At 61.1% G+C, this 56,233-nt stretch carries 55 protein-coding genes and 5 pseudogenes; 22 read left to right on the plus strand and 38 right to left on the minus strand.

Annotated elements, in window-relative coordinates; all coding sequences use genetic code 11:
* Positions 1-436: 436 nt before the first annotated feature.
* Both RE429_RS28560 and RE429_RS28565 read left to right on the plus strand, forming a co-directional pair.
* Positions 437-1,009, plus strand: a pseudogene (locus tag RE429_RS28560) (IS630 family transposase); the annotation flags it as partial.
* A 125-nt stretch (positions 1,010-1,134) separates the two neighbouring features.
* Positions 1,135-3,171 (plus strand): annotated as a pseudogene (locus RE429_RS28565) (PBP1A family penicillin-binding protein); the annotation flags it as partial.
* 172 nt (positions 3,172-3,343) lie between these two features.
* On the opposite strand, the gene RE429_RS28570 reads toward RE429_RS28565, so the two are convergent.
* Positions 3,344-3,571, minus strand: coding sequence for a DUF6894 family protein (locus RE429_RS28570; RefSeq protein ID WP_414476207.1), 228 nt, complete (start codon positions 3,569-3,571; stop codon positions 3,344-3,346).
* Positions 3,572-3,910: 339 nt separating this feature from the next.
* On the opposite strand from RE429_RS28570, the gene RE429_RS28575 reads away from it, so the two are divergent.
* The 4 genes from RE429_RS28575 (at position 3,911) to RE429_RS28590 (ending at position 8,491) form a co-directional block, all read left to right on the plus strand.
* Positions 3,911-4,141, plus strand: a complete 231-nt coding sequence (locus RE429_RS28575) for a hypothetical protein (protein ID WP_414476208.1) — start codon at positions 3,911-3,913, stop codon at positions 4,139-4,141.
* Between the two features lie 523 nt (positions 4,142-4,664).
* Complete coding sequence (locus RE429_RS28580) at positions 4,665-5,003, plus strand: hypothetical protein (RefSeq protein WP_414476209.1); 339 nt, start codon at positions 4,665-4,667, stop codon at positions 5,001-5,003.
* A gap of 407 nt (positions 5,004-5,410) precedes the next feature.
* Positions 5,411-8,071, plus strand: coding sequence for an AMP-binding protein (locus tag RE429_RS28585; RefSeq protein ID WP_414476210.1), 2,661 nt, complete (start codon positions 5,411-5,413; stop codon positions 8,069-8,071).
* A 240-nt stretch (positions 8,072-8,311) separates the two neighbouring features.
* Positions 8,312-8,491, plus strand: a complete 180-nt coding sequence (locus RE429_RS28590) for a NepR family anti-sigma factor (RefSeq protein ID WP_414476211.1) — start codon at positions 8,312-8,314, stop codon at positions 8,489-8,491.
* Between the two features lie 614 nt (positions 8,492-9,105).
* On the opposite strand, the gene RE429_RS28595 is transcribed toward RE429_RS28590, so the two are convergent.
* From RE429_RS28595 to RE429_RS28605, 3 genes are all read right to left on the minus strand, one after another.
* Positions 9,106-9,375 carry a hypothetical protein gene (locus RE429_RS28595; protein ID WP_414476212.1) on the minus strand — a complete coding sequence of 90 codons (270 nt, stop codon included), beginning with the start codon at positions 9,373-9,375 and terminating at the stop codon, positions 9,106-9,108.
* A gap of 296 nt (positions 9,376-9,671) precedes the next feature.
* Entirely contained in the window at positions 9,672-9,863 is a 192-nt protein-coding gene (locus tag RE429_RS28600) for a hypothetical protein (protein WP_414476213.1), read from the minus strand.
* A gap of 132 nt (positions 9,864-9,995) precedes the next feature.
* Entirely contained in the window at positions 9,996-10,205 is a 210-nt protein-coding gene (locus RE429_RS28605; protein ID WP_414476214.1) for a hypothetical protein, read from the minus strand.
* Positions 10,206-10,337: 132 nt separating this feature from the next.
* On the opposite strand from RE429_RS28605, the gene RE429_RS28610 reads away from it, so the two are divergent.
* Positions 10,338-10,463, plus strand: a complete 126-nt coding sequence (locus RE429_RS28610) for a CsbD family protein (protein ID WP_414476215.1) — start codon at positions 10,338-10,340, stop codon at positions 10,461-10,463.
* A 423-nt stretch (positions 10,464-10,886) separates the two neighbouring features.
* On the opposite strand, the gene glgC is transcribed toward RE429_RS28610, so the two are convergent.
* Positions 10,887-12,155, minus strand: coding sequence for a glucose-1-phosphate adenylyltransferase (glgC, locus tag RE429_RS28615; RefSeq protein WP_414476216.1), 1,269 nt, complete (start codon positions 12,153-12,155; stop codon positions 10,887-10,889).
* A gap of 158 nt (positions 12,156-12,313) precedes the next feature.
* Positions 12,314-13,306: a sensor histidine kinase gene (locus RE429_RS28620; RefSeq protein WP_414476217.1), complete on the minus strand. Its 993-nt coding sequence runs from the start codon at positions 13,304-13,306 to the stop codon at positions 12,314-12,316.
* Positions 13,307-14,550: 1,244 nt separating this feature from the next.
* Here RE429_RS28620 and RE429_RS28625 point away from each other — a divergent pair.
* Positions 14,551-16,629: a transglycosylase domain-containing protein gene (locus RE429_RS28625; RefSeq protein ID WP_414476218.1), complete on the plus strand. Its 2,079-nt coding sequence runs from the start codon at positions 14,551-14,553 to the stop codon at positions 16,627-16,629.
* A 709-nt stretch (positions 16,630-17,338) separates the two neighbouring features.
* Here RE429_RS28625 and RE429_RS28630 read toward each other — a convergent pair.
* Entirely contained in the window at positions 17,339-17,869 is a 531-nt protein-coding gene (locus RE429_RS28630; protein ID WP_414476219.1) for an SRPBCC family protein, read from the minus strand.
* Positions 17,866-18,230 (minus strand): annotated as a pseudogene (locus tag RE429_RS28635) (ArsR/SmtB family transcription factor). Before RE429_RS28635 ends, RE429_RS28630 begins: the two are co-directional and overlap by 4 nt.
* A gap of 811 nt (positions 18,231-19,041) precedes the next feature.
* Between RE429_RS28635 and RE429_RS28640 the strand changes: the two are divergent.
* Both RE429_RS28640 and RE429_RS28645 read left to right on the plus strand, forming a co-directional pair.
* A pseudogene (locus RE429_RS28640) lies at positions 19,042-19,523 on the plus strand (VOC family protein).
* Positions 19,516-20,181, plus strand: coding sequence for a dihydrofolate reductase family protein (locus RE429_RS28645; RefSeq protein WP_414476220.1), 666 nt, complete (start codon positions 19,516-19,518; stop codon positions 20,179-20,181). The pseudogene RE429_RS28640 and the gene RE429_RS28645 overlap by 8 nt, the downstream one beginning before the upstream one ends.
* 1,499 nt (positions 20,182-21,680) lie before the next feature.
* On the opposite strand, the gene RE429_RS28650 is transcribed toward RE429_RS28645, so the two are convergent.
* Positions 21,681-21,869 (minus strand): hypothetical protein, encoded by a 189-nt coding sequence (locus RE429_RS28650; protein ID WP_414476221.1) that lies wholly within the window; start codon positions 21,867-21,869, stop codon positions 21,681-21,683.
* 10 nt (positions 21,870-21,879) lie between these two features.
* On the opposite strand from RE429_RS28650, the gene RE429_RS28655 reads away from it, so the two are divergent.
* Both RE429_RS28655 and RE429_RS28660 read left to right on the plus strand, forming a co-directional pair.
* On the plus strand, positions 21,880-22,038 hold the full coding sequence (locus tag RE429_RS28655; RefSeq protein WP_414476222.1) for a hypothetical protein: 159 nt from the start codon (positions 21,880-21,882) through the stop codon (positions 22,036-22,038).
* Positions 22,039-22,275: 237 nt separating this feature from the next.
* Positions 22,276-25,644 (plus strand): PAS domain-containing protein, encoded by a 3,369-nt coding sequence (locus RE429_RS28660; RefSeq protein WP_414476223.1) that lies wholly within the window; start codon positions 22,276-22,278, stop codon positions 25,642-25,644.
* A gap of 285 nt (positions 25,645-25,929) precedes the next feature.
* Here RE429_RS28660 and RE429_RS28665 read toward each other — a convergent pair whose 3' ends face one another.
* From RE429_RS28665 to RE429_RS28700, 8 genes are all read right to left on the minus strand, one after another.
* On the minus strand, positions 25,930-26,550 hold the full coding sequence (locus RE429_RS28665; protein ID WP_414476224.1) for a hypothetical protein: 621 nt from the start codon (positions 26,548-26,550) through the stop codon (positions 25,930-25,932).
* 9 nt (positions 26,551-26,559) lie between these two features.
* Complete coding sequence (locus tag RE429_RS28670) at positions 26,560-27,216, minus strand: hypothetical protein (protein ID WP_414476225.1); 657 nt, start codon at positions 27,214-27,216, stop codon at positions 26,560-26,562.
* A gap of 2 nt (positions 27,217-27,218) precedes the next feature.
* Complete coding sequence (locus RE429_RS28675) at positions 27,219-28,379, minus strand: toll/interleukin-1 receptor domain-containing protein (RefSeq protein ID WP_414476226.1); 1,161 nt, start codon at positions 28,377-28,379, stop codon at positions 27,219-27,221.
* A 7-nt stretch (positions 28,380-28,386) separates the two neighbouring features.
* Positions 28,387-28,875, minus strand: a complete 489-nt coding sequence (locus RE429_RS28680; RefSeq protein ID WP_414476227.1) for a TIR domain-containing protein — start codon at positions 28,873-28,875, stop codon at positions 28,387-28,389.
* 922 nt (positions 28,876-29,797) lie between these two features.
* The gene (locus tag RE429_RS28685; protein ID WP_414476228.1) at positions 29,798-30,463 is read right to left on the minus strand and encodes an ATP-grasp domain-containing protein; all 666 of its coding nucleotides are present in this window, start codon (positions 30,461-30,463) and stop codon (positions 29,798-29,800) included.
* 287 nt (positions 30,464-30,750) lie between these two features.
* A complete protein-coding gene (locus RE429_RS28690; RefSeq protein WP_414476229.1) occupies positions 30,751-30,954 on the minus strand; it encodes a hypothetical protein in 204 nt (67 codons plus the stop codon).
* A 398-nt stretch (positions 30,955-31,352) separates the two neighbouring features.
* Positions 31,353-31,646 (minus strand): hypothetical protein, encoded by a 294-nt coding sequence (locus RE429_RS28695; RefSeq protein ID WP_414476230.1) that lies wholly within the window; start codon positions 31,644-31,646, stop codon positions 31,353-31,355.
* 29 nt (positions 31,647-31,675) lie between these two features.
* Positions 31,676-32,767: an IS5 family transposase gene (locus RE429_RS28700; protein ID WP_414476231.1), complete on the minus strand. Its 1,092-nt coding sequence runs from the start codon at positions 32,765-32,767 to the stop codon at positions 31,676-31,678.
* Positions 32,768-32,884: 117 nt separating this feature from the next.
* Here RE429_RS28700 and RE429_RS28705 point away from each other — a divergent pair, with 117 nt between their 5' ends.
* Positions 32,885-33,082: a hypothetical protein gene (locus RE429_RS28705; protein ID WP_414476232.1), complete on the plus strand. Its 198-nt coding sequence runs from the start codon at positions 32,885-32,887 to the stop codon at positions 33,080-33,082.
* A 374-nt stretch (positions 33,083-33,456) separates the two neighbouring features.
* Here RE429_RS28705 and RE429_RS28710 read toward each other — a convergent pair whose 3' ends face one another.
* The 10 genes and pseudogenes from RE429_RS28710 to RE429_RS28755 form a co-directional block, all read right to left on the minus strand.
* On the minus strand, positions 33,457-33,795 hold the full coding sequence (locus tag RE429_RS28710) for a hypothetical protein (RefSeq protein ID WP_414476233.1): 339 nt from the start codon (positions 33,793-33,795) through the stop codon (positions 33,457-33,459).
* A gap of 221 nt (positions 33,796-34,016) precedes the next feature.
* Positions 34,017-35,036, minus strand: a complete 1,020-nt coding sequence (locus RE429_RS28715) for a phosphatase PAP2 family protein (protein WP_414476234.1) — start codon at positions 35,034-35,036, stop codon at positions 34,017-34,019.
* A gap of 100 nt (positions 35,037-35,136) precedes the next feature.
* Complete coding sequence (locus RE429_RS28720; protein WP_414476235.1) at positions 35,137-35,394, minus strand: DUF2312 domain-containing protein; 258 nt, start codon at positions 35,392-35,394, stop codon at positions 35,137-35,139.
* 164 nt (positions 35,395-35,558) lie between these two features.
* Positions 35,559-35,771, minus strand: a complete 213-nt coding sequence (locus RE429_RS28725) for a hypothetical protein (protein WP_414476236.1) — start codon at positions 35,769-35,771, stop codon at positions 35,559-35,561.
* A 144-nt stretch (positions 35,772-35,915) separates the two neighbouring features.
* Complete coding sequence (locus RE429_RS28730; protein WP_414476237.1) at positions 35,916-36,221, minus strand: hypothetical protein; 306 nt, start codon at positions 36,219-36,221, stop codon at positions 35,916-35,918.
* Between the two features lie 84 nt (positions 36,222-36,305).
* Positions 36,306-37,460 (minus strand): plasmid replication protein RepC, encoded by a 1,155-nt coding sequence (repC, locus tag RE429_RS28735; protein WP_414476238.1) that lies wholly within the window; start codon positions 37,458-37,460, stop codon positions 36,306-36,308.
* A 173-nt stretch (positions 37,461-37,633) separates the two neighbouring features.
* A complete protein-coding gene (locus tag RE429_RS28740) occupies positions 37,634-37,846 on the minus strand; it encodes a hypothetical protein (protein ID WP_414476239.1) in 213 nt (70 codons plus the stop codon).
* A gap of 330 nt (positions 37,847-38,176) precedes the next feature.
* Positions 38,177-39,049, minus strand: a complete 873-nt coding sequence (locus RE429_RS28745; RefSeq protein WP_414476240.1) for a hypothetical protein — start codon at positions 39,047-39,049, stop codon at positions 38,177-38,179.
* Between the two features lie 290 nt (positions 39,050-39,339).
* Entirely contained in the window at positions 39,340-40,125 is a 786-nt protein-coding gene (locus RE429_RS28750) for a putative bifunctional diguanylate cyclase/phosphodiesterase (protein WP_414476479.1), read from the minus strand.
* Positions 40,126-40,203: 78 nt separating this feature from the next.
* A pseudogene (locus RE429_RS28755) lies at positions 40,204-41,619 on the minus strand (diguanylate cyclase domain-containing protein); the annotation flags it as partial.
* A 266-nt stretch (positions 41,620-41,885) separates the two neighbouring features.
* On the opposite strand from RE429_RS28755, the gene RE429_RS28760 reads away from it, so the two are divergent.
* Both RE429_RS28760 and RE429_RS28765 read left to right on the plus strand, forming a co-directional pair.
* Positions 41,886-42,035: a hypothetical protein gene (locus tag RE429_RS28760; RefSeq protein ID WP_414476241.1), complete on the plus strand. Its 150-nt coding sequence runs from the start codon at positions 41,886-41,888 to the stop codon at positions 42,033-42,035.
* Positions 42,036-42,064: 29 nt separating this feature from the next.
* Positions 42,065-42,301, plus strand: coding sequence for a DUF6894 family protein (locus RE429_RS28765; protein ID WP_414476242.1), 237 nt, complete (start codon positions 42,065-42,067; stop codon positions 42,299-42,301).
* A gap of 170 nt (positions 42,302-42,471) precedes the next feature.
* On the opposite strand, the gene RE429_RS28770 is transcribed toward RE429_RS28765, so the two are convergent.
* Both RE429_RS28770 and RE429_RS28775 read right to left on the minus strand, forming a co-directional pair.
* Positions 42,472-43,341 carry a DNA-methyltransferase gene (locus tag RE429_RS28770; protein ID WP_414476243.1) on the minus strand — a complete coding sequence of 290 codons (870 nt, stop codon included), beginning with the start codon at positions 43,339-43,341 and terminating at the stop codon, positions 42,472-42,474.
* A 66-nt stretch (positions 43,342-43,407) separates the two neighbouring features.
* Positions 43,408-43,659: a winged helix-turn-helix domain-containing protein gene (locus tag RE429_RS28775; RefSeq protein ID WP_414476244.1), complete on the minus strand. Its 252-nt coding sequence runs from the start codon at positions 43,657-43,659 to the stop codon at positions 43,408-43,410.
* Positions 43,660-43,876: 217 nt separating this feature from the next.
* Here RE429_RS28775 and RE429_RS28780 point away from each other — a divergent pair, with 217 nt between their 5' ends.
* Positions 43,877-44,458: a hypothetical protein gene (locus RE429_RS28780; RefSeq protein ID WP_414476245.1), complete on the plus strand. Its 582-nt coding sequence runs from the start codon at positions 43,877-43,879 to the stop codon at positions 44,456-44,458.
* A 64-nt stretch (positions 44,459-44,522) separates the two neighbouring features.
* Here the strand turns inward: RE429_RS28780 and RE429_RS28785 are convergent, their stop codons facing one another.
* Positions 44,523-44,789, minus strand: coding sequence for a hypothetical protein (locus tag RE429_RS28785; RefSeq protein WP_414476246.1), 267 nt, complete (start codon positions 44,787-44,789; stop codon positions 44,523-44,525).
* Between the two features lie 51 nt (positions 44,790-44,840).
* The gene (locus tag RE429_RS28790; RefSeq protein ID WP_414476247.1) at positions 44,841-45,182 is read right to left on the minus strand and encodes a hypothetical protein; all 342 of its coding nucleotides are present in this window, start codon (positions 45,180-45,182) and stop codon (positions 44,841-44,843) included.
* 111 nt (positions 45,183-45,293) lie between these two features.
* Here RE429_RS28790 and RE429_RS28795 point away from each other — a divergent pair, with 111 nt between their 5' ends.
* Entirely contained in the window at positions 45,294-45,563 is a 270-nt protein-coding gene (locus RE429_RS28795; RefSeq protein WP_414476248.1) for a hypothetical protein, read from the plus strand.
* 143 nt (positions 45,564-45,706) lie between these two features.
* Complete coding sequence (locus tag RE429_RS28800) at positions 45,707-45,982, plus strand: SWIB/MDM2 domain-containing protein (RefSeq protein ID WP_414476249.1); 276 nt, start codon at positions 45,707-45,709, stop codon at positions 45,980-45,982.
* 60 nt (positions 45,983-46,042) lie between these two features.
* Here RE429_RS28800 and RE429_RS28805 read toward each other — a convergent pair whose 3' ends face one another.
* Positions 46,043-46,588 (minus strand): HU family DNA-binding protein, encoded by a 546-nt coding sequence (locus RE429_RS28805; protein ID WP_414476250.1) that lies wholly within the window; start codon positions 46,586-46,588, stop codon positions 46,043-46,045.
* Positions 46,589-47,048: 460 nt separating this feature from the next.
* Here RE429_RS28805 and RE429_RS28810 point away from each other — a divergent pair, with 460 nt between their 5' ends.
* Positions 47,049-47,480 (plus strand): GFA family protein, encoded by a 432-nt coding sequence (locus RE429_RS28810; RefSeq protein WP_414476251.1) that lies wholly within the window; start codon positions 47,049-47,051, stop codon positions 47,478-47,480.
* 34 nt (positions 47,481-47,514) lie between these two features.
* On the opposite strand, the gene RE429_RS28815 is transcribed toward RE429_RS28810, so the two are convergent.
* The 3 genes from RE429_RS28815 to RE429_RS28825 all read right to left on the minus strand — a co-directional run bounded on the left by RE429_RS28815 (position 47,515) and on the right by RE429_RS28825 (position 48,903).
* Positions 47,515-47,934: a response regulator gene (locus tag RE429_RS28815; protein WP_414476252.1), complete on the minus strand. Its 420-nt coding sequence runs from the start codon at positions 47,932-47,934 to the stop codon at positions 47,515-47,517.
* An 88-nt stretch (positions 47,935-48,022) separates the two neighbouring features.
* Positions 48,023-48,373: a response regulator gene (locus RE429_RS28820; RefSeq protein WP_414476253.1), complete on the minus strand. Its 351-nt coding sequence runs from the start codon at positions 48,371-48,373 to the stop codon at positions 48,023-48,025.
* A 116-nt stretch (positions 48,374-48,489) separates the two neighbouring features.
* Entirely contained in the window at positions 48,490-48,903 is a 414-nt protein-coding gene (locus RE429_RS28825; RefSeq protein ID WP_414476254.1) for a response regulator, read from the minus strand.
* 211 nt (positions 48,904-49,114) lie between these two features.
* Between RE429_RS28825 and RE429_RS28830 the strand changes: the two genes are divergently transcribed.
* A complete protein-coding gene (locus RE429_RS28830) occupies positions 49,115-49,570 on the plus strand; it encodes a response regulator (RefSeq protein ID WP_414476255.1) in 456 nt (151 codons plus the stop codon).
* 401 nt (positions 49,571-49,971) lie between these two features.
* Here the strand turns inward: RE429_RS28830 and RE429_RS28835 are convergent, their stop codons facing one another.
* The 3 genes from RE429_RS28835 to RE429_RS28845 all read right to left on the minus strand — a co-directional run bounded on the left by RE429_RS28835 (position 49,972) and on the right by RE429_RS28845 (position 54,073).
* A complete protein-coding gene (locus RE429_RS28835; protein ID WP_414476256.1) occupies positions 49,972-50,322 on the minus strand; it encodes a VOC family protein in 351 nt (116 codons plus the stop codon).
* A gap of 56 nt (positions 50,323-50,378) precedes the next feature.
* Entirely contained in the window at positions 50,379-53,258 is a 2,880-nt protein-coding gene (locus tag RE429_RS28840) for a DEAD/DEAH box helicase (RefSeq protein WP_414476257.1), read from the minus strand.
* Positions 53,259-53,557: 299 nt separating this feature from the next.
* Entirely contained in the window at positions 53,558-54,073 is a 516-nt protein-coding gene (locus tag RE429_RS28845; RefSeq protein ID WP_414476258.1) for an alpha/beta hydrolase family protein, read from the minus strand.
* Positions 54,074-54,147: 74 nt separating this feature from the next.
* On the opposite strand from RE429_RS28845, the gene RE429_RS28850 reads away from it, so the two are divergent.
* Both RE429_RS28850 and RE429_RS28855 read left to right on the plus strand, forming a co-directional pair.
* Positions 54,148-54,846: an IS6 family transposase gene (locus tag RE429_RS28850; RefSeq protein WP_414476259.1), complete on the plus strand. Its 699-nt coding sequence runs from the start codon at positions 54,148-54,150 to the stop codon at positions 54,844-54,846.
* An 805-nt stretch (positions 54,847-55,651) separates the two neighbouring features.
* Positions 55,652-55,747, plus strand: a complete 96-nt coding sequence (locus RE429_RS28855) for an excalibur calcium-binding domain-containing protein (RefSeq protein WP_414476260.1) — start codon at positions 55,652-55,654, stop codon at positions 55,745-55,747.
* Positions 55,748-56,233: the final 486 nt, after the last annotated feature.

The following is a 56,233-nucleotide window of genomic DNA, read 5'->3' on the forward strand; positions in this document are numbered from 1 at the left end:
GGGCCGCGCGCGCTTAACTCGCTTTGGATATCGGCTAGATCCTTGGCACAGAGGATTTGACAGGTGGGGGGTGGCGGAGGAGGGGCAGGCTCCTTCAGGGGCGACTAACACCTCAATGCTTCGCGCCATTCGGGCTGACGGGAGGATCAAGCCGGGCCCGTTCCAAGGTCAGGATCATCTGGTGTCACGGAAGGCGGCTGACACTGGAAAATGGCGCTGCATGTCGGTCTCGGCCGGAGGGCGGCCATGGACGCGCGCGTGTAGGCGTCGATGAAGGCCAAGTACTGGCCCTGCCGGTCGGTGAAGCTTTTCTCAGACATTGGCCACACGCTCGATTCAGTGGCTGATTCAGCTGGGCCTCTCATGCGGGAGGCCGAGATGGAACATATGCTACCGGATTGAGCTGAGCGAGGTCGAGCGCACCCAACTCCAGGCGATGCTCAGCGGCGGCAAGCATGCGGCCCGAACGCTCAAGCGAGCGCGCAGATCCTGCTGGCGGCCGATGCCGGGGTCCCAGACGCGACGATTGCCCAGAGTGTCGCGGTGGGCGGCTCGACCGTGTATCGGACCAAGCGCCGCTTCGTGGAAGGCAACCTGGAGCGGGCGCTCAGTGAGGAGCCCCGTCCCGGCGCCGCCCGCAAGCTCTCAGGCCCGGAGGAGGCGCTGCTGGTGGCGACCGCCTGCGCCAAGCCGCCCGCGGGCCGCGCCCGCTGGACGCTGGAACTCTTGGCCGGCGAGGATCGTGCGGCTCACTCACTCATGAGCGCCTGTCGCGCGAGACGGTGCGCCGGCGTTTGGCGGAAAATGCGCTCAAGCCCTGGCAGCGGAAGATGTGGTGTGTTCCGAAAATTGATGGCGCCTACGTCGCCCCGCATGGAGGATGTGCTTGATCTCTACGCCAAGACCGTCCGATCCGCAGCACCCGGTGGTGTGCTTCGATGAGAGCCCGATCCAGCTCATCGGCGAGACGCGCCCGCCGCTCCCGGCCACGCCCAGGCAGGAACGCCGCCGGGGCTCGGGTCAGGTGGATGTTCACCACCGAAAACGCCCGTGCCAAAATGGGGGGCCGTGCCTATCCTAAAATCGCCTCGCCCGAGCCACTCGCCAAAGGGTCATAATCACTGCGTCGAAGATCTAGTGATCCAGTCCGACAGCGGCGAGACCTTTGCCACCCGCGGCGTGTTCAAGGGCACCAAACTCACGGCGGCCGATCTGCCGCCTCACCTGACGCAGGCCATCGTCGCCATCGAGGACCGCCGCTTCTATCAGCACAGCGGCATCGATCCGCGCGGCATTCTCCGGGCGGCTTGGCGCAACGTGCAGGCAGGCGGCACGCGGGAGGGCGCCAGTACCATCACCCAGCAGCTCGCCCGTCTGATGTTCCTGTCGCCCGAGCAGACCCTGCGCCGCAAGGTTCAGGAGGCGATCCTGGCCCTCTGGCTCGAGTATCAGCTCAGCAAGGAGGACATCCTCCTGCGCTACCTCAACACAGCCTATCTCGGCGCGGGCGCCTATGGGGTTGATGCCGCAGCCCAGCGCTACTTCGGCAAGCCTACCAAGGAGCTGTCGTTGGCGGAGGCCGCCATGCTGGCCGGCCTTGTCCGGGCCCCATCGCAGCTTGCGTCCACGCGCAACCTCGGCGGCGCGAAGGAACGGGCCGACACCGTTCTCCAGACGATGGTGGAGACCGGAGCCATCTCGGCAGACCAGGCCGAAGCGGCTCGTGCGGAACCCGTGAACCTGCGGACTCCACCAGAGACTCCACCGGGAGCCAACTACTTCGTCGATACGGTCGCTTCCGATGTCCGCCGATTGCTTGGTGGCGCCACCGGCGACCTGACCCTGCGCACGACCCTCGACCTGGAGCTCCAGCGACTGGCAGAAGGCATCATCGAGCGGCGGCTGGAGGCAGAAGGCCGCAAGAAAAATGCCTCGCAAGCGGCTCTGGTGGCGCTCTCGCCGGATGGGGCCATTCGGGCCCTGGTCGGCGGACGCGACTACGAGGCGAGCCAGTTCAACCGGGTCACCCAGGCGCGGCGGCAAGCCGGATCGCTGTTCAAGCTCTTCGTCTATCTGACCGCCTTACAAAAGGGCTACACTCCTCAATCCACCGTCGTCGATCAGCCGACCCAGATTGGTGACTGGGAACCCCAGAACGCCAACGGCCGCTTCGGCGGCGCCATGCCTCTGCGGACTGCATTCGCCCAGTCGATCAACACGGTGGCGGTGCAGCTCGCAGACGAAGTCGGCATTCCGGCGGTGATCGAGACCGCCAAGCGTCTCGGCGTCACCTCGGAGCTGCCGAACGTACCGAGCCTCGCGCTAGGTTCGGCCGAGGTGACCCTGCTCGAGATGACCCGCGCCTATGCTGCGGTGGCCACCGGCAACGAGGCGATCGAGCCCTACTCCGTGAGCTCGCTTCAGGGAGCGGGGCAGCAGACCCTGTCCACGCGCCCCACTGCCCGGCCGAACGCCGGCAGCTTGGGCGAGAGCCGGGCTGCGATGCTCGACCTCCTGCAGACGGCGGTGCGCGAGGGCACGGGCAAGGCCGCCGGGCTGCCGAATGTGCCAGTCGCCGGAAAGACGGGCACCACGCAGGAATACCGGGACGCCTGGTTCATCGGCTTCACGCCGGACCTCATCGTCGGGGTTTGGGTCGGCAACGACGATAACACGCCCATGAACAAGGTCGTGGGCGGCGATCTGCCGGCTCAGATCTGGCACGACTTCATGGCCCGCGCCACACCCGTTCTTGCGACGGGACAGCGTCGCTCTCCTGCCACTCAGGTGGCCGGCGGACCTGATCGCCCTGCCCCTCTCCCATTGCCATCGCCCGCTCCTTCAACCAGCGAGAGCCTTCGTGGTGTGCCCGAGGTGCTCGACACGGGAACCCTGGCCATTGGCGGCACCCTCATCCGCCTGGAAGGCATTCAGGGCGAGCGTGGGACCATGGCCCGGCAACTTGCCCGCTTTCTGCGGCGGCGCGAGATCGCCTGCACTCCGAGCGGAACATCGGGCGTGCATCGCTGCCAGATTGGCGGGCAGAACCTGTCGGCGATCATCCTGGCGGCCGGGGGCGGGCGCGCAGCCCCGGATGCGGCGGACGAGCTTCTGGCGGCGGAGGAACAGGCCCGCTCGGCTCGCCTGGGGGTGTGGCGACGCGGGGGATAGCAGACCGGCTGGGGACAGCTTCGTCATATGCTTGGCCGAGGTGACCCTCAAAGCACGTGCTCAATGGCGCTTTGAGGGTTACCGCAACCGCGATCGGTAGGCCCGACGACAAATGCCTGTCATCCCTGCTATCAAACAAGGATTGGCAACAGGGTCCCCGCAAGAGCTATGGTCAAGACAGAGCCGGTTCAAGGTCGAGAGAGTGAAGAAGGCTGCCCTCTGGGCCGACGATCTCAAGGCGCCATCCGCTCCAATCGTCACTATTCCCGCCGTTGGCCTGCCGCAGTTCGTCAATCGCATTCCGTGCTTGGGCCGAAGCCATCTCAAGATCGATAACCTCCAGACCCGTGTCGTCTGGGATCGTTTCTCGACCGTTGACGAGGTGGAAAAAGCAGCGCATCAGCAGTCCTTCCGCATCCGAGGCATGGACCCGGATTGGTAACACGTTCCTTCAGGCCGCGCAGAGACCACTCGGCGGAGTTGGGTGCTCTCTAATGGGGCAATCCCAGCGTCTCAATAGGACGCCTGCTGACGGGGTATCATCCGACACCAGCAATCCAGCAGCGGCAACGCCTCGGCGTGTCAGGTCGCACGCCGCTGAGGCCCGATGCCCAACCGCCAGACCTGGAAACATTGCCATTTTCAGGATTTTTTCCTGTTTTGCGGGCGTGTGACAGAACTGCCCAGCTTTCTCGGAGTTGTCGCGGTGATCCAGGATCGGATCCGTTGGAGGAAGTTCATGCAAAAACTCATGTTCGTGACAGCCTTGTGTCTCCTGGCGGGAGCCTGCGCCACCCGGCAGCAGGCCACCAGCACCGCCGTTGGCGCGACGCTGGCTGGAGCGGTGGTGGGAGGGCCTGTCGGAGCGGTGGTCGGCGCCGGCGCTGGTGCAGTGGCCGGCGCTCCCGGTGGTGTCGTCGATGAGGTTCAGGGCGACAACCGGCGCCGGCGTGTCGTGCGGCGGCGCTAAACAGATTCCAACGCGGATTCCCTGGAGTCCATTTCAGCCATGAGAGCGCTCACACCCCCGCATGGTCAACACCATGCGGGGGGCCTGGCGGCCTGTCGCGCCGCAAAGCCCCGACCCATGCGGCCGGAACTCCGAGGAAGATAATCGGCTTGGCGGCTACCGTGTGTAGACGACCAGGTTTCCGTCGGCCATGACCCTGGCGGAGAACACGTCATCAAGGTCGACGGTGTCGGCCGGGAGCACGCTGCTGACGGCCATAGAACAATCCACCGACAGTCTAAAGGGCCCAGGAGATCTCCCGCCTCGGACCGTCTTTGCGCCCAAGCCGGTGCGTCCGGCCGCCCTCATCGAGCAGATTGAACGGATGATCGCCAGGGCCGAGGCACAATCACCTGGTGAAGGCCCGGGCGGCCGATAATCCTGCCGCCCTTGCATGAGCCGTTCGAGCGCCCACCGGGCGGAATGACCACAGAGAAGCCCGCGTTGAACAGCGGAACCTGACCCCGATGAAGGGAGGCCACCCATGCGCCTCAGTCCAAGAACGCTCCTGATCATGGGCGTTGCTATGGTCAGCCTCGTAGCTGGTCGGGAGCAAGGAGCACAGGCTCTGAGCCAGCCTCAGCCATCCGAGAGCCTCAAGCCCGAGAGCACGGGCCCACAGGATCCCCGCTCCACCGGCTCAGTCGGGCGCTCGAACGAGACGCTGAGCGATAAGCTGAATCGCACAGACGGCGTAATCCGCCCGCCGGCCAACATCGCGCCCGACATGACCGTTCGTCCGCCCGTTCCGAACCCCGGCACAACGCGGGTCATCCCGCCTCCGGGCACGCCCGGTGGTGATCAGACCATCGAGCCGAAGTGACGACAGCCTTCTGAACCGACAACGCCGCCCGCTCGGCCGTATTGTTGAGCTCACCAACGGGATCATTTTCGAACAGCTTGCTGCATGATCTCCGAGCGCGAACGGCCCAGCCTCTTCGGCTCAACCATGGGTTGGCGCTGAACCGCCTAGCTTTGCCGGAATAAGAGAATGGCGCCACGACAAATAAAAACGAAACCGCTTGAGGAGCCGCACCCGAAACCAAGGAAGCTTTATGCCTTATCGGATAGTAATCGTCCCAATCGGCACCTCTTCGGGATTATTATCAGCCTTATGAGATCATGATCGCCTCTTTGGAAGTATCCCCGGGAGAAAATCTTGCGCTCGGCTGTTCTTCACGTATCCGTGATCAGTCGGATACTTCGCCTGCGATCTGAAGGACAGCCTTGGTGACAAGCGAAAACTCCAACGTCCAAACAGCCTTGGCCTCCGCTGCCCTATCCCGATCAAGTGATCCAGCTGCCGCGGAGGCGCAGCTGACCCTGGACCAAGTCACGCTGGGCCAAGTGATCGGCCGGCTTGCCGCCCTGCAACCGCAGAATCCGGCCATTCTCACCCCCGATTTTGCACTCTTGAGCTATCTCGACCTGCAGAGCCGGATCGACGACATCCGCAGCCGGCTGCGTCGCGGCGGACTGTCCCACCGCGCCCGGATCGGGGTGCTGCTGCCGAACGGGCCACAGGCGGTCCTCGCCATCGTGGCCATTGCCTGTGCGGCCGTGGCCGTGCCCCTCGATCCAAGGCAGACGACCGCCGAGCTCGATCAACGCATCGGGGCTCTCCGGTTGGACGCCCTCCTGGTGCTGCAAGGCAGTCACCCCGAGCTGCGGCTGGCGGCCGAACAGCGCGACCTCGCCATCATCGAGGCTGCACCCCAAGGGGGTGACCGGCTCGGCCTGGACCTGAACGTTCCGGATTCCGGCTCCTCCGTCCCTGACGGCGAGCCCGCGCCCCACGACCCGGCTTTCATCCTGCAGACCTCCGGAACGACCGGGCGCCAGAAGCTGATCCCGTTCAGTCACGCCAACATGCTGGCAGCAGCGGCCCGGCTTCAGGCCTGGTTCGGGCTAACGCCCCAGGACCGCTGCCTCAGCGTGTCGCCGCCCTTCTACTCGCATGGCCTGAAGGTGACGGCCTTCACGCCCCTGCTCACCGGCGGAAGCATCGCGCTTCCAGCGGATCCCTCCTCGGTCGATCTGACGGAGTGGTTCGAGACGCTTCGTCCGACCTGGTACTCGGCAGGGCCGACGCTCCACCGCGCCGTGCTGGACAAGGCCGGAACGATCCCGGATATCGCCGCCAGGCACGCCCTGCGGTTCATCACCTCGGGCGGTTCGCCGCTCCCCCAGGCCATGCGCGAGGAGCTGCAGGCGAGCCTGAATGTGCCGGTCCTGGAGCATTACGGCTCCAGCGAGGCCGCGCAGATCGCCGCCGATCTGCCGCCGCCGGGTCCGAGCAAGCCGGGAACCTGTGGTGTGCCCTGGCCTGGAACCCTGGCGATCGTCGACGAAGCGGGGCTTCCGCTGCCGCACGGCCAGCAGGGTGAGGTCTGGGTCCGCGGTCCCACCCTGATGGCCGGTTATCTGGATGATCCTGAACTCAACCGAACCGCTTTCGTCGACGGCTGGCTGCGAACGGGCGATCTCGGCAGCATCGACGAGGACGGCTTCCTCTCCCTCCATGGGCGTCTGACGGAATTGATCAATCGCGGAGGCGAGAAGGTCTCACCCGTCGAGATCGATCAGGCGCTCCTGCGCCATCCGGCGGTGGCGGAAGCCGCCGCCTTCGCGGCTCCTCATCCCCGTTACGGCGAGGATGTCGCTGCGGCCGTCGTCCTCCGTCCCGGCGCATCCGCCGAACCGTCGGACCTTCGCCTGTTCCTCGAAGACAAGCTGACGTCCTACAAGATTCCGCGCACCATCCTGGTCCTGGAACAGCTGCCGAAGGGGATCACCGGCAAGGTTCAACGCCGGCACCTGGCGGGCCTCCTTACGGCTGGCTCGGCCGAATCCAAAGGGTCCGGTGCCCCGTCCGGCTGCGCGCGCATCCGGCGGCTCGAACGCGAGCTGCTGGGAATATGGCGCAGGGTGCTCAAGCTGGAGGACCTGACGGTCGACGACGACTTCTTCGAGCGCGGGGGCGACTCGCTGCTGGCCGTCGAGATGTTGCTGGAGGTCGAGAAAAGGCTAGGCCTCCTGCTTCCAGCCTCGGCCCTGTTTCAGGGCGAAACCATCCGCCTCCTCGCGCCGAAGATGGCTCGGCAGATCGGCGCCCCCGAAGGTCCTTGCGCCGTGTTCAATGCCGAGGGCGACCAGCCTCCTCTGTTCTTCTTCCTCCATGGCGATCTGGATACGGGCAGCCTCCTGGTCCGCCGACTGGTGCATCTGCTGCCGCCGGAACAACCCATCGTCCTGATCGAGCCCCATGGCTCGCGCGGCGGGCCGGCCCCCCGGTCGATCGAGGCCATGGCGCAGGAGCGCCTGCAGCTGATCCTGGAGCGGCAGCCCACCGGGCCGTACCGGATCATCGGTTCATGCAAGGGTGCATTGGTGGCGTTTGAAGTGGCTCATCTGTTGACGCGGGCGGGCCACAGAGTCGAATTCGTGGGATTGGTCGATGTCCCTACCACCAGTGCGCATGCGCCCATGCGTCTCGCCCTCTCACTGGTCGACCATGTCGCGCCGCCTGCCGGCCTGGCGTGGGTCTACGAGCAGATGAACCGGTACGAGAAGCTGCCGAAGATGCCCTGGGGCCAGCGACTGGCCAAATCAACGGCCCTGATGGCCAAAGGGCGTGGCGCCTCCGACGCTCCCTTGTCGGCCCTCAACGAAATCTACACCCCCCTCATGGCCCGCTACAGGCCCCGGCCTTTGGCCGTGCCGGTGGTGTATTACGCAGCCGAATTCGACGGGCGCAGATGGCGGCGGCTCAGCCCTGACCTTACGGTCGTTGAGTTGCCCGGCGAGCACAATTTCTGCATCTCGGTGGGGGCGGACATCCTGGCCGGAGATCTCCGGCAGCGCTTCGGCGCTCATCCCCCGAAGGGCTGAGAGCGTAAGGAGTTGTGGGGTAGCAATGTCTCCCGCGATATTGCACGGCCACTGATCGGGCTTGCCGCACTGTCTGAAAGACCCCTCGCACTGGACGCCCTACCGAGCCTCAGGCTCTCCTTGAAGGTAGGCCAAGCTAAATCCCAGAGAAGGCTCGCTAATCCTCTCCTCCAAGCCGAACTTTAACCGGATGTTAACCATGCAGTTACATCCTCGGCCGTGCGGAAACCTGGAGCAACGATGGCTGGTCCCCAACAGACTTTCGGACAAGGATATCTTGGCAAAGCCGCCCAGGTTCGGATCGGCCGCAGGCTGCGCTTGGTCTACCGGCCCCTCATCGGCGAGCCGATCCCGGATGAGTGCATCGATCTGCTCCTGGCCCTCAGGCGGAAGGAGCGGGAGCAGGGTCGCTCGGCATAGTTGCCTCGCTTTGAGCAGCACAGGAATCGCACGGCGAAGAAGCCTAAAAAGAGAAGTGTGCACTCAATCCACGATGTGGGCCGTGAGGGAGATCGTCGAGGCTCGAACTGGCCCAAGCATTAGATTGAGCTCATGAGCCTGAAGACCCCAGAAGTCATCAGCCGCGAGGCTTAGGGGAACGGTCGCCGGTGAGGCCGCGTTGGAGAGCAGAACTTAACCTAGGTTAAGGGAGGCCCCAGATGCGCCTCAGACCGAGAGAGCTTCTGCTGACTGCGATCATTATGGCTGGCGAGGTCGCCGGTATGGTGCCCCTGGCACAGGCCCAAGGCCAGCCTCAGACTTCCGAGACTCTTAAATCCGAAAGCACCGGCCCGCAGGATCCGCGCTCCACCGGTTCGGTGGGCCGCTCCAACGCGCCGCTCAGCGACAAGCTGGGTCGCACCGATGGCGTGATCCGGCCGCCCGCCAACATTGCCCCCGACATGACCGTCCGCCCACCGGTTCCAAATCCTGGCACAACGCGGGTGATCCCACCCCCAGGATCGCCAGGCGGCGACCCAAGCGTCGAGCCGAAGTGACGGCAGCCTCGATAGTCATTTGGTGCCAGCATGCCGTTAGCTTCTGACGCTGCCCCGTTCGATCAGATCATTGAGCTCACCCACGAGATCATTGATGAGTGCCCCTCGTGTGCGGGCACGGCTTCCGAGATCGCGATGTGGGCTAACGAAATCCGGGAACGCCGGCCCAGCCGTGAGGAGCTGACGGCTCTGGTCGATGCCACCTGTCCCGGCCTGCCTGCGGATCAGCGAACGCAGCTGATCGATGGCTTGCGGGCCTTTGTTCGCTTTGCCGAGAGCTGAACTGCCGTCGCGGAACTGGTTCACGCCCAGGACGTTGTGGCGCCATGGCTGAGCTGTCGCAAAGCCCAGTCATGTCCCGCATAAAACATCTCATGAGATGCGGCCGCCTTCTATGGAGTTGTTTCGGATTCTGAGTCGAAGAGTGGCGGCATCCGTTTTATCGACGGCAGGAGGCGTTCCATGGTCGACCTGAGCTCATGGCAGGACATCATCCTCCTCGGTGGCGCTATCCTCGTCACGGTGGTGATCTGCGGCCTTGAGGGATGGATGCGGTAACTGAAGGAGCTTGGATTCAATCTGAAGCCCCGCGGAAACACGCCCTACGGAAGCTGTGCGACGTAGAGACGGTCGAACTCGGCCGGGACATGCTGCAGTCCATCGGCATCTGTGATGAGGATGTCGGTAATCCCATCGGTGTCCAGCTGGCGTGCCTTCTCGAGTGCTGCGGCGGCGCTGTCACAGGTGATCGCCACCACTCCATTCTGGCCGTTTCCGGTTACGACAAAAAACATGCTGCCTCCACTCTGTTGTCTTGTGATGTGGGCATGTGGATGGCCGGCGCCCGTCCAACCTCATGGGACCAGCCATCGTAGCAATCAAATCGTTTGACGGAGACGCAACCCGCCTCGTTCCTGCACGCCCGATCAGAGTGCCGAGTGGAAGAGATAGAAGCCATTGGCTCTCGCGGAGATCTCTGCCGCCGCTGCATCGAAACCTGATAGGGCTTGGATGTCGAGCGAGCAGCCGAATTCCCATGCCTCTGGGGTGACGAATGCCGGGACAGGGATGTCTTCCGGCACCGCACAGAACAAATCAGCTTCGCCCTTGCGCCGGAACAGGTTGTAAGCGTGCATTGAACCCTCTTTTCGCTCTTACACTTGGGCCAGCCTTGCTAGTAGCGCAGTGCGGCAGGAGTGTGGATCTCAGAAGAAGCCAGGGTTTGCTGGGTGTTCGGATCCAATGGGCCAGACCTCAGGAGCGATGCCATGGACCGAGATCGGATGAGGGGCGGCGCCAAGACGTTGGGCGGACGCGTGAAGGAGTTCTTCGGGCGCTTGTTCCGCGCCACCCGACTGCAGACGGAGCGCAAGATCGATCAGGGTCCAGGGTAAGATCCAGAGCACCATCGGGGGCTCAAGGACGGCTTGCGTGAGAATGGCAGATATGGCCCATGATGGCCCGGGCGCGGGCCGCCCGTCTTGCGGCACCGCCCGGGACCACTGGAGACCGGTTGCGATCGGGACGATTGGGCCGGACGATGCAAAGTTATGGAGCCTTCCCCAGGACAGCATCATCGAAACGCGAGCGACGACCCATTATCGTTCCTGCGCAGTGGCGTAGTCGTTGCGATGGGCGATCCGGAGAGCCGGAACCTCACAACAGATGGTCACGAGCCGGGTCCTCCCGTACGGACAGTATAGTACAGTACAGTGGGCGCCAGAGCCTTCCTGCCCAGAACCTGGGGCAGGCAGTCAAGAGCGGAAGCCGCTCGGCAGGGGTTCGATCTCCCTCCGCGGACGCCGGGGCCCAGGGCCCTACTTGCCGAGTCGATCAACCATGGGCTGGGTGATCAGACAGACGCCGGAATCAGTGCGCCGGAAGCGGTGTCCGTCCAGATCCGGATCCTCGCCTACCACGAGCCCCTCCGGGATCCGAACACCCCGATCGACAATGACCTTCCTCAGCCGGGCTGAGCGGGCAATCTCCACTGTCGGCAGCACCACTGCCTCCTCCAGCTGTGCTCCGGGGTGAATCCGCGTGCCGGTAAACAGGAGCGAGCCTCGCACCACCGCTCCCGAGATGATGCAGCCGCCGGACAGAACCGAGTTGATGACCTCCCCTCGCCGTCCGTCCGCATTCTCGATCACCTTTGCGGGCGGGGTGATCTCGGCATGAGTCCAGATCGGCCAAGCGGTGTCGTACAGGTCCAGGGCCGGCCTGGCATGGGTCAGGTCGATGTTGGCCGCCCAATAGGCATCCAGAGTGCCGACATCGCGCCAGTAGGCTTCTGCTTCCCCGGAGGAGCGCACACAGGAATGCGGGAACCGGTGCGCCACGGCCTTGCCGTGCTTGACGAGATACGGGATGAGGTCCTTGCCGAAATCCCGGCTTGAGCCGGGCGTAGCGGCATCGCGCTTCAGCTGATCAAAGAGAAAGCGTGTGTTGAAGACGTAAATCCCCATGCTGGCAAGTGCCATATCAGGCTTGTCGGGCATGCCCGGCGGATCAGCGGGCTTCTCCAGGAAGGAGACGATGCGGTCGGTCTCATCGACCGCCATGACGCCGAAACCGGTCGCCTCCATGCGTGGCACTTCGAGGCACCCGACGGTGACGTCCGCGCCCGAATCCACGTGCTGGCGAAGCATGATCTCGTAATCCATCTTGTAGATGTGATCACCCGCCAAAATGATGATGTACTCAGGTGCATAGCTCTCAATGACGTCGATGTTCTGGTAGACCGCATCGGCTGTGCCCTCGTACCACATGGTTTCGGACACCCGCTGGCTCGCCGGCAGGATGTCGAAGCTCTCGTTGCGCTCCGAACGAAAGAAGTTCCACCCCCGCTGCAGGTGGCGGATCAGGCTGTGCGCCTTGTACTGCGTGGCTACGGCAATATGCCGAATGCCGGAGTTCAGCGCATTCGAGAGCGCAAAGTCGGTGATGCGAGATTTGGCCCCAAAGTACACGGCCGGCTTGACCCGCTTGTCGGTGAGTTCCAGGAGGCGGCTGCCGCGCCCGCCAGCCAGAACATAGGCCATGGCGTGGCGGGCCAACGGGGCAGAGGCGGCAGCAGTCTTGAGCATGGGCGTGTCCTCTCATTCATCCGGCGGAGCTCTTCCGGCCCGCTTAGCTTCTACGCCCTGAGATGAAAGGAGGTTCCTTGTCTACGAGGGATGGTGGCATAGTAATCGGCTGCCCTGCATCGTCGCTTGTCATCCCAACAACCCGGACCTAGCCTCCCTCATCCCTGAGACGCAGACACCGGGAAACAGACCTGAGCGCGTGTTCCAGGCGAGAGCGGTTCGATCTCGTGCCGCCCGTTAAGCTGCATCACGAATGAACGGATCAGGCGCTGCCCCAGGCCCGTCGATGTCGCGGAAGGCGTGCTCCCCTGAGTAGCGGGCAGACCCACGCCATTATCGCTGACGGCAAGGCAGTATTCATCGCCGGTACGCGTAAACGCTACCCTGACATGTCCGCCACGATCATCGGGAAAGGCATATTTGAGCGCGTTGACCAGAAGCTCATTGATGATGAGCCCAACTGAAACCGCCTGATTGAGTGGAATGGAATGGCTCTCGGCTTCGACATCAAGGCGAATGGGGCGAAGGCCGACCAAGGCTGCCTCCAGGTCGCAACAGAGTTCCTCGATGAACGAGCGGCTGTCCGCCAACACGGCTCCCTCGAACCGCACCAGACGCCGCTGCACTTTAGCCATGACGCTCACGCGCTCTGCGGCAGTCATGAAATCCTCGCGAGTAGGCTCCTTGGTGCTGCGGGCCTGGAGGTGGAGCAGCGAAATCACTGTATGCAGATTGTTCATGATCCGGTGATTGGACTCGATCAAAAGCTCGGCCTTGTCAGCCTCCGAGGCCTTCGCAGCTTCATGCGCCCGCTTCAGTTCTGCATGGGCTTCTTTGAGTTGCCGGTAGGCCACATGCTGGGCCTCAATGATGAGCGTGATCGCGATCCCGATCACCATGAACAGGCACCAGCCGAGAAACTGGCCCGGGTCTCTGATCGCGAAGCTGCCGATCGGCTCGAGAAGGAAATAGGCTGAGAGCGCGGCGCTCAGCACCGTTGCAACGAGGCCGCTGCCCCGGTTGAAGAGAACAGCCGACAGGATAAGAGCAGGAAAGAACAGAAGAAAAGGAAACTCTCTCAGCACATCGGAGAAGATTTGCCTGAGGATGAACGCCACTGCCACAAGGATAGCTGTTGCACCGTAGCGCACGGGCCATGGCAGATGTCGGAGAGACCGCGTTTTATCGAACAATACCCTCATCATAAGGAGGGTAAGCGAACCGATATAGCTATGGTTCCCCGAGCTATTACTTCGGATAACCATTTGGGATGAGGCGAGAACGTGATGCACCTCAGGAAGGGAACAGAGCGAGAGCTTTGCCCAATAACACGTTTGGTGCGATCGGATCGGCAACGAGGACCCGGAGGATATTCGCGTCAATCTGGTAGCCACTTGAAATTGTTGCGCGAGCTTGCTGTCGAATCCATCTGGGCAACACCTCTCTTCACGGACGAAACTTTGGAGAACAGTACCCTTCGCTTTTGCGCCAAACGGGATGTTCTGGAATGCAGTTTCAAATGGGAGCTGATCCTGTAAGTCAGTTCGCTTGAGCCGCAGTAGCCTTGGCTGAGGCTCCGAACCTGATCGTCAGCCAAGGACATTCACGCCCTGAGCCAGGGGGCGAGCAAGGACCCTTCCGCTAGGGCGTTTCCTTGCCTGAGCAACTCCCGATAGGAAGTGCGCAAGCAGGGATAAAGACTCATCTCTTTTGTCCAGTTGCGGGGCGGCCCGGGCAGACTAGCTTAGCTGGTGTGGCATAAAGCCCCCTTCAGCCACGGACGCCCCGGCTGAAGACCGTCACGCTTTTCACCGGGGCGTTTTTGTGCGCTGGAGGTTCTTCCCCTTCGAGCAGGGAGCTAGTCATGGCGACGCGGGAGAGGCCCTGCGACGCCGTCCGAGATCTGACACAGGACTGATTTCAGACGGGCTCTATCGGAAACCGTGGACCTTCGCCCTGCGATGGAGAGGCCCCAGACATGGCGTTCCGCTGGAGGTACAGCCTGTCAGCGCCCGCGTTGGCATGGCAAGGCTTTCAAGGGACTGGAAGCTCCTGATGCGCAGAGACGATGCTACGGTCCGCCTCACAAGTGAAGGGGCATGCAGGATCCTTCGACCCGGATTACCTATGACCCCGGACGGCGCCGTCAGCTTAGCGCATTTACCTGCCCTGCCTGGTGCTTCGGTCCGGAGCGGGCCACGCTTTTTCGGTGACCCGTCGCGGAAGAGCTGAGAACGGTGGAAAACCGCTTTTACTCCGTTAAGTTGACGGAGCCCTCACGCGTGGGATGTCAAGGAGCGATATGGATGTCCGCCCCGGGTCTTCTTGGTTGTGCCAAGACCCTATGGCAGAAACATCGGATTGCACCGGCTACATGAACGGGGGTTGATCACACGTGGCGAACGGATGTGACCGGCGCGAGTCGGTTGTCGACGCACCGGCTAGGGAAGTGCAGGAGCTGGATTCTGGTCCTACGTCTGAGAACCGGGACGGCGAGGCCGTGGCGCGCAGGCAAGCCCCTCAAACCGGCGATGACGAGCCTCGCTCTCCCAAGCAGGCCCAGCGCGCCGGCGGCGGCTCGTTCTTCAGCAAGGTGGTTTATACCGGGCTCGTGCTCTGCCTGTGTGGCGTCGTCGGCTTGGGCAGCGTCGTCGCCTACTACGCCTCGCAGCTACCTCCGATGGATCAGCTCACCGTGCCGAAACGGCCCCCGAACATCGCAATCCTGGCGAGCGACGGCTCGTTCCTTGCCAACCGCGGCGAAACGGGCGGCCGCGAGGTCTCCCTGGAGGAGCTCCCGCCCTACCTGCCCAAGGCCTTCGTCGCCATCGAGGACCGGCGCTTCTATGACCATTGGGGCATCGACCTGATGGGCCTCGTCCGCGCAGCCTACCGCAATCTGTCCCACGATGGAGGCCTCCAGGGCGGCTCGACCCTGACGCAGCAACTCGCAAAGAACCTGTTCTTGACCCAGGAGCGCACCGCCTCGCGCAAGATCCAGGAGGCCATCCTGGCGCTGTGGCTGGAACACAAGTACACCAAGGACCAGATCCTCGAGCTCTATCTCAATCGGGTCTATTTCGGCGCCGGCGCTTACGGCGTCGAAGCGGCCGCCCAACGCTACTACGGCAAGTCGGCCCGCGACGTGTCGCTGTCGGAAGCTGCCATGCTGGCGGGCCTCGTCCAGTCCCCATCGCGCCTGGCCCCCAACCGCAACCCCGAGGCCGCGCAGGCCCGCGCCGAACTTGTGATCGCGGCTATGAACGAACTCGGCTTCGTCACGCCGGACATGACGAAGGCGGCGCTCGGCGCACCGGCCGCGCCCGTGCGTCCCAAAGGAGCCGGCTCTGCCAATTATGCCGCTGACTACGTGATGGACGTGCTCGACGACGTCGTCGGCACCATCGACTCCGACATCGTGGTCTCGACCACCCTCGAGCCGACCCTGCAGGCGGCGGCCGAGCGGGTGCTGGTGGACGAGCTCAACGCCAAGGGCCAGAAGTTCAATGTAAGCGAGGGCGCCTTCGTGGCCATGCGGCCTGACGGGGCTGTGACAGCTCTCGTGGGTGGCCGCGACTACGAGACGAGCCAGTTCAACCGGGCGACCTCTGCCCGCCGCCAGCCGGGCTCGTCCTTCAAGCCCTTCGTGTATCTGACGGCCCTTGAGCGGGGGCTCACCCCCGACACCGTGCGCACGGATGCGCCGGTCAACATCAACGGCTGGAAGCCCGAGAATTATGACCGGGGCTATCGGGGGCCGATCACCTTACGCAATGCTCTCGCGCTCTCCCTCAACACCGTGGCGGTGAAGCTCAACATGGAGGTCGGGCCCAAGGCCGTCGTGCAGACGGCACAGCGCCTCGGCGTCACCTCGCCACTCCAAGCCGATCCCTCGATCGCGCTCGGCACCTCCGAAGTCACGCCGCTTGAGCTCGTGGGCGCCTATGCAGCCTTCGCCAACGGGGGCTTCGAGGTTGTGCCTTATGTAATCACCGAAGTGAAGACTACGGATGGCGAGCACCTCTTCAGCCGCCCGGCATCCGGCGGTCTGGACCGCATCATCGATCCACGCATCGATGCCATGATGAACGCGATGATGCACAACGTCTTCGTCATCGGCACCGCCAAGAAGGCGCAAATTCCCGGCTGGCCCATGGCGGGCAAGACCGGCACCACCAACGACTACAGGGACGCTTGGTTCGTGGGCTTCACTGGCAATCTGGTTGCCGGCGTCTGGCTCGGCAACGACGACAGCACGCCCACCAGGGGCGTGTCTGGCGGCAACCTGCCGACCGACATCTGGCACAACTTCATGAAGATCGCCCTGAAGGATCAGAAGCCGGTGGGCCTGCCGGGTGTGGGTGGCGCCGGACAGGATCCGCGCTATGCCAATGCCGGCGAAAGCGCCAAGAGCCAACCCCAGCGGCGCCCCAAGCGCCAGAAGAACTTCTTCGAGAGGCTGTTCGGGCTCTGAGGTCCTGCCATTCTGGCGAGGCTCGCAATACCTATCCCGGCATGACAGGAACGAACTAACGCAGGGGCACGATGCTCAAGAGGAGCAGCGGCCCCGGCCCTGAAGTGAGGCGCATGCACGAGTGCTAATGTGCGCTCGTCGTTACCAAGTCCTCATTGATTAGTTTGATGAATGCTAAATGAGGACCTGGATCTGGGCACGACGATTGCGCCTTGCCGGAAAGGCGATCTTGCCTGTGATTGATCGTGTTGCTCAAGACTCATCACGTCATGAACGTGTAGATCGTGGCATTTGCGAAACATCGTCAATGACCGATAATCCCTACATCCTTGTCGGACATTGGCCGGAGATAGACCTTCAAACTTCCAAGGAGCGCTGCCTGTACTGAGCAGCTTAAGTAGCTGCACATTCAAAAGGCCAGAGGAAGGTCCGCTTGTCGGCGCATTCCAGAATCTCGTTCTACTTCCGGGATGTGCTAAATCAGACCTTTAGACTGAAACGTCATAGTGCTGGGATGGCCCCTCCGCCGACGGCACTCAGGACCAGCAGCCACGGCGGGGTCCGCCACAACACCAGCGGAAGGAAGGCGCCTGCACCCAGGGCGAAATCAGACGTGCCGAGGATCACCGCCGTCACACTGGGTAATACAGCGCAGCCAGGAGTAGGCCGACCACCGCGGCATTCAGCAGCAAAAGCCACCAAAACCCTTCTATTCTTTTGGAACCGCGAGATTTTTTGCCAATGTCTCTTTGAGAGGCCCCTCCGGCATCTCCTGACATGAAATGTCGGACTCCTCTCCAGGGCCAAGGATGCTGGCAAGGGCATCGAGCAGGGTCATCCATCCACCACGGGTGCGCTCTCCCCACTCGCCGTAGATCTCGGGCGACATCTCGTTGGTGAGCGTCAGCTCGCAGCCTTTGTCGAGGCGGCGGATCTCGATCGTCACACGATCATACTCATCGCTGTATTTCGGCACGGCGAAGGTGAAGACTAGGCGAGACGGGCGGTTGATCTCGAGATACTCGCCGACGTGCTCGATCTCCTCGCCATCGCGCCGGTCGGTGAAGATGAAACGGCCGCCAACCCGCGGGTCGACCTCGGCGCGAACCATCTCGCCCCCCAGTGTCGAAAACAGCCAGCGGCGCGCAATCTCGGGATCCAGCCAAGCGTCGAACACGCGTTCCGGTGAGGCATCGAAGCGACGCACCACGACGACAGCGGGCTTATCTCTGACAGTCATTTCGGCTTCCTTTTGTGAGACTTCTCGCTCTTGGCATCCGCCGCTAACAGTTTTTCCAACATGTCGAGTTGTGCGGTCCAGAAGCGTTCATAGTAGCGAAGCCATGCATCGGCCTCAGCAAGCTGTGTGGGATCGAGCCGGCAGAGAGATGCGTCCGGCCCCGGACCTCACGGAGCACAATGCCTGCCGTCTCCAGGACCTTCACGTGTTTGGATGCGCCAGCGAAGCTCATGGAGAAAGGGGCCGCGAGTTCCCCGATGCTGCACGGACCAGTCGAAAGCTGGCGCAGCATCGCTCGGCGTGTTGCATCTGAGAGCGCGTGAAAGACAGCGTCAAGGCGGGCGGGCTCTTGTTCAACCATATGGTTTAACTAACGCCTGCCAAGGGTATAGTCAACCAGACAGTTGAATTTGGAGCATCGAGCCAGTGCCTGGTGGTTTCTGCTACCGAATGCCGGACCACCGCCGCATGGACATCCCTCAGGGCCGCCTGCGCCATCGGCCATGGCGCCGAGATCCGCGCCGATGTTGACGACGTTGGCGATCAGCAGGAGCACGATGCCCTGAAGCCACCGGAGCCAAGGACCCGTCCACCTTGTCCGACATGCCGCACCTACGCTCGCGCTGCCGGGAACAACTGCCCGACAAGCTTGATCGTTGCATTTTGCATTCCGCTCTTGACTGGAACTCGGCACCGAACGTTGACCTCTATCAGAACAGGTGCAAGCGGCTGAACATGCGAAACAAACCGCTGTGACAGAGGGGTCACAGACGGCGCTGCTCGTGACCCTCCCGCTCTGAGAAAGGCCTCAAGCCGTCGAGAGGCTTACGTTTGGCATGCGCTAGGGTCTGGGTTCAAAGCCGAATGACAAGCGATCCCCGATCAGCTCCAGCGCATGAGCCTCCCACAGGCATCGTCGTAGCTCCGCTTGGGCACGCTTCTTCGCATATTGGTTATTATTTATAACTAGACAGTTGCAAAATATAACTCATTGCATCATGCTTCCAAGGCAATCGAGTCGAATGGCTGGGCCGCGCCGGCGATGGCACGATCCTTCATTGCCCCAGCAAAATCCCGGGCGGCGAATATTTGCCGCCCTGTACACCCCCAGGGCGCCGTCTTCGGATTGGTCGACCCGCTTAAGGAGAAATATCGTGGCTAGCGACAAGCTCATGACCTGCCTGTGGTTCGATCATGGGGAAGCCCGCAAGGCCGCGGAGTTCTACGCCGCAACCTTTCCCGACAGCAGTGTTGGCGCTCCCATGCACGCCCCGTCAGACTTTCGGGTGGGACAGAGGGCTCCGAGCTCACGGTCGAGTTCACTGTGCTCGGCCGTCCGTTCGTCGGCCTGAACGGCGGACCCAATTTCGAGGCTAATCAGGCGGTCAGCTTCATGGTGCTGACCGACGACCAGGAAGAGACCGACCGTTATTGGAACGCCATCGTCAGCAATGGCGGGCAGGAAAGTGCCTGCGGCTGGTGCAAGGATCGCTGGGGCTTTTCGTGGCAGATCACACCCCGTGCACTGCTGCGAGCCAACAGCAATCCTGACAAGGCCGCGGCCAGGCGAGCGTTCGAAGCGATGATGACGATGCGCAAGATCGACATCGCCCGGATCGAGGCTGCGGAGCGCGGAGAAACCGTCGATGCGTAAAATCATCGGCTCTCTTTTTCAATCACTCGATGGCGTGATCCAGGCACCCGGCGGGCCAGAGGAGGACCAGACCAGCTTTTCGCATGGCGGCTGGGTGTTCCCCTATTTCGACGACACGCTGGACGAGCCGATGGGGCGGCTGCTGGGCGGCAGCTATGAGCTGCTGCTTGGCCGGCGAACGTACGAGATCTTCGCCGCGTATTGGCCGCACAACGGTGACCAGCCGATCGGCGAGACCTTCAATGCCGTTCGAAAACACGTTGTGACATCGTCGGACCGGCCGCTGACGTGGAACAACAGCCAGCGCCTCGTCGGCGATCCCGCCGAGGCCGTCGCGCGCCTCAAGGCCAGCGATGGACCGGACCTGCTGATCCAGGGCAGCAGCATGCTCTACCAGGCGCTGCTTCCCGCGGGCCTTGTCGATCAGCTGGTATTGATCACCTTCCCGGTCATGCTTGGACGCGGCAAACGCTGGTACTCGGGCGATCCGGCGACAGCCCGGTCCTGGACGTTGGTCGAGCAGGCGCACTCGCCCAAGGGCGTCCACTTCGCATCGTTTGTGCGTGATGGAGAGGTTCGCACCAGCAGTTTTGCCACAAAACCTCCAAGCGATGACGAACTTGCGCTCCGTCAGCGTCAAGCGGAGGGTCGCTGGTGAGCCTGCAGCTCTTCGGCCGTCTATTCACGAGTAGGTGCTGATCGTGCTACCGGCGGACCAAATCCGTCCAAGCTCCTTATGCTTGGCCGCGGTCATTCGGAGAACGGCGGCGAGCTGCGCCGCCGTTGGCCGCTCGGACAAGTTCCCCTGCTGGCGGGGCGGTGATCGATCCGGGTCGAGCGCGGGACGGGTCGCAGTTTTCAAGTGCAGCCTTCATTCTCCTAGCTCCAAAAGTGGTCGGTCCAGATTCGGCAAACTTCGGGGTTTGTGATTGAGCTGTTGAAGCGTCCGAGTTGGGTCGAGGGGTGTGTCAAAACTCAGACCGTCCTGATCTCGACGAACTATTTGTACAAGTTCACGCTAGTGTACCGGAGATTTCCCGGTCTATCGGGACTTACAGGAAATTAAATTGCTCTACGGAGCGGCCTGGTCGCGTTTTGACATAGGCTCGGTCAAACTGAGCCGGTCGACATGGCCTTATGAAGGTCAGCTTGCCCTAGGCCTGCGGAAATCCGGCTTTCGTCAGCCTCGCGCCATGTGTGAGCGGCTCCCCGTTGGCAAGGGATTTGTTGAACGCTTCTGCAAGGTTGGTCGATGCGGCCATGTGTTCGACCTGTTGCTGCGGTGCTCATGACCGCTGGCCATAATGCCCTTCGCGAAGGGGGCCCGACCAATTCCTCGCATTCCACGATGCTCTGGCACGAATGGGGTGTCCCGCTTCCCGGCTGGACCGGATCCTGCATTAGTGTCTTTCGCCGTTCCCAACCTTGGTCTCGTCGAAGGATCCGACGAGGTATTACGCGGCCTGTCCGATCACTGGCTCACGGTAGCGCTCGCCTTTGGCCATGATCGCCCACACCATGCGAGCCATCTTGTTGGGCAGGGCTACCGCTGCCACCTTGGCCGCTCGCCGCGCCAGCAGGTGCACGAGCCAGGGGCGCCTCGTCCCATGCCGCTGGGCAAAGCGGATCGCTGCCAGCGCTCCGACCGTTCAGCATCGAGCGCAGGTAGCGGTTGCCCTGCTCGGTCACGCCGCCAATTCCAGACGTTCCGGAGATGAACGCTCAACTTCGGAGAAGACCGTTCATGGAGTTGTCAGGCCGCTTCCGCGCCGTCTGGCAAGGTACTGGGCGATCCCTGTTTGGGCTGCATCCAAATCGGCGTATGTGGGGTGCCCCAGACCTTCCAGCACACCAAACCTTGCTTCCAAGTACCACTGCCCCGGCGAGCCGAGCGGCGTCGCCGCCCAGTCATGGGCGCGGATGAGTGCACCCATCTCGCCTCCGCCCGAGAGAAAATCCAGTCTGCTGTTGGGTCCAAGGCTGCCGTGCATCGCGTTCGGTCTCGTTGGTGGCGCCTCATGTCCACGGGTCATGGCCTGCCCTTGCAAGGCCAGTCATGGCGTTTGGGATGACTTCGTAGGGAGGAGTCGGGATATAGGGACCCTGCGGCCTGCCATAAAGGCGGCAAGACGCTCCAGGCCCGCAATGGAAGCCACGTCACCGAGCCATCTCGCGGATGATCCGCACGATATCCGTCATGCGGTAGGGCTTGGGCACGAAGCGCGCATCCGGCGCCACGCCGCTGAATCCGGACGGCAGGGCGCCCGACGCAACCAGGACGTGGATGTGCGGGTAGGTCCCTCGGACCAGGCGCGCCAAGTGGAAGCCGTTGAGCGTCCCGGGCATCGTGACGTCCGTGAACACCACGCCGATGTCGGGTCTGGATTCCAGCAGGGTCACGGCGAAATCGGCGGAGGGGGGCCTCGAGCACCCCGAATCCATCGTCCTCGAGGGCATCGACAGCCATGGCACGGACCATGGGATCATCCTCGACGACAAGGACAAGAGGGGGTGAGGAACCGGATGGATGCATGGGGGCTGGGAAATAGCCTCAGCGGGAGGAGGATCAAGCCTTTGGACCATCCTGGTGACAGTTCCCTGCCCCAAGGGGTGAACTCCTATCTCGCGTAGGCGATGATACACATTGTCTCGAGGCCAGACCCTTGGGACGACGGTTGCGGTGCGGGGCGCGTCGCCCTAGATCGCATTCCGTCACCGAGGCCGCCCGGCCTAGCCTCCATCCGGAATCCCGATGCACGACCGAAGCCCACGGCCAACCGCCACCGATCGCGACTTCCTCTCGGGTGGCGGGGAGATGGGTGCCCGCATGCGCTCGCATGACTGGTCGGGATCGCCCCTGGGAGAACCCGAGACGTGGTCCCGGCCGCTGCGGATGCTCGTGCGGATGATCCTCAATGCCAAGCAGCCGATGTTCATCGCCTGGGGTCCGGATCTCGCTTTCCTCTACAACGACGACTACATCCCAATCTTCGGTGCCAAGCACCCCGACGCGCTCGGGCACCCCTTCGCTGCGGTCTGGTCCGACATCTGGACGCAGATCAGGCCACTGGTCGACCAGACCCTGTCCGGGCAGGCGAGCTGGCATGAGGACCTGCTGATCCCCATGGGACGCCACGGCTACCGCGAGGATGCCTGGTTCAGCTTCTCCTACAATCCCGTCTGGGATGATGACGGCACCATTGCAGGCATGTTCTGCGCCGCGACGGAGACGACCGGTAAGGTCCTTGGCCAGCGCGCCCTGCGGGAGAGCGAGGAGCGCACCAGAGGCGTGCTCGACGGCATGGATGAGGCCTTCATTCTGCTCGACCGCAAGTTCCGCATCCTCCGGATCAATCCGGCCGGGTTGAGGCTGGATCAGCGGCCCGAGGCCGAGATCATCGGGCGCACCCATTGGGAGGTCTGGCCCAACACCGAGAACTCGCCATTGGGTGAGTTCTATAAACGGTGCATGGCCGAGCGCGTGCCGGCCACGTTCGAGAACAGGTACACGTGGCCTGACGGGCGGGAGGCCTGGACTGAGATCCGCGCCTATCCGGCTCCTGACGGCCTCTCAGTCTTCTACCGTGACATCAGCGAGCGCAAGCGTGCAGAGGCCCAGCTTCGCGAGGCGGAGGATCACTACCGTCATACGGTCGAGCTGAACCCGCAGGTCACCTGGACGGCCCGCCCCGACGGACAGCTCGACCGCGTCGCCCAGCGCTGGCAGGACTGGACGGGAACCAGTGGGCTCGGCGGGACATGGGCAGAGGCGATTCATCCGGAAGATCTCGGCCCCTCGCGTGAGGCATGGACTCGAGCGTTCACAACCGGTGAATCCTATGACATCGAGCATCGCGCCCGCATGCGCGACGGCACCTACCGCTGGATGCACTCGCGCGCCTTTCCCCGGCGTGGTCCAGACGGGGCGATCGTCGAGTGGTACGGCACTACCGAGGACATTGCCGAGCGTCGGTCCAGCCAGGACGCCCTGCGGGAGGAAACCCGCGCCCTGGAGATCCTCAACACGGCGCTTGCCGCTGCCGCCTCGGAGCACGATCTCGAGCGGCTGGTCCAGCGTGTGACAGACGCAGGCGTGGAGCTCACCGGAGCCCAGTTCGGCGCGTTCTTCTACAACGTGGAGAACGAGGCCGGCGAGAGCTACATGCTCTACTCGATCTCGGGCGTTCCGCGTGAGGCATTCTCGAAGTTCCCGATGCCCCGCAATACGAAGGTGTTCGCGCCGACGTTCAACGGTGAGCGCATTGTTCGCTCGGACGACATCACCCAGGATCCAGCCTACGGACACTCGGAGCCGCATCGAGGCATGCCGGAAGGGCATTTGCCGGTTCGCAGTTACCTGGCTGTGCCTGTGACGTCCCGATCCGGTGAGGTGATCGGCGGCCTGTTCTTCGGACATGCGCAGACGGGCGTCTTCCACGAGCGCTCGGAGCGGCTCATCTCCGGGCTCGCTGCGGGCGCGGCCGTGGCCATTGACAACGCCCGCCTGTTCCAGAAGGCGCAACGCGAGATCGAGGAGCGCCGGCGCGCCGAGGAATCGCTGCGGCGCCTGAACGAAACCCTGGAAGCCGAGGTCGAGGAGCGCACGAGGGAGCGGGATCAGATCTGGCAGCTCAGCACCGACCTGATGGACGTCTGCCGCTCGGACGGAACGCTGGTTGCCGTCAACCCGGCTTGGACGACGATGCTCGGCTGGTCCGAGGAGGAACTGCTCGCCAGCAACTTTCTTGGGCTCATCCATCCCGATGATGTCGAGGGCACGCTCGCCGAACTTGGGAGCCTTGACCAGGGTGCCCAAACCTTCCGGTTCGAGAACCGCTTTCGCGCCAAGGACGGCAGCTACCGGCTGATCTCGTGGACGGCAGTGCCGAAGGAGGGACTGTTCTACGCCATCGGCCGCGACATCACGGCGGAGCGAGCGGCAGCCGAGGCGTTGCGTCAGACCGAGGAGGCCCTGCGGCAGTCGCAGAAGATGGAGAGCATCGGCCAGCTCACCGGGGGCATCGCGCACGACTTCAACAACCTGTTGACCGGGATCGTGGGATCCCTCGACATGCTGCGCACACGCGTTTCGCAGGGGCGTCTCGAGACCGTCGATCGCTACATCACGGCAGCCACGACGTCCGCCAACCGCGCCGCCGCCCTGACGCACCGTCTGCTCGCCTTTGCCCGCCGCCAGCCGCTCGATCCCCGGCCCGTGCAGGCGAACGCGCTCGTTGCTTCCTTGGAGGACCTGTTCCGGCGCACCGTTGGCGAGACGGTGACGTTGGAGGTCGTGCTGGCGGGAGGCCTCTGGCCGACCCTCTGCGATCCCAACCAACTGGAGAGTGCGCTTCTCAACCTCGTCATCAACGCTCGCGACGCGATGCCGGACGGCGGCAAGCTCACGATTGAGACCTGCAACGCCCACCTGGATGAGGCCTACATCGCGGCGCAGCGGGACGTGAAGCCCGGCCAGTATGTCTGCATCTGCGTAACGGACACGGGAACAGGCATGCCGCAGGACGTGATCGAGCGGGCGTTCGACCCATTCTTCACGACAAAGCCCATTGGTCAGGGGACCGGATTAGGGCTGTCGATGGTCTATGGGTTCGCCCGTCAGTCGGAAGGTCACGCCAAGATCTACAGCGAACTCGGCCAGGGCACGACGATCAAACTCTACCTGCCCCGCTACCGCGGCGAAACGGACGCGCAGATCGAGGCCGCGACGCTGGCCGAGGCGCCGCGCGCCGAGTCAGGCGAGACCGTGCTGGTGGTCGAGGACGAGCCGGTGGTGCGCAGCCTGATCATCGAGGTGCTGGAGGATCTCGGCTACCGGACGCTGGAGGCAGCGGACGGACCGGAAGGGCTGAAGATCCTCCAGTCCCGGCGGCGCATCGACCTCCTGATCACGGACGTGGGTCTGCCAGGCCTGAACGGGCGCCAGCTCGCCGACGCCGCCCGGGAACGCCGCCGCGACCTCAAGGTGCTGTTCATCACGGGTTACGCCGAGAATGCCACCCTGGCGGCGGGCTTCCTGGAGCCCGGCATGCAGATGATCACGAAGCCGTTTGCGGTCGATGCTCTAGCGCAGAAGATCCGGTCGATCATTCGGGACGAATGAAAACGATGCTGTGAAACGCCTGAGCATTAGACAGCGAAAACTGCTGGGTGGCCATCTCGGCTCAGGGTCAGCCAGGGAAGTAGACGGGACGCATTTGAACGTCCGCTCTGCCCTTCCAACTAGACTATCAAATTTCTTCTTTTTGGAGTGAGGCAGATCAATGGGTCTCTCAGGAAAATCTTAGCCAAACTCGAAAATAAGTACATATGGGACAGGTGGTTAGCGGAAGCCGTGATTCATCTTTTGGCCGGGTCTACACTCACTTTCAGCTTTCGAGGAAGGCCCTTACCGTCTTACTCCACCGATCACGCGCGGCCGCATGAAGTCGCGAGGATCAGTGCGCCACGACTCAAATGATCGAGAATTTGGGGCCTCGAATATCATGACGCCACCCGGTCCCGCGACAACTGGTCGAACTACCTTCAAGCGACCCTGCTCGTCGACCTCGACATAAGGGTAGAGGCCCAAAAATTCGCGACCTCGGTAGTAGTGCTCGCCGTCTGGTAGTACAGGGAGAACTGCGATGGGACCGCGCCCGCCATCAAACCATCCGAGTTCCCAGCACATCCACAGTGATTGTGCCGCGCCGTCTGTATCGAGGAAGACAAAGGTGTCACTCACCCCCATGATCGCGCGAACCAAAGCAGCGTTCGCAGGTGTCACCTCGCTACGGTCGACCGCTGGTGCCTCAATCCAATCGCAGAATACGTCGTAGCCAAGGCTCGTCAGCAGATCATAAACACCAAGGACGATCTCGGCATCACGGATCGTCTGAGATAAAAAGATGTCGTAATGTGACCGGGGCTGACGCGAGACCCGTGTCAGCACCTCTTCGGCGCTCACTCCCTGCGCCTTGGCTCGGCGCCGGCCGCGTGCGCGGATCTCTGTATCGCGAAGAAAGGCCATCAGTGATTGTCAGGGTCTTGTAGGTGGACGCCAGAAACGCTGCTCGATCTCAGACGGTTGGTCCTGAGGGCTACGGAATCGCTCTTCTTTCACCGAGATCCCGAGATGGCGATGGAACAGCGCAACATAATCGCGGTCATCCGCCAAATCGGCGTCTAGCACTCCCACGCGAGCGGCGACTTCCAAGGTCGCGCCGCCGGTGGAGACGACTGGTACGACCGCCGCAGCTGGCTGCAGGCGCCGAAAGAGCTCGTACTCTTGGACAATCCCACCCATACCACCGATAAATACTGCTGCCTTGAACACATGGTCTGTGAACATTCGCTCGCGCATTGCGAGCAGGCTCTTCTCTCGATCTAGTCCGACCTCATCGGTATAGGTAACATTTTGGAATCGCTCATTGTCTTCCGGGAACTCATCCCTGAAGTGTCGAGACTGGTAGAGTTGAACCCACCGACCGTAATCGACTCCGATATCTTGCGCAACGACCCAGATCATAGGTGTGACCGCCGGATGTCCACCCCAAACAACAAGTCGGCGGCCGAGTGTCACATGCACCAGAGCCGAAACGGCCGCCGTTATCGCGACTGTGTCTGCAGTGGCTGCGTACTGTGGTCCGCGCTTTGAATCAGGCACCCCTGCAGAGAGGAAGATTGCCTCAGCCATGGTCAGGCCTCCCAAGCTGCGAGCGCCCAACCCGCTTCCGACACCTTGATCGCCCGGACAGCTCGGATGTGCTCGTCGAGCCATCGAAGATGCGCGCTCCATGCATCGCGGATGCCGATATGATCGTAAACCAGAATAGGCACCTCCCGCTGGTCAGCGCGGCGCGCCTTTTCAGCGACATCATTCAAGATCTCGGCAGTTGGTACTCCCACGATCGGGTAAGCCCAGATTCTACGATCATCGAGAAGGCGCACCGCAATCGCCCGATGCGCGCCAACTCCTTCGACGGAGGCGCCAATTTTCTCGACGTCAGACCTTAGCTTGCCAGTGATGGACATATAGCGAGCGGCAATGCTCCGACTTCGCAGCCGCTCGACACCAAGGATGATCGCATCCACTGTAGTCGCCGCGATCGGGCCATCATGCCCCTGCAAATCAGTGGGCTCAAGATAGATAGTTTCGGCAAGATCGGTGAGCTTGCTTGGCGTATGCTCCGGCCAAATGACACGAAGCACTTGGATTTCTTTCGCTCGAGCACGCCCGATCTCCTGCCGCGTCCAGCGGCTTTCGAAGTAGGTGGGAGTATCGAGCATCACCATAACGTCCGAGTCGACCAGCCGGTGCCAAAGCACGTCCTGAAATGGATCACCTGGCCGAATATTGTGCGTGTCCAGGAAGACATCGAAGCCACGTGCGGTCAGCAGGTCATGTAATTGCAATGCTGCTGCACGCGACTCGGTTCGCCGGTAGCTCACGAACACTCGGCGCTGCCGCCTGAGCAACCCAACGCATTCAAGCAGCGCTGCTGCTAGCTCGGCCATTTCTGGGTCGTCGTGCCTTCGCTTGAGCCCATTGGCCGCTTGTAGGATATCCGGGATGTGAGCGCCAAAGTCTCCACCAGCAGGGATGATTGGAATGATCGGCGCACTAGATCGAATTACCTCCTGTGCCGCATCGACATCGGTGTTGACGGCTCCGCCAAAATAGGTCGCAGCAAAGGCGGCTCTCTTATCCCTATGTGGTAGTGTGGCTGCATCATGGATGACGATGTCGTCTCCTAGCACGAGCCCGAAATCTGCGACCATATTGCCAAGCGTTGCGGTGAGAGTGGCTCGGTCCTCAGGTGCCGCCGAGCCAAGTATAGCGAACTCATACACGCTCATTAGAGCCTCAGCGCCCAGCTGCCTTGGCAGCCGCTTCGATCCAGGACGGCATGTTATTGTACCCGTTGTCACGTACCCAGTCATAGGTTCTGTACAAGCTAGAGAACGGCACATCGCGTCCGTGTTGTTTCACCGTCCAATAGTCGAGCGGGTTCTTGCCCTGCCTGTCCGTGCCCGACTGAGGATCTTTCACATTATGGATATCGATTGCGAGCAGCCCTTTGCCGAGTTCATAGCTGCGCTTAATCTCGTGGCGGACCCATTCGCGCTCATAGGTCTCGGCACCGAAGAGGACCACCGTTACAGACGTTCCCTTAAGTTGTTCCTCGATCCACTTCTCGATACCACCGGCGCGCTTCTTGGCCTCCTCGAACTCGGCCTTGTCGTAGAATGGCTGCGCATCTCCACCCGGCCGAACGACCCAAGAGTTCCGAACTTGGACCACACGTCGAACGTCGCGATCATAGTGGAAGCTAAAGAACACCCTACGAGCCATCAATTCCTCCCTAATGACTAAAGACCTATATCAGTTCGGCTTCGTTGTGTCAGCGGGGCAGCAAAAGCGCAGCTTAATAAATGATACTTTAATACGTACCTGAGTAATTTAGTCGATATCAGCCACTTAAAACGCGCGCGATACGGCTTACCAACAAATCCCAATAACAGCACTCCAGTGTTCCATACCAGTTGGTTCACCGTAGCGCAGAGTGCAAACAACATTCGATAGTCTATGCGCTGACCGATGCGGAGCAGTACCTAACGCCCCAGTGTTAGGGAGGCCTCGCCTGCTATAACCGCATAGACGAATACTCCAATAGCAACGAACAATCCTATGAAACTATTGCGAAGCGACTGATATGCGGTTTCATTTCGTAAATGGCGGGCTATGCTTACTAGTTGGTTTCGCGCAAGCGAGTTCGCTAAAAACCGTCGCCTTGCTGCCACTGCCTTTTCTGGCAAGCCCGTGGGGCCAAATCCATACGACGGTAGAGTTCGCATTGCTCCCAACGCCACAAAGCCACCGGAGAGCGAGTAAAACACAGTTGCAAGAATGGCAGAAGCGCAAAGAGCCTTCGTTTGTGGCGAGCAAATCCTGTCCAAGAACAGAGGTGAGAGCGCCCCAAAAACTGTAAGAGCTAAGGAAATTGAGAGCGTCAACTTGAATGTCTTCTCGTCAGTAGCTGCGGCTCGCTGGCGTTCATCTTGAAGCATAGCCCTCAGCTCGTCTATACTTAAGGTCACGTAATTTTCCGTAGCGACTGGGTCTGCTTCAAGGGCGGCCTCCCGCAGCTTACGGCGTTTTCGCACAATGTAGGTGACGTAGGGAAAGCATTCTTCCAGGAGGCGCTTCCCAGCCCCTACAAGATGCCTCCTTACGCTCAAGCACATCGCTCGGAAATTCGTGGTGAACGAATTGGTCATTCGCCAAACGCTCCTCCGCACGCCAGCCATCGCGCGATAACCTGGTCGAGTGGGCGGTGTGGTTCAACAAGCCATCCAAATTCGCCAGTTGGGTTCACCTCAACGAAGGAAAATCCATCAGCAGTCTCAATCAAATCGATCCCGCCGAACGATAGGCCCACCTCGCGAAGAAGATGCTTGCAAGAACTCGCGACAGCTGGTGGCAAGTCGCCGTCCTCATACCGAAGGTCAGCCTTCGGAGTGCGTCGCCAATCGCCTTCGATGCCACGGCTGTCCTTTAGGATGCGAACAGGATAGATCTCGTCGCCAATCACAGTTACCCGCCAGTCTACCTTTCCCGTCTTCAAATCTTGAGCGATTAGCGGGGACTGCGGTGTTGCCCTGTTGTCTAGCGAATCCGCCCTGGCCGCATTGGCGTATGCGAACAGGGTCTCATCTCCTTCGCGGATGAGCACTGTATCGAGAGGCTTGATCATCACATCGGATGGAAACAACTCCTGGATGGCACTGGCATCGTTTGAAACGAGCGTAGAAGGCACTGTGAAACCCACACGTTGGGCCACTGCGAGTTGGAACGGTTTCGTCTCCGCTTGGTATGTCTCGCGTGGGTGATTCATCCATGCCACTGAGTCAAAAACAGTCAGCGCACGAAGGAAGGCCATCCACTGTGATCGCTCAAGCTGAGCGACGCGATCGAGGGGCTGCTCTGGAGTGTTTCGCAAGAAAACGGGTTGCCGGTACCAAATGGAGCGCAAGTCAGGTCCGATAGACCAGCTTGTGTCTGCAAGTGCGACTCGCAACGAAGGCTCGAGTGGATCGAGTGACAACCTCATTGTCGAGAGTTGCTCGCGATTTAATCGTAGGAATGGGACCTCGCGCTCACGAAGCTGCAGAGCTACCATGTCAGCGGCGAAGTCATAAAGGTCTGCTAGGATGAGAACCCGTGGGCTCATTCGCCTTTCCGGTCTTCGCCGGTCTCCTGATCCATCTTCTTCGAAACGGGCCCAGCGAAGATCGGGGATACCTCAATCAATGGACGGCCATGCAAGACCCACAAGCCTGCCTCGATATCGTATTCAGCTTCAGCAAGTAGATCAGGAGTATCGCGATACGGCTTACGCACTGCGAGCTCTAGCAAGATGTGGTCGGCCATCTTGGCTGGGTCCTTTTGGATATCATAGAGGTGGGTATCACCTTCTGTTGCAAGCGTAATCTTTGCGGTAAATAGGAAAATCTGCAGAGCCTCTGAATGATATATCGGTAGGCTTCTCCTTATGGTGCCTATAACCTAGTGATTCTGCCATGTGATAAAACCAGAGGGTTCAGGGCAGCTCCGGCAATCAGGTCAAGAGCATCAGAATGGGTGCGTGGGAGCCTAGATGATGGGACTTCGTGCCTTCTCTATCCATCCATCAGGACCTCAGGCGATGCCGACGTAGCGCTCAGACCAAGCGAACGGCTTCCTAAGGGCTGCGTCCAACAATTGTGTTGGTCCAACGAGGACGGCTTGGCGCTCTGCCCGGGTTACGGCCGTGTAGAGCCAGGATGGCTCTAGCAGGCTGTTGAAGAAGTCCATCGGCGGGCGATGAAGTTTGCTTCATCGGCGCCGTGGAAGCAGATTGCGCCCTTAAGAGAGCCGTCAGGCTGGAGCTCAGCCCAGCCGTCGCCGCTTGCCACATCCATCTCGTCGTTACCTTCCCACGAGAATGCAACGGCATCTGCATGACCGCCACCGAAGATCTGGCCGGTCACACATCCGAAAGCGAACTCTCCCGCGCCGCCCTCCTCGAAGAGGATGTAGGCGAGCCCAACCATGTCGGGATAATCCTCGACATGGTCCGGCATCTTCGTGATGCGCCATTTGCCGAGGACGCTCATGTCGCCCCCGCCAGGAGCTTGGGCAGGCGCACCAGATTGTAGGCAGCGGCTGCGAACGTGAAGGCCAACTCCACCCGCTCAACACCCCGGAACCGGGTCTTGGCCTGACCGGCGACCGTTTTGATCCAGCCGAACGCCTCCTCTATGCGCTTGCGGATGCGCTGACTGATCGCGTAGCCCGCATGCCGGGTGGTGCGTCCATCAATAGCTGAACGCCGGCCGTTCGCGTTCTGCGCCACATGCGGTGTGACCTTCATGGTCCGCAACTCACGGACGAAGTCCTGCGTGTCATAGGCCTTATCAGCCCCCAGCGTGATCGCCCGTGATCGGTCGGCGTAGGGTTCCATCAAAGCCAGGGCCGCCGTGCGCTCGGCATAACCATCAGCGCGCGTCAGACAGGCGTCCACCACCAGGCCGGAGCGGTTCTCCATGAGCGCATGTCCGAGGAAGCACAGCTTCGCCTCCTTGCCGGCTCCCTTGCGGTAGAGCCGCGCATCCGGATCAGTGGTCGAGGCATGGGTGTCGTTCGAGCGCTTCTCGCCCCGGAAGTTGACCTCCCCGTTGCGCCCGCCACCGGCCGGCGGATCCCCGGCGCCGTCCTTGGGCGTGAAGCTCTTCATGGAAGCCCAGGCTTCGATCAGGGTACCATCGACCGAGAAGTGATCCGTGGAGAGAAGCTTCTTCACCCTGGGCTGGGCCAGCACGGCGGCCAGGAACTGGGCCGCGATGTCGCCGTCGAGAAGCCGATCGCGGTTCTTGGAGAAGGTGGAGTGATCCCACACGGCATCATCGATGCCGAGCCCAACAAACCAGCGAAAGAGCAGATCGTAGTCGAGCCGCTCCATCAGCTGGCGCTCGGAGCGAATCGAGTAGAAGGCCTGCAGCAGCATGGCGCGGAGCAGCTTCTCGGGTGCAATGGACGGCCGCCCCATGTATGGCGCGTACAGAGCCGCCAGTGCAGGCTGAAGCAGGACCAGCGCCTGATTGGCAATCGCCCGGATCGCCCGCAACGGATGATCCGCGCGCACCCGGGCCTCCAGATCGACATAGGAGAACAGCTCTCCGGTCCGCTCATCCCGTCCGCGCATTCATTTCCTCCGGTGGCCCGGCTCGAATGAATCACAGCCGAGCCCGCGCCGCCACGGACTTTTTCAACAACCTGCTAGAAGCAAGCTTGGTTCGAGGGCTACGACTACCCTCGGCGCTTGACTACCCTGAAGCTTATGGCAGGTCAGAGCATAGGCGAGCTTGATCCGAGCGAGTTCCGCCTTTTCAAAGCTGTGTCGCTCACCGTCGAAGGCTACTTCGACCGCGCGTTGGACTGGATTAACCTCAACAACGGTTCCGAGGACCCCGTTGAAGAGCCCACGGCGGTAATCGTTCTCAAGGTGAACAACCGGTGAGGTTCTTGGCCCCAATGGCGTTGCCCTCGTAGTAACAAAGGATGCGGCCGTCCTGCTCATCCTTCCCAACAATGGCGCTTCCCGGGAGGATAAGAGCCGCGGCCGAGGAATCCGGCTTGGGGACGTACACGTTGAGGATCATGGGACTGTTTCCGAGTGCGAGCGGTCGCGGCAACGGGCGGCCTGGTTGCTCAGGCCGCCCCTTGAGCGCTTGATTATCGCCACTGGTGTTGCCGGCGGCTCTTCCAATCCCGTTCGCTCTGCCGCGGAATATCCGACCAGTAGGTCGGCAGTGTGCATCGGAATGTTCGGTTAGGGTGGACCTAACGGAACCCGGGCATGTTCTCATGTCTGAAGAAGCCCATGTGGCCTCCTTATGCGGCAATGGCTTGGAGGTTGGCTTTGGCATCGACCGCAGCAAGAGCCTCAACCGTTCTGAGCTCGCTGAGAGCAGACAGGGCTTTCGTGCGGGACACTTCAAGCGAGGAGGCGAGCCGGATGGTCAGAAGTGTGAGGACCTTGTCGGCCTGAAGGCCATGGGTCGACAGGACAAATCGGGCATCCACGATACCCATGCAGATCAGGTCCTTCTCGTGCTCCGTCACGCAAATGCTATCAGCGCCGGAGGTGGCCCGCGCAAGCGCGCCCTCAAGAGCATCGATGGCTCCCAAGACATTGATGCCCGCTGTGACGAAGTCTCTGGTGCTGAACATGGTCGGCGTAAATTCTTTCGGGGTTTTCTGAAAAGGGATCTTCGAAAATGTCTTCGTCAAACAGATAGGATGCTTGGCTGCAGCGGTTCAGTCGCAGGGATCATTCGGGTTCTTGGCTCAGGAAACTTGACAGCCTTCCTTGCAGGAAGGAGCCACAGTGACGGCTGTCACCGGCACACAACGTTAAAGCACAGAGAAAGTGCCGTGCGTGTGACGGCAATTTAGAGTTCCGACGGACTGTGGATTAGGGGGATGGATTCTGATTGCTGCCACAATCGTTGGAGTCCCGTCAGGAGAATCGCTGCTGTAGCGATGGCAAGCGCGGCGCTCAGAATTCCGGCGAGAACATCGACCAGGAAGTGACTGCCGTGAAGCGGCGTTGCGACGAGCATCAGACTATTAAGGATGAGAGCCGGATAGCGGAGATAAGGAACATGCCAGAGCGCCCAGGCGAGCAGCACTGCGTTTGCAGCGTGGAAGCTGGGGAACGTGATCAGGCCGGTTGGAGCGAGCCGCGAGATGTTCAGAATCGAACCGTCACGGACGCCCATGATCTCGGGCACATGCAGGCTTGCCACCCTTACCGTAATGTTCGGGTGTTGGGAGGGATCGATCCCGTAGAAGTCGTAGGTGCCAAGCGCCGGCAGTAGCCATGCGATCCCGTAGGTGACAATGAGCGTCAGCAGGAGAGCAATCACCGAAACCTGCAAGACCCGATATCGTCCGAGACCGGCAAGCAGGATCGGGACCATGAGAGATTGAAAGCCTGCCGACATATAGACCCCGTAGGCGAGCGCGGTTAGCACGGGATGTTCATTGGCCCATCGGAGCATGGCGATCCAATCGAAGCCGAGTGCTGCGTCACCCCAGGCGAGGAGATGATCCCAGAACGGCTGTGACCGTGAGAGATAGCTGACGACATGGCCGAGATTGGCGAAAGCCAACGCCGAGAACGGCACGAGGGCAACTGTAAAGTACAGGGAGGCCATCCTTGGCTGAAAGCGTCTGGGATGGCTGTAGATCATGGCGCCGACAGCGGGAACGACGCCAAGTCCGAAGAGCGCGATTTGGGAGCCCGCGTCGAGTTCCAACGGCGTTCCGATCACGACGGCGACCTTGAAGAGGATTACCGAGAGGCATAGGAACCCGCACAGCAGCATGCCCGGAACCAATTCGTGCGAGCGTTTGCCCTCCCCTGCCTTGGAGGCGAGGTATGAAGACGATCTTGAGAGGAGGAGCATGGTTTTCTCGCTGGTGGGAACGGATCAAACCGATTGAAATAAAAAGACGAGGCGCGCCGCGCCTCGTCCTCACCCGAGCGTTAGGACGCCCGTGATTTACTTATTGCATCCCAAGTGCTTGCATGTACAGTTCAAGAACTGCTTCTTCTTCCATCCGTTCAGAATGGTCTTTCTTTCGCAGGCCGACTATCTTTCTCAGGACTTTTGTATCAAAACCATTGCCTTTCGCTTCGGCATAGACGTCTTTAATGTCGCCCGATATGCCTGCTTTTTCCTCTTCCAATCTCTCAATACGTTCAATAAACGCTTTAAGCTGGTCGGCTGCTACGGATTCTGTGTTGAAAGCTGCGTCGTCCATTTCACGAATCGTCCTGGTTTGTCGTGCTCGATGGCCGAATTATAACGCAGAAGAAACGCGAGTTAAATCGAAGCTTCAACGGGTCCGCAAGAGGACAGTCGTCGTGAATGCAGAGCGGGTGTTGGGTGTCGCGTCGAGTGCGGATGACGCACGAGTTCCGGTCGCTAGGTCTGATCCTGCTGGGAAGCAAGGATTTGGCTCCAGCGTGTCATCCATTCCACCTGATCGTGCTTGATCAGCTCGGCTAAGCCGAGCCCTTCCGCTACCCCTCGGAAATAGGCCTCGTTGGTGGTGTCGCCTCGATTGGCAGCGCGTTCTCCGAGATCTTGCACAAGCCTAACGAGTTTCGTGATCTCTTCCCGGTTTAGATCATACACGCGTGGACTCCTGGCAAGGCCGCCGGGTTCGATCGGCTGCAATTGTCTTGAGCCCAACCGATCGGAGTGTCTATAGGTGAGTGACAGCTTGGCGCCGCGAATGCGGCCCCTGCTGTCGTTGGTGCATGGACAGCGTAGTATGGCCTATGCGTTGGCGCGCCATTGAGCGCCGCGGTTTTGCAGCTTGCTATCGTTGGACGGCAACCCGGCCTGCTCCTGCACGGATCTGAGGAGGGTTGCGAATGCCGACAGATCCATTTCGGTGCAAGAAAGAATCTTGGCGAGCGTCTCCGTCGAGGGCCAGCGGTCTCGCCCGTCAGGGCTCACCCGTTTTGACTTATTGAAAGCCGTGGGATCAAGGCCGGCTTTTCGGGCAAGGCCAGATACAGACATGCCACGCTGCTGCGCAACCAAATCGATGACGTCCCAAAGGTCCTGATGTGAAAACATAAGCATATTCCATACGCAATAACGACCGAATCAATGATGGTTGCGGCTATATATCCTAAAGCTGGCGTGAAGGCTGCGTAGTGTTCAGCTCATCCGTCGTCTTCTCATCGCCAGGAGCTCGACGGCGAGGTCGATCTTGCCGGATTTCACCATGCGGGTGAGGGCGCGGAAATAGCCGCCCGGGTTTTTGATCCGACTCTCCCCCCCGTTCTTGGCCACGTCATCCTCGTAGAGCTGCAGGACGTAGATCACGGCTATGGCCGCCCGAACGGTGCCGATGTCTTCGACTGCCTCAGCCCAAGCGCTTTCATGGGCCCCGAGCGAGGCTCGAAGGTAGCGGCCGGCCGAGACGATATCCGCCAGATCCCGCACCGGTTGGCCGTAGTCACTGATGGTGGGGCAAGCCTCAAGGATCAATTCCGGTGATAGGTGCTCCGAGGTTTGTTCGTTTGGAAGAACCGCCTCAGCTTTCCTCGGAAAGCCCTTGTTACAAGCCTCGGTAGGAGATCCGTTGTTGTTATAAGTGTGGCGGCACACAGTTCCGGCATAGCCTGCCTTATAATAAGCCTCCTCGCATGCCCCTCTTAGATCTTTCCACTCGTCCAGAAGGTCCAGCGGCGTGGCTTTCGTGCTGCGCAACGGTGTCCTCGCCAAAAGGCCGGCCAGCCGGTCTTCGAGGTCGGAGCGATCCAGATCCGGGAACTCCTGAGCAAGGCTGTTGAGGGCCTCCTGGGCGGCGCGGCGCGCGATCGTAATGTCGTCGAAGGTGCGTTTCCGGGCTTCCCGGGCCTGCTTCTGCTCAACGATGCGCTCGGCCCACTCCCCGCGCCTGGCGTAGACAGGTGTCAGGTCGAACCCGAAAGCGTCGATAATCTCACCGACCAAATCCTTGATGGCGTACCGCTTTCCGTTGGGGGATTCCTTCGGGATAATCAGCTTGTGGTCGATGAGGACGCGGAATGCCTTGCGGATACCCCGCTCGGACAGCCCGGTTCTGGCAACCAGATAGTCGTTCGACGGCCACACCAGGAGCCGTTCCCATTCCTGCTCGCCCCAGCAGGCGACAAGCTCGGACAGGACCGACCGGGGCCCGTTCCGGAGTTCCAAGGCCTTGGCGGCATCCCGGGCCGCGGCGGACAGTTCCTTGCGCGTCACCGTGCGGCCGGTTTCGAGCACAAATTCTCTCGCGGCCAGAGCGGCATGTCTCAGCCGCCGGCCTCCTGACGATGCAAGCTGCATCGTACCCTCCATGTTGAGGGCAAAGCAGGAGCGTTCACCGAAACCGATGCTCTTGACATGCAGTTTGTCGGGATGGCATAAGGAACTTGTCACAGATTCCTGATGGCCACCCCTCGGTGGTTCTCCAAAGGCCCTCGAAGTTCCCGCTTCGTGGGCCTTTTGCTTTGCCTGGTTTACGTCACGACATTTCGATCCTTTTGGGCGAACATGGTCTCAAGAGCGTGGGTGATGACCTCCTGGCGTGTCTTGAAGCGGCCACTCTCGACGGCCTCGTCGATGGCAGCTCCGAGAAGTCCGGGTATCCATACGTTCAACTCCCGGTCTCCGCGTTCACGGCGAGACTTGCGGAAGCGTTGAACCCGCTCGATACCTTTCACGTCAGGCATGGCTATCCACCCGTTGCGCTTGTGACGTATCGAGAAATGCCCGATTCTGAGTTGGCTGTGGAGTCGCGCGTCAAGAATCCATTCACAATAGATCGATTCAGCGGTGGGAAACTTCTTTCGCTAGAATCATTTAGCCCAAAAGGCCGAATCAATTCGCATGTAAAAGCCAGGTTCCGGGTGATTCTCAGTTACGCACTTGATTCGAAGTAGCACAGTATTCGTGCCGAACTTGGACTCGCGATCCTGCAATATGATTCGGGCGGGTGCTGGCGAGAATGGTTAATGACTCGGCACGGAACCGCCACCGCAGCTGGATATTTGAATTAGATTCTAGGCCGCTATCGGGAGGTCGGTTTTAGTCGGCCGTGGGAGGCCTTTGTCCATGCGGCGCCGGATCTCCTGGCGGGTCGCGTGCGTGCCACACGGGAAGACGTAGGCATGATTGCCGTTATGCCGAAGTTTTCGGAAAGGTCCTCCCGTCAGAGCACGCTTGATGTAATCAGCCTCGGGTTCGCCTGGGGCCATCGCCGGCGCTCCGTGCAAGCGAAGGAATTCATAAGCATTGGCTGCGCCGCGCTCGCCGTTGCGGAGCTTCGAAAGCGCTCGCGGAGAGACGATTGACCCGTCGCGTGTCAGCCAGTGAATGCGAGGCGTCCCACGTCCCAAATATATCGAATTCCCAAAGGCCTGGTAGATTCGCCCGACGTGGCCGACATGCAGAAGATCGCCGTCTGCCGTCGTGCGCGGGACGGGATCACTATACGACATGCAAAGGTCATAGAGGGGGCGGCGGTCAGGCCGCTGCTTGTCTTCCGCGAGCAAGCGCAGGACCCTCGACAACAGCCAAGTTTCACCGTTGCCCCCGACATGATCTTTCAGAACAAAACGGCCAAGGTCGCAGAACTTGGCGTCCGGGTCTGCGCCATATGCGGCAGCGGCTTTCGGCTGCATCGGAACTGAGAAGACTGCCACCCCAACCAGTTCCTGCTGGAAAGAGGCGACCCTTTGGAACAACCCATAGGCCGCGATCGCTGCCGGATAAGAGCCCGAGTAGTGGTGCCGGATAACGAAGTCTCTGGCAACGGCGTCTCCGACGGGCTCGACGGAGAACTGGCTCGGATCAATTGGTTCCTGGGAGGGGCGATATGAGGCGCGGCGGCTATTCCACCGCATCGACAGGTCGAAGAGCGAGAGCTGGGTCATTTTCGATGGTGGGTTGAGAGGAGACACTTTGGGGGCTACGCGTGCGCGGTGGCATGCCGCGACGGCTGAGCCCAAAACAGAAAGCCCCACGTAGCGGGGGCATGGCTACGCAGGGCTCTCGGGGGAAAGGATCGTTGGGTTGATCCTCCAACACAGGGGTAGGCGTCGGCGCTTAAAAAAGGCTTATCGACGTGGGGCATCCACAGGCCGGAGCGTGCAGCGCGAGGCGGCCATATCGGGGCTTGCCGTCCCGGCTCAATCAACGTCTTCGGACGACGAGAACAAGGCCCTCAGGAGAGAGGCGCAGTCCAGTGGGCTAGAAAACCCGCGATCTCCTGCACCGGCATCGGCCGGGCGATCAGATAGCCCTGCGCTTGCGTGCAACCGGCCGCCCGAAGAGCGCTCAGCTGGTCCTGGGTTTCCACCCCCTCGGCCGTCGTCGTGATGCCAAGGCGGCGGGCCAGATCGAGCGTGGCATGCACGATGGCGGTGCTGTCCGGCAAACGCTGCAACTCGCGCACAAAGGATTGATCGATCTTGATCCGATCGAACGGAAACCGTCGCAAGTAGCTCATGGACGCGTAGCCGGTGCCGAAATCATCCAGTGAGATCTCAACTCCCAGGGCCTTGATCCGGAGCAGGGCGGCCAAGGCGCCGCTGTCGTCGAGCACAACGGATTCCGTGATCTCCAGCCCCAGCCGCTGCGCCGGCAAACTGGATGAGGCAAGGGCTTGCGTCACGCCTGCCAGAATACGGCTCAACCTGAATTGCACCGGCGAGACATTGACGGACACCTTCAGCGAGCCAGGCCAGCTGACGGCATCCCGGCACGCCTGCTGCAGGACCCATTCGCCCAGCGCCCCAATCAGGCCCGTCTCTTCCGCCACCGGAATGAACTCGCCGGGCGCCACCCAGCCACGTTCAGAGTGCCGCCAGCGCAGGAGCGCCTCGAAGCCGGCAATGCGGTTGGTGCGCAGATCGAGAACGGGTTGGTAGAACAGCTCGAACTCTCCAGTCTCCAGAGCCTCTCGCAGGTCGCGTTCAAGCGCTTGGCGGGCCAGGCGCTTGGCATCCATGGCGGGCTCATAGAGCCGGAAGAGGCCCCGCCCCTCCTGCTTGGCGGTGTACAGCGGCAGATCGGCCTTGTGCAGCCATCCCTCCGGATCAGCATCGTCAGCCGGGACCCGGACCGCACCAATGCTCAGGCCGATGGTAATCTGATCCCCGTGAAGGTTGTAGGGCTTGGCGATGGCGTCCAACAGGCGCGCCGCAAGGGCTGCGATATCGTTTGGATCACTGACAGGCCTCTGGATGATGGCGAACTCGTCGCCTCCGATCCTGGCGATCAGATCCGCCTTCCGGACACAGGCGCGCAGCCGCTCCGCGACGCTTCAGAGCAAGTCGTCTCCTCTGGCATGGCCGAGCGTGTCGTTGACCTCCTTAAGGCGGTCGAGGTCGAGCAGGAGCACGGCAACATCCTGATCACAGCCCGTGGCGCGGCTCATCGCCCGTTCCATCTCTTCGCCGAAGCGAATGCGGTTCGGGAGGCCCGTCAGGAGATCGTGCCGGGCGCGATGGCTTTCCGCCTCGGCGAGCTTGGCGCTGGCCTTGATCTGGCGAACGCCGAGCAGGCAGGCTGCGGCCACAGCAAGGTCCATGACGAGAGCGATCGATCCGACGAGAGCGGCCTCCCGCTCCCAGCCGGACCGAAGCGTTGCCACCGCCTCGCTGGCTGTCAGGACAAGGGGATAGCGCTGCAGGGCGTTGACCGCGATGATGCGTTCCTGGCCGTCGAGGAGGCTGACCTGGCGCACGATCCCCTGATCGGTCCTGGACAGGAATTCGGCCACAGCGCTGCTGGATCTGAAGAGCGGTTTCCCGACCATCGGCTCCACTTGAGGATGGCGTGTGAGAAGGATGCCATCCTGCCGGAAGAGACTGATCGCACTGCTCGGGCTCAGGACGATGTCCCGGTATAGCTGCTGAAAGTGGCCGAGCTTGAGCACCCCGGCAATCATGCCGATGAACTGCCCGTCGGAACCTTTGAGCTTATGAGCCAGGATGACGACCTGGGTTCCGGCCCCGCGGCTGACAACAGGCTCGCTCACGACCAAGTCCCGCGTCGGATCCGATTGCAGGGCTCGGAAATACGGCCGGTCGGAGACATCCATCGGCGGCGGCGGCCAGGCGCGGGAGGAATTCAGCTGCTTGCCGTGGGCGTCGATGATCGCCAGGGCGTCGATATGGGGCAGAGGGTCTTCCTGCTCCTTGAGAAGCGTGTGGATGACAGGCGTCGAGGCGGCCGCTCTGAGGTCGTCTTCCGATCTCACCCCCAGACCGGCCAAGCGGTCCGCCAGGTTGTGCTGAATGACCTCAACCGACTCGAAGGCGCGGGCGGTTTGCTCGGCCAGGATCAGGGTCAGGTTCTGCAGGTTGCCTCTGACCTGGACCATAGCATCATTGTAGAGGCGGCTGATGAAGAGCGTGGCGCCGGCCGTGGTCGTGAAGGCGACAAAGATGCCGAGAAGGATGATCCAGTGTCCGGACCGAAGCCGCTTCTTGTAAGGCATGTTCTTGGCGCTCCCCGGCCAGGCCAGATCTTCTTGTTCTTATACTCGGATTGTCTGTCACGAGAGGTTGCCGAGGGCTTGACATAGAGCTTGTCGAGCCAAGCAGTATGCCCCAATCCTCGGAAGGCTGGAGGCCGCCCTTCGCGCGCCGGTGAAGCAGATTTCGGTCAGCCAGAATCAGAAGAAATTCCTGAACAGCCTCTGGCCCCGGGCATTTATTAACATATGTCAATCGCCGTTGAGCGGTTTGGCTATGGGAGACGCGAATGCCTGATCGCACGCGTCAGCGCAAGATCATCGATGGTGTCGTGGCGCTCGTCGCCGTGGTGGCAGCCATCGCTGTTCTCCTGCTGCTGCGGGAGAACTTCGCCGACCACACGCGAATGCCAGTCACGGAAGAGTCGTCGCGGCCGTGAGACCCTCCGGCAACGGCCAAGGAGGTCTGATGCCCCGGTATTTCCTCCACATCGGCGATCAGGAAGAAGCCGTTGACCCGCACGGCATCGTGTTCGCCAGCCCGGATGAGGCCCGCTCCTATGCCGTCTTGGTGGCAGGTGAGCTCATCCGGGATCTTGGGAGAAAGCTCTGGTCCGGCGGGAAGTGGCGGCTGCATGTCACGGACGAGGCCGGCGAGGCTGTCTGTACCATCAGGTTTATCATTGAGGATGGCAGCGCATCCTGATCGCGGTGCCTGACATCACCAATGCTGACGGTTCCCTTGCATCAGGGGCCTCACCGAAACTTTTCATTGGTCCGGCTCCGTGCGAGGGGCCACCCCGATGGTTGAAACGATTTAGACACGAAACAACTCTCGTTTTATGTCTGAAACAGCCGAACACGGGTCGCGAGTCTTCAGGCCGCTAAGGCGTTTGGAAACCTCATCTGACCGCCCTTGATGTACTCAAGCATGCATTCAGACGCGATCCAGCGGCGGTCGAGCATTTCCGCGACGGCCGCCGTGGTCAACGAGCCGCCAAACGGCTCGAAGACGAGATCCTTGGGCCGGGTGAGGAACTTAATGAACGTCTCCGGCACTGCTGCCGGGAACCGGGCCGGATGGACCGGGAGCCCGGCGGCTTTCACGTTCCGGATGTAGTCGGAGTTGCTTTCGGTGTTGGCCGCGACGATCAGGTTTCCTGGGATTGCCCCGCCATTGTCATTACCAAACGCGCCATCGGCCATCTTGTAGCCCGCAGGACGGCTTGCAGCCGCTTGCCCTCCCCTCTTCAGAACGGCCTTCATGCTGTCAGAATAAGGGACCAGGATCTGACGGTTGGCGGCGTAGGGGTTGTCGGAAGCCGAGAGCCAGACGATGTTCTCGAGGGACGGCTTCACGCGAACGCGTCTCACAGTCACCCACTCACCAGGAACTGGCATCTTTGCTGGATTGAACCACGCGAAGCGCTGACAGAGTTTGAGACCGAGTTCGTCTTCAAGTTTGATCAGCAAGCGCTCCTGGTAAAGCGATAGTGTCGGTTCACCTCGCCGCCACGCATCTCCGAGGTTCAAGCAGACCGAACCGTCCTTGGTGAGCTTCCTTGGCCAGTCTTGCGCCACCCGCAGGAGCCAATCCACATATGAGCGCTCGTCCTCATTGCCATATTCCTTTTTCCGAAGAAGCGGGTACGGAGGGCTCGAGAAGATAAGCTGGCAGCTGCCGTCGTCGCGCAGTCTGACGGCATCTTCGCAATGTCCCCACAGAGCTGCGCCCTTATCGGTCATGAAGATCGTGACGACGAGACCAGGAATCGCCTTGGTCAGGGCCGATTGCCCCTTGTCGGTGAGGGCTCACAGACCCGTATCCGCCGGCCGCAACAGGCCTTGGAGCTTTGCCCGCTGGTGGGCCCACCGCACCTCGCACTCGAAGGCGTTATAGCTCTGCCCTGAGATCGTGATCCGAGCCGCCCTGTCTCCGGCCGGCAGAGCAATTTTCTCAGCCACAAGGTCGTAGACGTCGCGAGCCTTCGCGGCCCCTCCCCTTTCCTCGATCGCATCGAGCAGCGGAAGAATGAGCTGCGACTGGCTGATCTTCTTTTTCATGGGGATTTGACCTCGTCTGATCTACGCAGATGAGGCCTCCCGTTGAATGAGCTCCGAGGACGATGCACGACGCAGGCTTAGACATTTGGGACAGGCTCCAGGTCTGGACCGTCGGTTGGCGCGGAGTCGCTTCGCGTTTTACGTATGAACAAATGGGGAACTCACGTCTCCACGTGGCGACATTTGTCGCACGGATCTCCTGAGCCGCAAATATTCCTTGCTTATCGAGCTCCGGCGATTCATTTCAAAATCATTAATTCGGCGTCTGATTCCGAAGGCGAAAACAATAATGAACAGACATTGGTTGGGGCGTGACGACTGTCCAGTCGTCGCGAATGATATCGCACGGGCCCGCTCAACTCTGCTCTCTTTGAGGGCAAGGGTCGACAGCAGGGGCCGTAGAGAGGTCGTTGCATATGGGCGCGCGCTGTTACACGTCGCGGGACTGATCGCCAGTGCGATCGATGTCAGTGAAGCCGCAGCGCTGAAGGCGCGCGGTCTCAGTGCCGATGATCTCGATCATATCTACCAGGATCTGTTTAGCAGCGCCCGCCGGTGTCGGACGTTTCTTCAGGATGGAACGCACGCCTCCGCGATGGCGGAGAACCTTGCAACCGCTTGTTCGATTTTGAAGAACCTCTACCGGATGCGTTTTCACGAGGAAAAAGCGTCAGGGTCCCAGCAGATCGAGGCGGGAGACCTGGCGGAGCGTCTCATGACCTTGGCTCAGGCGTTGTGTGAGTTTGGGACTGAGGTTCGGCCCGCTGTAAGACAAGCGGACCTTCGCGTGGCCGCGTAATTGCGGGCGAGCGCTTCCCCGTCTGATCGCTTGACGGTCCACGCGGCAGGTACTCGGCCTGTCGCTAGACCCTTGTCGCACGGGCATCCAACAGCTGCTGCATAAGTGATTTCAGATCCTCCGCTGCCTTACTTCCGCGAAGCGTAACGATCCCGCGCTCAATGGTTTTCCCGTTCTCGTCGGTCTTCCCGTTAAAGAACGCATCGCGCTCTGCCTTTGACATCTTCAGAATTGCCCGGGCCTCGCATTCACGCTGCCATTCTTCAGACCATGTGTTGACCGGTTGTCCGGTGAGTTCCGAAATAGCAGTGGGTTCGCGGGAATAGGTCATTGAGGTGCCGTCGGAGGCTTCGGTGAAAGGGGAATGCCATCGGTCCCACGATCAGATGTCAGGTGGAATGGCAACTTTGCCGGCGATCTGTGTTTTGAGCGGGACCGAGAGAATGATCTTAGTCAGAACCTCATACACAGATTGGGAGCCGCACTCATTCTTCCGAGCAGCGCAATGCTCGAAGAAACTGACATACTCGTCACACCGCTCTGAACGGTGCGTCTTTGGGGTCTCAACGCACTGTGTATAGGCCTGCCGCGAGACCGGCGGTGGATCGAGCGATTCAAAGATCTCCTGGGCGGGTGTCCGGGTGAGCCTCTCATGAGCAAGAATGAGAGTGGCGGGTCCCAGGAGGATGGCGAGAGCTATGAAGCCGTTGTGGATCTTCCGCATCGGCTTACCTCGGACCTTTATGGTTAAGATGGAGTTAACCACTCTCCCCCGAACCGAAAGCGTACGACAGCCTGACCCGGTTCACGACATTGATCCTAAGGAGGTAACGAGATGGCGCAACGCCCCGAGCAAGAGGACGAACGACATGGAACCGATGGGAAAGCCACGACGCCACAGCTGGATCGATTGGAGAGGTTAGCGAATGCTGCGGCCACCGCCGCGCAGGCGAAACAATGGCGGGCGCGGACGAGCGGTCTTCAGCAGCAAGAGGAGTCTTCTGAAGTGCGCGACCTGAGCAACGATGCAGAAGCCCGAGCGCGAGCAGAGCAAGCAATGCGGCAGATGATGGCAAAACCGCAGAGCAAGCGGCGCGGGCGGTGACGGGCTGATACGACTGATGCGAACCGGGAATTCGGCATTGTTGCGGCTGGGGCTGGATTAAGGAAGTGTTCAGCCCTTCCTCGTCATGGTCCCGCCGCTTTCGCCCCTGCAGATGACAGTGAGGCGCTCTCTCTAGGAGTTATATGATGACCGAAGCCAAAGCAGCCAAAAAGCCGAACTCCGCCCTGGCAAAACCGCTACAGCCCTCACAGGAGCTTGCTGCGATTGTTGGCTCGGCTCCGCTTCCTCGGACTGAGGTCGTGAGCAAGGTGTGGGATTACATCAAGACCAACAACCTGCAGAACCCCGCGAACAAGCGGGAAATTCTGGCTGATCAGAAGCTCCAGGCTGTGTTCGGAGGCAAGGACAAAGTGAGCATGTTCGAGATGAACAAGCACTTTGCCCAGCATCTCTCTTAGGCTGCCCCCGAAAGAACAAGAAGCGGTGCGGCCCTGCTTTGTCGCACCGCCCCAGAAGCCTTAGATCGATTCCTTCAGATCCTTGGCGGCGCGGAAGGCGATCTTCTTCGAAGCCTTGATCTTCACGGGCTCGCCGGTCTGCGGGTTGCGGCCCATGCGGGCGGCGCGCTTGCGGACCTGGAGAATGCCGAGGCCGGTCAGGCGGATCTTGTCGCCCTTCTTCAGGCTCTTGGCGATCAGCTCGACCACCTGGGTGAGCATCTCGTTCGCCTGACGCTTCGGCAGCTCGTGCATCTCGGAGAGCGTCTCGGCGATGTGGCGCAGCGTGAGGATGCCGCTCGACGATGCCGCCTTCACGGACTTCTTGGCCGTCTTGGCCGCAGCCTTCGCAGGCGTCTTTGCGGCTGCGGCTTTAGCAGGCTGCTTTGCCGCCGACTTGGCAGACGTCTTCGCCATGGTCTTGGGAGTGGCCGCTTTCGCGAGTTTCTTGGCAACCGTCTTAGCGGCTGTCGTGGTGACGGTCTTCTTTGCTGCAGTCTTGGTCGCGGCAGACTTGGTCGCGGCAGACTTGGGAGCCGAAGCCTTCTTCGTTGCTGCTTTCGCCATATGGAACTCCTATCACGCGAACATACGTGAATACTGATGTCTTCCCGTTTCCTACAGGAGGAAAATGCTCCAAATCATCATCGACGGAGACATGCAAGCATCAACCGTCCAAATTCCGCCCTCTGAGGCGAATTTCCCGTCCTTGTTCGGTGTATTTCTCAACCCTTGCGACCAGCAGGTTTCTAGCCAGCATCTGATAAAGCTCGGAACGATAGCTTCTGTGATCGAAGGTTTATCGGCGATTGCCGTGCAAACGAGATCTTGCAAAGTGTTGAGGCAAAGGCTCTCGGCGCATTACCTCCTAGTGCTTAAAGTCTGCCGCTTGGTACCGTCGCCTTGACCGGTGCGCTGGATGGAAAGCGGACGTTCTCCCGTATTCTCTCGCATGACTGGATTTAACCCATTGCGTACCGATGGAACGCTCTTGTAGCCTCGGATATCGGACCTTGGCGGAAACAGCATGACACCAGATCCAATCTCTGGCCCGGAGCGCATATTGGCTGGCAAATGCCGGTGCGGGGCCGTCGAGTACGCGGTGGCGGACAGCTTCCGCTATGCAATGAATTGTCATTGCTCAAACTGTCGGCGCGCGACCGGCTCGGCTTTCAAGCCCTTTGCCGGCATCGAGCGAGACCGGCTGCGAATGACGCGCGGCAGCGATTGTGTCACGATCTTTGGCAGCGAAGCAGGTCCCCATGACGTACATTGTGCGACCTGCGGCTCGCTTCTCTACTCTGTCGTGCGTGAGGCTGCCTATGTTCATGTCACCATGGGCAGCTTGATCGACGAACCTACCATCCGCCCTTCAATGCACATCTTTGTCGGATCAAAGGCGAAATGGCATCAGATCGCCGACGATCTCCCCCAGTTCGAGGCATTCCCTAACGACTGATCTGAAGCCGCGCCCGTCCGGAATTGGCACGGCTCTAAAGCATACCCAACTTCTGCTCGGGACTGGCGTCTGGCATCAGAGCATTCAAGTGTTCGACGAGAGCCGCGGGCCGGATCGGCTTGGGAATGAAGGTTGCCGTAGGCGGCATGTCCCCCTCGGCCGGAAAGGTCTTGCCGGAAATCACCAGCACACCGACTTCCGGCCAGCCCTGCGCCACGAGGCGCGCGAACTCGAAGCCGTCGAGGGAGCCGGGCATATCGACATCGGTCAACAGGACACGCACGTCTTTGTGTCGCCTCAGTGTCTCAAACGCCTCATCCGCGCTCTCAGCTTCCAGCACCCAGAAGCCGGCCTCCCGCAGAATATCGACCTGCGTCAGGCGCACCAACGTCTCGTCCTCCACCAGGAGAACGACAGGCTGGTTCAGAATGGGAGCGCGCGGTTTTACCTTCATAGAGCCAGGAACGGCTATGGCCGAGCGCGGTTCCGCATGGTCCTGCAACACTCGGGGGTGTTTTCCGTCGGAGTTGCCGGAGGTCGCTTTAAGGTCGGGAGCGCTTGGCCTTCGCCACCAGTTCTCTGATGCGGTCGACCACATCCTGTGGCGGATACGGCTTTTCCAGCAAGGGGCCCGTTTCGCAGAGTGTCGCGGCAATCTCGGCCGACCGCTGGACCCCTGAGGTGAGGACCACCTGCACACCGGGCTTGTGGGCCCGGATCCAGCGGGCCAATCCGAACCCATCCATGTCGCCCCGCATCTGAACATCGCTGAACACGACATCGATCGACACCTCAGGCGACTGCAGGATCGCAACCGCCTCATCGGCATTCACCGCCTCATAGACCCGGTAGCCGCACTCGCGCAGGTAGTCGGCAATGACCAGCCGAACCAAAACATCATCCTCAACCACGAGGACGGTCTGAAGGGGAGTGTCGGATTGCGGTGTCAGGCTGGGCGATGCAGGGCTCATACAGAGCTAATCGCCACGCTTGGCCCTGAGTTCCACCCTCAGGTCTTTGGGGCGTCCGGCCAGTTGAGGCTCGCGCTGATCAGATCGATCACCCGCGAGATCAGATAAGGCTTGCGGATGAACAGCCCGAGGCCCGCGAGATCCGGGATGGCGGAGGCAGCAGACTGGCCCGAGGTGAGGATCACCTGAGTGGGCGTACCGCGCGCCTGCACGTATCGGGCGACGTCCAGCCCATCGCGGGGGCCCGGCACGTGGACATCGACGAACAGGAGGTCCACCCGCATGCTGTCGAGCACGGTGACGGCGTCGGCGGCGGAACTCGCCTCCAGCACCTTGAAGCCATGAGCCCGCAGTGCATCGCTGACGAGGGCTCGTGCCACGGCGTCATCCTCGACAACCAGAATGGCAGGCGGCGTCCGGCGCGGAAAAGCCGTGACCGAGGCTGAATTCATCGGGACCCCTTGCGCAACTTGGTGCCCGAATAACGGGATGCAGCCCCTTGGGTTCTCCCTAGGTCCGGGATATTCGGGGAGGAGCAGGAGGATGGACCTGTGTCTGATCGGAAACGCACGCCACCCCGCGCAAGCGGAACCGTACGGTGGTGGGTGCGTTGAGTCCCATCGTCCTGTCTCGGCCGCTGGCGTCCTTTGTTGTGTTGCCTCCATGACCAATCCGTTGTTAGGTGTTGTTCTGTTGGTTGAGGACGAGCCGCTGGTGCGGCTGGTCGCGGCCGACCTTCTCGTGGACGCCAACTTCCGCGTAATCGAAGCATCCAATGCCGAAGAGGCGCTGACGGTCCTGCGCGCCGGGGTCGAGGTGGACGTCTTGCTGTCGGACGTGGAGATGCCGCCAGGCCTCAACGGCTATGAACTCGCTCGACACACGCACGAGTGCTGGCCAACAGTTGAGATCCTGATCACATCCGGTCGTGAATGGCCGCGGGCACGAGATCTACCGCCGGGAGCCGCGTTTCTGGCCAAGCCCTGCCCAGGCGAGACCCTGGTCTCGTATGTGCGCTCGGCCGCCGAGCGTGCTCAGGCTGCAAGAGCCGCACACTCCGCTCCGGACGCGGCCGAGCCAAGCGAAGGAACGATCGTTCCGTTCCCCAAGACTGGATGAGTTGACCAGAGCTCCAGATTTGCCGAACAGGTGCCCCTGTGGTGGGAAGCCGGCTTTTTTGTCTCGGATCTGCTGCGTCACCTCAGCGTCCCGGTCGTTCTCGAAGGTCGCTTCCTTCTCAAGTCTTGCAAGCCGAATTCGCCCTTGCACCCTTCGTGATCGTCCACGAATTGTTAAGCGTGGCTGTTTCATATTGGGCCTACCGGGCGCGTTGCGTATTGCCCGACCAACCTCCATCGCCCCCCAATGCGAGGAGTTGGCCCTGGCAGAGAGTCCTTACCTCTCCGCTGGGGTCTTTTTTGTAAACTCTGCCCAAGATCAAGGCAGTGATGCAATCTGGCCCTGGCTCTGTCGCAACAGGTTCAGGCCCCACACGCACCTTGGTACCTTGAGTGCACTTGTCAGCGATGGACCAGGATGTTGACCAAGCGTCCGAATGGATCACGGACAAAGAAGCGCGTCACGCCCCACGGCTCTTCCGCCGGACCATATTCGATCTCGAACCCTGCGGCTTGCATTCTCTGTTGGACGTCGGAGAGATCATCGACCTCTATGGAGATGTCGGGCACGGGCGTCCCTGACCCGCCTTCGGTCATGATGCTGATCTGCGGCGTCATGCTGCCCTCAGCCGTAAAGGTCGTGATCCACCCCAGGTCCATAGCAATGTCCATCCCAAGCACGTCGCCATAGAAGGTCTTCGCCGCATCGACCCGGTCAACTGCAATGTTTGTAACGATGCGCCTCACGGCCATGGATGTCTCCTTGAATAAGCCTCACGGCCAGGTAACCAAGCGTCAGATTCCGCCCGCTAGGACGCCAAAGATGACGGTTGCCGTGCCCGCAGATAGGCGTCCCGGTTCTTTTTGAAGATCGCTGCCTTTTCCAGATCCTTCAGGATTTTCTTTTGTAGGGCTACCGGCTTCTGCGCGTACCGGGCACAGAGCCGAGGCAGCAGAAACGGAACTGTCGCCTGAGGCAAGTTCTTGCCGATCGCGTTTTTGATGAGGGTGATCTGTTCTCCGGACAGCGGCTCTCCACTCTCTTCTCCGAGGAGCAGCAACAGGCCCATGACAGCGGAAGGCATCGCCCTGATGAGTTCCTTTCCTGGGGTGGCGGCCGCGATCTCGAGATATTCACTCCGGACGAGCGTAATTGTCAGCGTCTGGTCCTTGGCACTCGGACCGTCGGCCAACTCGTTCAGGAACGCGCGGAAGCTCTGTTCCCGGGCACGGGCTGCATCGTCGTGGCGGCCGAAACCTGCCTTCTGCCGGATCCATTGCTCGCTGGACCCTTTTGGGCCAACCGCCACAATGGAAGACTTGATCAGGCCCTCGGCGAGGCTCGGCCGGAGTTGCTCTTCCGTCTCTGGGTTATCGATGATGAAGAACCGGACATTCGTGTTCGCTACGATTGCCTTGATCTCGGGAAGAACGCTCGGATCGAAGGTCGAGACGGAGAACGCCGTGGGCCTGCTACCCGTCGCATAGGGATACAGGTCCGCATACCGGTGCCGGAGCCGGCAATACGCCGCTAAGAGATCCCGCCTTTGGGGCGTGAGCTGGTTGGGCCGGTCCAGCACAATCGAGCGGAGGTCCGGGCGCAGGCTATGGGCGCCGGTGGCACGTTCAACCAACCGCAGCGCGGCGACGTTCAAGAGCTGTGTGAGCAGCCTCGCCTTGTCCTTCAGAAGATCAATCGCGGCAGCCATCTGGGTCGAGTTCGCGGGCGCTGCGAAGTCTTTCAGCCATGGCAAGGCCAGTGGCCGGGCCTGTTGCAGGCTTGCCAGGAACTTCCGCTGCTTGTCGGTCGAGCTGGCGTTCTCATAATCACCGTCGTGACGGATACCAACAAAGGCGACGTACTTGCGGGCGACATCTTGGGTCTTGCAGAGGAAGCCCTGCTGGGCGCCAGTCCGCTCGTCGTGGGTGGCAACCAGCCATCGGGGGAGATCCGGGGCCGCCTCCTCGTCGTAGAGCCCGAACTCCTTCAGGTCGCAAAAAAGGGCAACGCGGCTTGAGAACTTCTTGGTCTCGGCATCGTAGCGGCGCATACCGGTGACCATAAGACCGGCCGCGAAGGGCTTCGGAACCGGAAGGCTGTCCTCGTCGCCGACTTCCATCGTGGGGTCGAGCGGGTCATCGTATTGCTCGCTGTCCCCCTCCCCCATCCGGAGCCGGATCTGACGCTGGCGCTCCTCAATCTGGTCCCGAAGGGATGGATCCTTGTCGAACCAGGCCTCGAACTGCTCGCGGATCAGGGCAGCGAGCCCGCGCACCTGGCGGCGGCAGCGCTCCGGATCATTCCGGCGCATCGCGTCGATGTCGCTGAAGATGCGCAGGATCGAATTGCCGACATCAACAAAGACCTGGTGGGTTTTGCCCGACGCCTTGTGGGCCCGTTCGCCGCGGCCACTGATCTGTTTGACTGGACCAATGGAACGCTCCTCGCAGGCCAGGATGTTGAGGTCTGTCTGGGGGACGTCGGTCCCTACCCCTAAGGCATTCACGTTGATCAGGATATCAAAGCCGCCGGCTCGGGCCATGTCGAGGAGATCGTCGCGCTTGATCTTGCGGCCGCCGGGTTCGCCCTCCCCTAGGCCCTCCTCGGCGCCGTTGCGCCACACCCGAATTTCGCCGGCCACGACAAAGGCAACGCGGGGCTTCTCCCCTCCCCTCGGGTGTCCTGGTGGAAGGCTTTCTTGTGCTAGGTAGCCGGAGAGCTCCTTGGCAAATTCCACGCTGTCGCAATGGATCATCGCCAGAGTGGCCGTGGCGGCGTGCTTGGCCCAGATCCGGCCGACGGCCGCGACGATGAGAGCAGCAATCGCCTTGTCGCCCTCGCTCGCGCCCTCCTTGAAGAAGCGGGAGAACGCTTGTTGGGAGGCCTGGTCGACTGATTTGTTTTCGGCGAGGAGCGCCAGAAAGGCGCTCTCGATGAGGCGGACGGCGTCAGTGCCGAGGTGAGCCTCGAATTCGCCGGTGGCGATATCGAACTTTGTCGGGACCGTGCGGCCCGTTGCCAGGACCTCATCGTAGGTCGCAACATCGATCAGGTCATGCTCGATGCTGGCACCAAAGGCGTCCAGTGGGTCTTTGCCGTCGGTGCGGAACGGTGTTGCGGTGAGGACGATCCCGGAGCCGCCGGCGTGGGCAATGCGGGCGAGAACCCGGGCTAGCTCCTCGGCGGCCGCCTTGTGCCCCTCGTCGATGAGCACCACTCCTCCCCTCTTGCCGAACCGGTCAAGGGAACGAAGAAACCCCTCGTCATCGAGTTTGTTGACGAGGGACATGTTGGTGGCCGGGATCACATCGGCATCGAGCGAGTTCCGGACCATCGGCTGATCACCGATGGCTTCGTTCTTGGCGACGTAGAACGCAGTCTGCGCCCCCCTAACCCGAGGCACGGTTTGGAACTGCGCGAAGTTCTGGCGCAGTAGGCTGACGTCCGGGTGAAGGACCAGGATCGGCTTGCCGAGATCGATCGCGTCCTCTGCAGCTCCTGCGGCCAGAAGGCTCTTGCCGCTGCCTGTGGGAGCAAGAACAGCCCCCGATCGACCGCGCCGAATAGCCTCTCGCACCGAGCTGGCGATCCGCGCTTGATAGGGTTCGGCCTGTTTATCGCCGATGACCCGCTTCTGTGCTTGATTCAAAAGGATTTCTTCGTTTTTTGCAGAAGCAGTTGGCATCATTCAATCGCTTTAATGCAATGTTCGGCACACTGAGAAAACAGGTGGATTCGTTACTCGATTCGAGAACAAAAGGCCAACCCGTCCTTTCTTCGCCTTATACACGAATCCGCATTAAAAGGTGACGGTTTTGAATTAAACCTCAGCTGATGGCGGGATTGCGGGCCCATCCTTGGACGTTCAGGAACAGGACGTGACGTTCGGCGATTCCCGCTTCGCCAAATCCGCGGGTAGGCGAGTGGCTTACGTTCGACCTTTAGTCCGCTGGTAGCGCCTCCGCTTGATGGAATTGCTTTCCTGCGTCATGGCAGCGCCGACAGGCTCCGGTGAAGGGCATCCGCAATCCTCCCGGCGATCTCGCGGTGAACCTCCTTGCGGGGGCGGGTGCCATCCCGGCAGATCGCATCGTCGTCCCCGTCTTCCTGCAGCAGGGCTGGCCCGTCCGGCGTGCATGGATTGAACGCGCTGAAGCTCGAGGCATCGGGGACGGTGTCATAGCGGGAGCTAGGGGTAAGCGTCTTAAGGCTCGATGCATCAAGGGCGGAGGGTATGGCGTCGGGAGAGCCGAGATTGATGATGTCGACAGGAACCTTAATCCCGGCGATGCTTTCGGGAGCGAAGCTCGCGCTCAGTTCCGGATCGACGGCAACGACGGCCTTGATCCGCTCGTCCCGCTGGGATCGGCCGAGCATCGCGGCATCAATCGTCTTTAGGTCGATGCCGCTGCGCGCAAACCAGGCACAATCCACGGCCGTCTCAGGCTGGTCACACAAGCGCGCATAGCGGTCCGGATCGAAACGAGCTCCGGCGAGGACCAAGGCGGACGGCTCCGTCGCAAACCGTTCAGTAACTCAGTTCGATCTATGCCTCCGGACCAACTCCGGAGGTTCAGATGTTCAAAGGCCGCCACTTCGATCGCTCGGTGAGCCTGCTGTGCGTCCGCTGGTATTTGGCCTATAATCTGAGCTTGAGAAATCTCGAGGAAATGATGGCCGAGCGCGGGATCTCCGTCGACCACGCGACCATTCATCGTTGGACGATCCACTATGCTCCGCTTCTGCTGGAGCAATTCAATCGGCGCAAGCGCCCGGTCACTGGCCGGTGGCATGTTGACGAAACGTATATCAAGGTTCGCGGCCAGTGGCGCTATCTCTACCGCGCCATCGACAGCAACGGCGATACGGTCGAGTTCTGGTTTAGCGAGCGGCGCAACCTGACTGCCGCCAAACGATTCCTGCGCAAGGCCCTCAAGCGTCATGGTCGGCCTGAGCGGGTCGTGATCGATGGCAGCCAAACCAATAGGGAGGCGATCCTGTTGTGTGATGGAGAGAGCCGTCTGCAGGACCGCTCACGACGTCAGCTGAAACCGATCCGGATCCGGCAGAGTCGTTATTTGAATAACCGGATTGAGCAGGATCATCGCGCCATCAAGCGGCGGATCCGGCCGATGCTGGGCTTCCAGTCCGCAGCTTCAGCCCGTGTGATCCTTGGCGGGATCGAGATGGTGCACATGATGCGCAAGCAGCAGGCGAAGTACGCCTGCAATCCGCAGCCGTCATTGGCCGAGCAGTTCGATCTGCTCGCCGCTTAACCTTGGACCGAGATCTTGGCCATCCTAGCGCCCTTGCTGCAAATTTGCGACGCAACCTTCTAACTTGGCCAACGACCATTCTCTCGAATGGTGGCACTTCAGAATAGTCGGTCTGTTGCGCCTGTGCGCCAGACATAAGGGTCAGCATCGCCGCGCCTGCGACGAGGATTGTTTTGAAAGCTCGCATGGCACCCCAGCCCCACAGAAGCGGCAATTCCTGCCGCAAGCCAAATACGCCTATGGCTACGCTATCTACTCAAATCCTCTTTAGGAGTAGGCCAGAGGGACAGCATCAGGGCCTGGGGAACCATTCAACCCTCCAGCGATTACCCCGGCACGAAGGCCCATGTTCCCCTGGCCTTCCCCTTGTGCCCCTCCCGCTTGATGCGGTGAGGGGCATTTTCACCCTCGGTTCCAGAACTGGAAGAACTACTGGGCACGATCCTCGAGCCATTCCTCGAAAGAGGTGCATACACTGTGGCACATGGGCTATTATGCTCGTGCTTACGACAAAAGGCCCATGGGACAAGCTCAACATCCCTCCCGAGGAGAAGGCGCGCGCGTATTGGACGGGTCAGGATCGTCGCTATCGGCGGCAGGAGCTTTTGCGGCGCTTCGGATGGTCGACTGCTATAGGTCTGGCGAGTTGCGCCGCCGTGTGGGCCTTTCGGCCTACAATCCGTCGCTGTCGTTCGGCTCGTGATCCTCGTTCTTCAGCTCATCCCCCTCAATCCCACGGGTTCATCGCTTCGGCGCCAGCTTGTTCCGCAACTGCGACGCCGCTTATGCTGCTGGTGCCGCTCCGATGTACCGGGGGCAGCCCGGCTATGCTCCGCACCTTGACGCGGATGGTGACGGAAGCGAGTGCGAATGGTCGTGGCGGAACGGGTTTCGGTTCTGAGCGGGTGGCGGCCCAAGTGACGGCGCGGGTATCGAGATCTGTGAGATGTAAAAGTAAAAACGGTTTTCAAAACGTCTCAGCCACCGAGCCATTGCGCCCAGCATACCCGCATAGGAGAGCTGCGGCTGGGGCCCTGCGCCGCGATCTCGCTGCCCTGACAGGCCATGCCCGAGAAAGTCCTGGGCCGTACCGCGCTGGACCGGTATGTGCCGGCCGGTCTCACCTATCTGGCCGAGCAGCTGCACGAGGCGAGGTGCCGGTGCGGTGATCGCTCTCACCCTCGCCAAACGCGGTGCTCTGGAACGGAGGGAAGAGGATCCGTCGCCTTGAGACTTGAGGACGAGCGTTGCTATTATCCAATCTACGTTGGGTGAGGTGGCCCAGATAACGGAACAACTCTGCGGCCATGCCCTCCGCTGGATCGGGGGCCCGCGGTGGGTAATTAATCCGAAAGAGCAGATCTAACATCAGGCTTTGCCGTTGAGA

It is taken from the genome of Microvirga sp. M2, assembly GCF_047497095.1.
GTDB lineage: Bacteria > Pseudomonadota > Alphaproteobacteria > Rhizobiales > Beijerinckiaceae > Microvirga.

Bases quoted from the DNA above. Each gene is read 5' to 3' on its own strand.
- RE429_RS28570 (WP_414476207.1), bottom strand. From the start codon at position 3,571: ATGCGCTGCTTTTTCCACCTCGTCAACGGTCGAGAAACGATCCCAGAC.
- RE429_RS28575 (WP_414476208.1), top strand. From the start codon at position 3,911: ATGCAAAAACTCATGTTCGTGACAGCCTTGTGTCTCCTGGCGGGAGCC.
- RE429_RS28580 (WP_414476209.1), top strand. From the start codon at position 4,665: ATGCGCCTCAGTCCAAGAACGCTCCTGATCATGGGCGTTGCTATGGTC.
- RE429_RS28590 (WP_414476211.1), top strand. From the start codon at position 8,312: ATGGCTGGTCCCCAACAGACTTTCGGACAAGGATATCTTGGCAAAGCC.
- RE429_RS28600 (WP_414476213.1), bottom strand. From the start codon at position 9,863: ATGTTTTTTGTCGTAACCGGAAACGGCCAGAATGGAGTGGTGGCGATC.
- RE429_RS28605 (WP_414476214.1), bottom strand. From the start codon at position 10,205: ATGCACGCTTACAACCTGTTCCGGCGCAAGGGCGAAGCTGATTTGTTC.
- RE429_RS28610 (WP_414476215.1), top strand. From the start codon at position 10,338: ATGGACCGAGATCGGATGAGGGGCGGCGCCAAGACGTTGGGCGGACGC.
- glgC (WP_414476216.1), bottom strand. From the start codon at position 12,155: ATGCTCAAGACTGCTGCCGCCTCTGCCCCGTTGGCCCGCCACGCCATG.
- RE429_RS28630 (WP_414476219.1), bottom strand. From the start codon at position 17,869: ATGACTGTCAGAGATAAGCCCGCTGTCGTCGTGGTGCGTCGCTTCGAT.
- RE429_RS28645 (WP_414476220.1), top strand. From the start codon at position 19,516: ATGCGTAAAATCATCGGCTCTCTTTTTCAATCACTCGATGGCGTGATC.
- RE429_RS28650 (WP_414476221.1), bottom strand. From the start codon at position 21,869: ATGCCCGGGACGCTCAACGGCTTCCACTTGGCGCGCCTGGTCCGAGGG.
- RE429_RS28660 (WP_414476223.1), top strand. From the start codon at position 22,276: ATGCACGACCGAAGCCCACGGCCAACCGCCACCGATCGCGACTTCCTC.
- RE429_RS28665 (WP_414476224.1), bottom strand. From the start codon at position 26,550: ATGGCCTTTCTTCGCGATACAGAGATCCGCGCACGCGGCCGGCGCCGA.
- RE429_RS28670 (WP_414476225.1), bottom strand. From the start codon at position 27,216: ATGGCTGAGGCAATCTTCCTCTCTGCAGGGGTGCCTGATTCAAAGCGC.
- RE429_RS28675 (WP_414476226.1), bottom strand. From the start codon at position 28,379: ATGAGCGTGTATGAGTTCGCTATACTTGGCTCGGCGGCACCTGAGGAC.
- RE429_RS28680 (WP_414476227.1), bottom strand. From the start codon at position 28,875: ATGGCTCGTAGGGTGTTCTTTAGCTTCCACTATGATCGCGACGTTCGA.
- RE429_RS28685 (WP_414476228.1), bottom strand. From the start codon at position 30,463: ATGGCCTTCCTTCGTGCGCTGACTGTTTTTGACTCAGTGGCATGGATG.
- RE429_RS28690 (WP_414476229.1), bottom strand. From the start codon at position 30,954: ATGGCCGACCACATCTTGCTAGAGCTCGCAGTGCGTAAGCCGTATCGC.
- RE429_RS28695 (WP_414476230.1), bottom strand. From the start codon at position 31,646: ATGCCGGACCATGTCGAGGATTATCCCGACATGGTTGGGCTCGCCTAC.
- RE429_RS28700 (WP_414476231.1), bottom strand. From the start codon at position 32,767: ATGCGCGGACGGGATGAGCGGACCGGAGAGCTGTTCTCCTATGTCGAT.
- RE429_RS28710 (WP_414476233.1), bottom strand. From the start codon at position 33,795: ATGTTCAGCACCAGAGACTTCGTCACAGCGGGCATCAATGTCTTGGGA.
- RE429_RS28715 (WP_414476234.1), bottom strand. From the start codon at position 35,036: ATGCTCCTCCTCTCAAGATCGTCTTCATACCTCGCCTCCAAGGCAGGG.
- RE429_RS28720 (WP_414476235.1), bottom strand. From the start codon at position 35,394: ATGGACGACGCAGCTTTCAACACAGAATCCGTAGCAGCCGACCAGCTT.
- RE429_RS28730 (WP_414476237.1), bottom strand. From the start codon at position 36,221: ATGTTTTCACATCAGGACCTTTGGGACGTCATCGATTTGGTTGCGCAG.
- repC (WP_414476238.1), bottom strand. From the start codon at position 37,460: ATGCAGCTTGCATCGTCAGGAGGCCGGCGGCTGAGACATGCCGCTCTG.
- RE429_RS28740 (WP_414476239.1), bottom strand. From the start codon at position 37,846: ATGCCTGACGTGAAAGGTATCGAGCGGGTTCAACGCTTCCGCAAGTCT.
- RE429_RS28745 (WP_414476240.1), bottom strand. From the start codon at position 39,049: ATGACCCAGCTCTCGCTCTTCGACCTGTCGATGCGGTGGAATAGCCGC.
- RE429_RS28750 (WP_414476479.1), bottom strand. From the start codon at position 40,125: ATGGATGCCAAGCGCCTGGCCCGCCAAGCGCTTGAACGCGACCTGCGA.
- RE429_RS28760 (WP_414476241.1), top strand. From the start codon at position 41,886: ATGCCTGATCGCACGCGTCAGCGCAAGATCATCGATGGTGTCGTGGCG.
- RE429_RS28765 (WP_414476242.1), top strand. From the start codon at position 42,065: ATGCCCCGGTATTTCCTCCACATCGGCGATCAGGAAGAAGCCGTTGAC.
- RE429_RS28770 (WP_414476243.1), bottom strand. From the start codon at position 43,341: ATGACCGATAAGGGCGCAGCTCTGTGGGGACATTGCGAAGATGCCGTC.
- RE429_RS28775 (WP_414476244.1), bottom strand. From the start codon at position 43,659: ATGAAAAAGAAGATCAGCCAGTCGCAGCTCATTCTTCCGCTGCTCGAT.
- RE429_RS28785 (WP_414476246.1), bottom strand. From the start codon at position 44,789: ATGACCTATTCCCGCGAACCCACTGCTATTTCGGAACTCACCGGACAA.
- RE429_RS28790 (WP_414476247.1), bottom strand. From the start codon at position 45,182: ATGCGGAAGATCCACAACGGCTTCATAGCTCTCGCCATCCTCCTGGGA.
- RE429_RS28795 (WP_414476248.1), top strand. From the start codon at position 45,294: ATGGCGCAACGCCCCGAGCAAGAGGACGAACGACATGGAACCGATGGG.
- RE429_RS28800 (WP_414476249.1), top strand. From the start codon at position 45,707: ATGATGACCGAAGCCAAAGCAGCCAAAAAGCCGAACTCCGCCCTGGCA.
- RE429_RS28805 (WP_414476250.1), bottom strand. From the start codon at position 46,588: ATGGCGAAAGCAGCAACGAAGAAGGCTTCGGCTCCCAAGTCTGCCGCG.
- RE429_RS28810 (WP_414476251.1), top strand. From the start codon at position 47,049: ATGACACCAGATCCAATCTCTGGCCCGGAGCGCATATTGGCTGGCAAA.
- RE429_RS28815 (WP_414476252.1), bottom strand. From the start codon at position 47,934: ATGAAGGTAAAACCGCGCGCTCCCATTCTGAACCAGCCTGTCGTTCTC.
- RE429_RS28825 (WP_414476254.1), bottom strand. From the start codon at position 48,903: ATGAATTCAGCCTCGGTCACGGCTTTTCCGCGCCGGACGCCGCCTGCC.
- RE429_RS28830 (WP_414476255.1), top strand. From the start codon at position 49,115: ATGACCAATCCGTTGTTAGGTGTTGTTCTGTTGGTTGAGGACGAGCCG.
- RE429_RS28835 (WP_414476256.1), bottom strand. From the start codon at position 50,322: ATGGCCGTGAGGCGCATCGTTACAAACATTGCAGTTGACCGGGTCGAT.
- RE429_RS28840 (WP_414476257.1), bottom strand. From the start codon at position 53,258: ATGATGCCAACTGCTTCTGCAAAAAACGAAGAAATCCTTTTGAATCAA.
- RE429_RS28850 (WP_414476259.1), top strand. From the start codon at position 54,148: ATGTTCAAAGGCCGCCACTTCGATCGCTCGGTGAGCCTGCTGTGCGTC.
- RE429_RS28855 (WP_414476260.1), top strand. From the start codon at position 55,652: ATGTACCGGGGGCAGCCCGGCTATGCTCCGCACCTTGACGCGGATGGT.